Raw genomic sequence first — 57,671 nt, forward strand, 5'->3', positions numbered from 1 at the left:
TCACCCTAACCCTCTCCCACTGGGAGAGGGGACTGACCGTGGGCTTCTCTGGAAATACTGCGACCTGAGCGTGCTGTGCCGAATCCATAATCGACACGATCTCTCAGGTCGATGCATAGCGCCAGACAACTCGGTCGGCCCCCTCTCCCTCTGGGAGAGGGCTGGGGTGAGGGGGTGCTTTTGAATCCGCAACAGGGCTTGTGGATCAGGCGCTGACGGGCACTACGCTCAACTCCACCACCTCAGGCCGCTTGACCAGCGCATACACCACCGCCGTCAACAGGCTCCCGGCCACGATCGCCAACAGATACAACAGCGCATGGTTGATCGCATTCGGAATCGCCAGCACGAACAATCCACCGTGGGGCGCCATCAGCTTGCAGCCGAAATACATCGACAACGCACCGGTCAACGCGCCACCGGCAACACTCGCCGGAATCACCCGCAGCGGGTCTTTGGCGGCAAACGGAATTGCCCCTTCGGAGATGAAGCACAACCCCAGTACGAACGCCGCTTTACCGGCCTCGCGCTCGGTCTGGGCGAACTTGCGCCGGGCAATGAAGGTGGCGATACCCAGGCCGATCGGTGGCACCATGCCGGCGGCCATGGTCGCGGCCATCGGTGCGTAACTCTGCGACGCCAGCAAGCCGACCGAGAACGCATACGCCGCCTTGTTGATCGGCCCGCCAAGATCGACGCACATCATCGCGCCCAACAGCACACCGAGCAAAATGGCGTTGGTGGTGCCCATGCTGTCGAGAAACTGCGTGAGTGCACCGAGCATCCCCGCCACCGGTTTGCCGACCACATAAATCATCACCAGTCCGGTGAACAGGCTGGCCAGCAACGGGATGATCAGAATCGGTTTCAGCGCTTCAAGGCTCTGCGGCAGCCGCGCATATTTGTTGATCGCTTTGGCCGCATAGCCGGCGAGAAAACCGGCGACAATCCCGCCAATGAAACCGGCGCCCAGGGTACTGGCGAGCAAACCACCGATCATGCCCGGCGCGAGGCCCGGACGATCGGCGATCGAGTAAGCGATGTAACCCGCCAGCAACGGCACCATCAACTTGAACGCGGTGTCGCCGCCAATCTGCATCAATGCCGCCGCCAACGTGCCCTCTTCTTTGAAGGCGGTGATGCCGAACACAAACGACAGGGCGATCATCAGACCGCCGGCCACCACCATCGGCAACATGAACGACACGCCGGTCAACAGGTGTTTATAGACGCCCGTCTTCTCTTGCTTGGTCGGCCCTTGGGAACTGTTCGAAACGCTTTCCCGCTTGCCTTCAGCCAAGGCTTTTTTCAGCGTCGCTTCGGCATTCTTGAGCGCGATGCCGGTACCGCAACGGTAGATCTTCTTGCCCGCGAATCGCTCGGTGGCGACCTCGATGTCCGCCGCCAGCAACACCACATCGGCCTCGGCGATCGCCTCCGCGCTCAGTGGATTACGCGCACCGACCGAGCCCTGGGTTTCCACTTGCAGGTCATAGCCCAGGCGCTTGGCCGCCTGCTGCAGGGCTTCGGCGGCCATGAAGGTGTGAGCGACGCCGGTCGGGCATGCCGTAACCGCAACCAGTCGCGGAGCATTGTGCGCAACGGCTACCGGCTCGGCGACGACTTCGGCAGGCGTGTACACCTGAGCCTCCTGCGCGCCCCGTCGCAACACCGCTTCAACGTCTTGCAGGGCCTGGGCCGGAGCACTCTGGAACACCCGCTTACCGACGAATCGAGACATATCCACTGGCGCGCTGGTGACCAGCAACACCCACTCGGCGCCTTCGAGGGTAGCAGCCGACATTTGACGCTCAGGGTGGGCGGGATCACTGATTTCGACACTGGTGCTCCAGCCCTGACGCTGGGCCGCCGCATCGAGCAAGCGGGCGCACAGCACACTGGTGACCATGCCGTTGGGGCAGGCCGTAACGATGGCTAACTTCATGACAAACCCTCTTATTGTTCTGTCAGGGCACGCACGCGTACACCCTGTTCGAGCCGCGCCAGCTGCGCGGCATCGCCAATGCCGAAACCGATCTGGGTGACGGCCAGCGCGGCAATCGCCGTGGCCGTGCGCAGGGTTTGCTCAGGCGTATCGGCACTGAGCAAACCGTGGAGCATCCCCGCCAGCAACGAATCGCCGGCGCCCACCGTACTGGCGACGCCGACCTTGGGAGGAGTGGCATGCAAGGCCGCGCCCACACTGAACCAGTTCACGCCGTCGGCACCGTGGGAGATCACCACATGCCTGATGCCTTGGGCGTGCAAACGCTCAGCCGCGTCGGCCTGGGCGGCGACCGAAACCACCCCGTACCCCAGGACCTCGGCCAGCTCTTCGCTATTGGGTTTGACCAGCCACGGACCCGCCTTGATTCCGGCACGCAATGCTTCGCCGCTGGTGTCGAGGGCGACCTTCAAACCCAGTTCCTTCAAGCGCCCAATCAACGCCTGCAGCCACTGGGCGCTGACGCCTTGCGGCAGGCTGCCGGCGACGACAACCGCATCAGCCCCGGGCGCAATCTGCTCAAGTCGATCAAGCAACGCCTGTTGCGCGGCTTCACTGACCCGCGGCCCCAGACCGTTTATATCGGTGATGCGTCCATCGCTTTCCGCCAGCTTGATGTTGGTACGGGTTTCACCGGGAACGCGGATGAAGGCATCGATAAAACCGCGTCTGGCAAACAGGGTTTCGAACGCTTGCAGGTTGTCCACGCCGAGGAAACCGCTGACGGTCACCTGATGCCCAAGGTCGGCAAGCACCTGGGCCACGTTCACCCCTTTGCCGGCGGCGTGAGTGTGCATGGCGTCGCTGCGGTTGACCTGACCGGGCTCCAGGCGCGGTAACTGAACCGTGAGGTCGAGTGCCGGGTTGAGGGTCAGGGTGAGAATCCGGGCCATTACAGAGCCTCCACTAATGCGCGCACTTCGTTGGCGCTGCCCACGGCTAGAGCCTGCTGGGCAAGCACTTGTGTACGGGCAAGGCTGAGTTCGCGAATCCGCGCCTTGACCTCGGCGATGCTGCGCGCGGATACACTGAGTTCATCCACCCCCAGCCCGACCAGTACCGGCACTGCCAGCGGGTCGGCCGCCAGCTCACCGCACACACCGACCCACTTGCCGTTGGCATGGGCTGCGCGCACGGTGATGTCGATCAGTTGCAACACCGCCGGATGAAGCCCGTCGGCCTGGGCCGAGAGCGTCGGATGACCGCGATCGATGGCCAAGGTGTATTGCGTCAGGTCATTGGTGCCGATACTGAAAAAGTCGACTTCCCTGGCCAGGACTGGCGCCAGCAGCGCTGCAGACGGCACTTCAATCATAATCCCCAACTGCAGGTCGGCGACCGGGATTTCCTTGCGCAAGCGTTCGGTCATGTCCCGGGCCTGGCGCCACTCGTCCATGCTGCCGACCATGGGGAACATAATGCGCAGGGGCCGGTTGTCGGCGGCCCGCAGCAGCGCGCGCAGTTGCACCTCCATGATCTGCGGACGCTGCAGGGTCAGGCGAATGCCACGCACGCCGAGGAACGGGTTTTCCTCCTTGCCGATCGGCCAGTACGGCAGCGGCTTGTCGCCACCGACGTCAAGTGTACGCACCACCAGCGGCCGCCCGGCCAGGCCATCGAGGACACGCCGGTACTCGGCTTCCTGGGTCGCTTCGTCCGGCGCTTGCGGGTGGGCCATGAAAATCAGTTCTGTACGCAGCAGGCCGATGCCTTCGGCGCCCTGCTCGACGGCGCCGATAACCCCGGCGCTTTCACCGAGGTTGGCGAACACTTCGACACCATGGCCGTCGCTCGTCAGCGCTGGTTGATGACGTTGTGCGGCGGCCGCCTGCAGGCGTTGATCGCGACTGTCGCGCTCGGCGATTGCGCGCTGCAAGGTCGCCGCATCGGCATCGACGTGCAGACGACCGCGCTGGCCATCGAGCAGCAACGGTGTGCCTGGCGCCAGCAACAGCACGGCGGCACCGGCGCCGACCAATGCAGGAATCCCCAACGCTCGGGCGACGATCGCGCTGTGCGCCGTGGCGCCACCCCGTGCAGTCAGGATGCCGGCCACGCGAGCCGGGTCAAGCCGTGCAACGTCAGACGGGCCGACTTCGTCCATCACCAGAATATACGGCTGATCCGGTTCACTCGGAGTTTCGATGCCACTGAGTTGCGCCAGTACACGACGCCCTATGTCGCGCAGATCCGCGGCGCGCTCGGCAAGCAAGGCGTCCTGCAAGGCTTCCTGTTGCCTGGCCGCCGCTTCGATGACCGACATCCACGCCGCTTGCGCGCTTTCGCCCTGTTTGAGACGGGTGTCGACCTCATCGGTCAGCTCCGGGTCGTCGAGCATTTCCTGGTGAGTGACGAAGATCTCGCGAATGGCCTTGGCCTTGCTGCGCTCGATCAAACCCTGAATATCCTGGCGCACCTGCTCCAAAGCTTGCTTGAGTCGCTCGCGCTCAATCGCGGCTGACTCTCCGCGCAGCGGATAGTCGATGGCTTGCAGCACCTGAATATGCGCCGGACCGATGGCGATCCCCGGTGCTGCGGCGATGGCCTGGATCTGGCTACCCGACGCCGGGGCCAGCAGCACTTCGGCGAAGTCGGCGACGGTTTCGCGCTGCTGACTCACCGGCGGCAACGGTTCGACTTCTTCACCGAGGCCATTTTCGATTGCCGCCATCAAGGCGGGCAAGGCATCGACAGCGATACTCGGCTCAGCGATCAACTCCAGCACCTGGCCGCGACGGGCGCCGAGGCTGAGCAGCTTGCTCAAACTCTTCACCGACACCGCACTGTCCTGGCCATCGACGATGCGCACGCGAATTTCGCCAGTAAAACCTTTCGCCAGTTGCGCGAGAATTTTCGCCGGGCGGGCGTGCAGACCATGGGCGTTGGCCAGCGCAATGCGCGCACTCGGCCAGTCTGCGGGCAGCTCGCCACCGAGGACTTCCAGCACCTGGCGGCGGGTGGTGGCGCGCCCCAATTCGTTGCCGCGCCCTTCAATCAACAGCGCGCACAGGCGTTCAAGCAATGCCTGATGGGCTTCGCCGAGGCTGGCCAGGCAGAACAACCCGTTCAGCGGCTGCCCGAGGTAACGCAATGGTTTATCCGGCGTAACGAAGGCCAGGCCGGGGCGTTTCACCGTTTGTTCGCTGTGCAGCCACCACAAGCCATCACCCAGAGGCAGCGCTTCGACCTGCTGCAACACGGCAGAGAAACCGTTGCTCACGCAATCGGCTTGACGCAACAGGCGCGCGCCACGCCAGACCAGTTCTTCGAAATCTTCGGCCGGCACACCCAGGCCGATCATTTGTGCATCCAGCGCCAATTCCTGCGGTGCGCCTTGCAGCAGTTTCAGCAGCGCTTGCGCAGAACCGGCACGGCGCAGAGCCTGGCCCAGGTCGGTCTCGCCAAGGGCGCGAGTGAGCAATTGCAGCAGGCGCAGATGCTCGTCGGATTTGGCGGCAATGCCGATTGCCAGATAGACGATGTGGCCGTCGCCCCAGTCCACGCCTTCGGGAAACTGCATCAAGCGCACGCCGGTGGTGAACACCTGATCGCGGGTTTGCGGGGTACCGTGGGGGATGGCAATACCTTGACCGAGAAAGGTCGAGCCCTGGGCTTCCCGCGCTTGCAGCCCGGCGAGATACCCTTCGTCCACCAGGCCGTCAGCGACCAGGTGACTGGCCAGCAGTTGCAATGCAGCGGACTTATCCACAGCCGACTGGCCCATGGATATCTGCTCAATAGTGAGCTCGAGCATGCTTTCTCCTTTTTGGCCCCTTGGGGCGCCAGGTATTGTTTTGAGTGAATCAGCCTTGGCGTTTTTGCCAACTCTTCTGGCGGTTGCACGGGCAGAACCGACAAAAGGGATAAACCCCTAAAATACGCTTGCTGAAACGTTTAATCTATAATGAATGGCACGTTACTCGATAATGATCCATCCTTGAAGTCCTACTTGTCGGCTGCGTTACGACAAGGTTCGTCTGCCTGAATCGGGTAGGATTGACGAAAATGTCGAGGCAAGCTCGAAAAAACAAGGAAACAGCGGGTTGAAACTCAGTGATATTGCCCAGTTGGCCGGTGTGTCCGTTACCACCGCCAGCTATGTCATCAATGGCAAAGCCGAACAGCAGCGGATCAGTAGCGCCACGGTCGAACGTGTCCGCGCGGTCGTCGAACAACATGGCTTCACACCTAATCCCCAGGCCGCCGGCTTACGTAGCCGGCATACGCGTACATTGGGTTTCATTCTGCCGGATCTGGAAAACCCCAGTTACGCACGTATCGCCAAATTGCTTGAGCAAGGTGCGCGAGCACGGGGTTATCAGCTGTTGATCGCCAGCTCCGACGACGCGCCGGACAGCGAACTGCAGTTACTCAAACTGTTCCGCGCACGCCGCTGCGATGCGCTGATCGTCGCCAGTTGCCTGCCGGCAAGCGACGACAGTTATCGCCAATTGCAAGCCAAGGGCATGCCGATCATTGCCATCGACCGGGTCATGGAGCCCGAGCATTTCTGCTCGGTGATCAGCGACGACCGCGAAGCCAGCCTGCAACTGACTCGCAGCCTGCTGGAGCCATTACCCAAGCAGATCGTGCTCATTGGTGCCCGCCCCGACCTGAGCATCAGCCAGGAACGCGCCGCCGGTTTCAAGCAAGCTCTCAATGGCTTCAAAGGGGACGTGCTGATCGAAGAAGGCGAGTCCTTCAGCCGTGAGTGCGGCAAGCAATTGATGGAAGATTTGTTGCGGCGCCTGGGGCATTTGCCCGAGGCGTTGATCACTACATCCTACGTATTGCTCCAGGGCGTGTTCGATGCCCTGCATGACTTCCCGCTGAAAAACCGCCCGCTGCGTCTCGGCACTTTCGGCGACACTCAGTTGCTGGACTTCCTGCCCCTGCCGGTCAACGCCATGGCCCAGCAACACCAACTGATCGCTGACAAGGCGCTGGCCCTGGCCCTGGCGGCGATCGAACAGTCCGATTACCAACCCGGTGTACAAGCCATCGCGCGAACCTTCAAACAGCGTATTCGCCAGGAATGAATCGTGGAGCTGATCGACACCCACACCCATCTGGATTTCCCGGACTTCGACGCTGATCGTCAGGCGTTGCTGAGCGCCAGTCGCGCCCTCGGGGTGCGGCGAATCGTGGTTCTGGGGGTTTATCAGGGCAATTGGCAGCGGGTCTGGGAGCTGGTGCAGAGCGATCCCGACCTGCACGCTGCCTTCGGTCTGCACCCGGTGTACCTGAACGAGCATCGCCCTGAGGACTTGAGCGAACTCGGCGCCTGGCTGACGCGCCTGGCCGGCCATCGGCAATTGTGTGCGGTCGGCGAGATCGGCCTGGACTACTTCATCGAAACCCTGGACCGCGAACGCCAGCAAGGGCTGTTCGATGCGCAAATGCAACTGGCGAATGACTTCAACCTTCCGGCCTTGATCCACGTGCGGCGCAGCCATGCGGCGGTGATTGCCACGCTCAAACGCTTTCGCCTGAAACGCGCCGGGATCATCCATGCGTTTGCCGGCAGCAAGGAAGAAGCCCGCGAGTACATCAAGCTTGGCTTCAAGCTCGGCCTTGGCGGTGCCGCGACCTGGCCCCAGGCGCTGCGCATGCATCGCGTGCTGGCCGAGCTGCCGCTGGAGTCGGTAGTGCTGGAAACCGATTCACCAGACATGGCGCCCGCCATGTTCCCCGGGCAACGCAACAGCCCGGAGCATTTGCCGGCGATTTGCGAGGCGCTGGCTCAAATCATGGCGATCTCACCAGAGCAGCTCGCGGCGGCCAGTACCGCCAATGCACGCGAGCTGTTCAACTGGTAAGCACTGACAAAAAAACCTTGTGAACAAGGGTGTGCTTCAGACCCGGAACGCACTGATCAATTGCTTCAACTCCACCACCTGAGCCGACAATGCACGGCTGGCGTCCTCGGTGTGGTGTGCACCTTCGGCGGTTCGCTCGCCGGCCCGGTTGATTTCGACAATGTTCTGGTCGATGTCGTGAGCCACGGCAGTCTGCTGCTCCACCGCAGCGGCGATTTGCTGGTTCTGGTCAACGATCATGCCGACCGCACCGAGAATGTTTTCCAGCGCTCGCTGGACCTTTTCCGACTGCCCGACCGTACCACTGGCCATCTCATGACTGATGCCCATGGCCTTCACTGCCGCGCCGACACCGCTGTGGAGCTTGACGATCATCTGCTCGATTTCTTCGGTCGACTGCTGGGTGCGCTTGGCCAGAGTCCGGACCTCGTCCGCCACCACTGCGAAACCACGGCCCTGCTCACCGGCCCTGGCGGCTTCAATCGCGGCGTTGAGCGCCAGCAGGTTGGTCTGCTCGGCGATGCTCTTGATCACTTCCAGCACGCGACTGATCGACTGGCTGTCACTGGCCAGTTGATTGATCACCTGCACCGATTGATCGATTTCGCTGGCCAGGGCGGCAATGCTGCCCTGCTGGGATTGCACCAGGCCACGGCCACTGATGGTTTCGTCGTTGACGCTGTGGGCACTGCTCACCGCAGCGGCGGCACTGCGCGCCACCTCCAGGGAAGTGGCCGACATCTGGTTCATGGCAGTCGCCACTTGCTCGATCTGCGTGCGCTGGCCGGCGACGGCCTGGTTGCTCTGGGCCGAGACATTTTCTACTTGTCCGGCCTGGCGCTCGACTTCTGTGACGGTCTGCCCTACCCGTTCGATCAGGTCATGGATTTTCTTCACGGTGCCGTTGAACACCTCGCCCAACTCACCCAGTTCGTCCCGGCTGTCGGCGCTGAAGGTTGCGGTCATGTCGCCCGCAGCCACCTTGTCCATCACTGCCCCCAGACGCTTGAGCGTGGTGCGGGTCGAGGCATAGAAGCCACCGTAAAGGTAAAAGATCAGCACGAAGACGACGGACAGCGCCACGGCTTGCAGAATCATGTGCGTACGGTTCTGATCCAGCCGTTGTTGCAGCTGAGGACCGAGAAACTTCAGCACTGCTTCATTGAGTTGGTAGGTCTGGTCCATCAGGGCGCTGGCCTGATCATAAAACCCCTGCCAAGGCGCATCCAGGGTGTCAGCCATCACCACCTGCTCCTCGAACAGCTCGCTGGCCTTTTTCAAGGACGCCCGGCTGCTTTCGGCCTGAGCGGCCAACGCATCGCGCGCGGCGGCGCTGGAGCCAAGGGAGTCCTGCAACTTCAGGCCGTACTCAGCCTGAAGCTTTTCTATTTGCGCCAGCAATTCATCGAATCGGGTACTCGATGCCGAGTTGAGGAAACCCTGTCCCATCGAATAAGACCCCATCGCCCGGCCTTCGCCGATCATCTGGGTGACACGAGGGGTGACCAGGGTCACCAGTTCGCTCAGCTGGCGCATATCGCTCTGGTTGTCGCGACTCAGGCCGGCCTGGCTGGTGATGACCTGGCTGAAAATCTGCGCGCTGCCTACCAGTTTGCCGATGAGCGCACTTTTGCTTTGCAGGGAGCTTTCTGTTTGCTGGGCCTTGAATGCGGCGATCATTTCATCGCGCTTGCCATCGAACGCCGCGATCTGCTCCGGGTCGGTGGTCGTCGCCGCCAGACCTTGCAGACGGGCCAGAATGTTTTGTTCCAAGGGGCTGATTTTCGATTCGACATTGCCGCCTTTGCCGGACTGGCCAAGGATGACATTGATTTGCACCAGATTGTTCAGGGTTTCCAGATCGCGGCGTAGCGTCAGGCTGCTGCCCAACAGATCGAGGCTCTGCAGTTCGACCCGCGTGCCCTGGAATTCGCGATAAGAGTCGCGCACCAGATAAAAGTTGGTCACCAGCATCGGCACCAGGAACAGCACGCTGATCAGGCTGAACTTCATGCCGAAGCTCAGGCGGTTCATCAGCGCGACAGCGGGATAGAGCAAGCTCTTCACTGGATGTCTCCGTTTCAATTTATTATTTTTATTGGCAGGCGCAGATCGCCAGCAGATCGCCACTATTGAGCGCTGTCTCTGTATATATTAAATCGGCAGGAAGTTTTGTAACTTAAGGTTAACGGCAAGATCGTCCGATGGCCGGGGCTGCCAACGGACGATCTTTCACGTTATCAGTGCAGGACAGTCCACAACGCAAACCCCGCATACCAGAGCACTGCGGCACGCAGCAGCAACTCCCAGATCCGGTCGAGGTTGTGGATGCCCTCTGGCCCGACTATCGGCGCCGGGATTTCCCCCGCCACCAGCCCGACTTTTTCGATCAACTGCGCGGCGCTGATGTTCCAGTTCAGCAGCTCACTGAGCATTACCCGACTGACCGCGACAAAATTGCCCACCAGGGCAAGGCTCGCCGCCAGCAGGCGCACCGGCACCCAATCAAACGCATGACGCAGTTGAGCTGCGCGCTCGACCACCGCCGGATTCGTCCCGTGCTCCTCAGCCAGAGCCAGCAGCCGATAGCTCAATGCCGCGACCGGCCCCAGCAGGAAATACCAGAAAATCACTGCGAAAAAGCTCTGGTAAGCCTCCCACAGCAAATGCCCCTGGACTCGCTCCAGCAGTTGCTCGCCATCGTCGGCACAGATACCCAGGTCGCGGTCTGCCACATGGGCTGCCGCCTGCAGATCTTCACGGCGCCAGGCATCCCGGAACGGCCCCAGTCCCGCCAGAAGATCACCACGCCCCAAACTGTAAATCACCACCAGCAAGTGGATCGGCAGCACCAGCAAGCCGTAGGCCACCGGCTCCAGCACCACCAGCAACAAAGCCAGCAGCGCCACGGGCGCCAATACCAGCACCGCCAGTACCAGCCAGGGCCGCTGTGCAAGGCGCGGGTTTGATTCAAGCTTGTTCAGTTCGCGTATCCAGCCGCCGTCGCGCTGTACCTGATGGCGCATAGCCGAAAACTTTTCGATCCACACGGCCAACAGCAAAACCAGAAAACTCATTGTCCTTCCTCTTGTGCCAGGGCGGCACGGTAGCGTGCCCAATCAAACGCCGGCCCTGGATCGGTCTTGCGCCCAGGTGCAATATCGCTGTGCCCGCAGATGCGCTGAGCGGTGATTGCCTTGAAGACGTGTTGCAGTTGCCGGGTCAAGGCAGTCAACGCCCCGTACTGCGCGTCGGTGTACGGCAGATCATCAGTGCCTTCAAGCTCGATGCCTACGGAAAAATCGTTACAGGTTTCCCGCCCTTCGAAACTGGAAATGCCCGCATGCCACGCGCGCTCCAGGCAGGAAACAAATTGTGTGACGCCGCCGTCACGCTCGATCAGAAAATGCGCCGACACCCGCAGGTCGGCAATTCCCTCAAAATAGGGGTGCTCGGTGACGTCCAGACGATTCTGGAAAAATTCCTGCACCTTGCCAGTGGCAAACTGCGCTGGCGGCAAGCTGATGTTGTGGATCACCAGCAGGGAAATTTCACCCGAGGGGCGCTCATTGAAGTTGGGTGACGGGCATATATGCGCGCCCTGACACCAACCGCTCACGGGGTCCAACTGCATACCGGTTCCTGCAATGTCGACTGTGTAGGCCCCAGTATGCCGCGATAGACCCTCCGGGCGCGATCACTTGCCACGATTGAAGCGCTGGAGATTATCGATCGCCGACGCCACCGGGTCAGGGTCGATCATCGGGATTGGAGCCAATACAGTTGCCAGATCGAGAGGAATACCTGCGACGCCTTGGGTTGGCCCATCGCATGGCCCTATAATCGAGCCACTTTGTTTGTGGAGTCCGTTATGCCGAATCTACGTCTCGCCGATCTGACCGTCGAAATCGAAGCCAACGTGCGCCGTGCGTTGCTCGAGGATATCGGCAGCGGCGACATCACCGCACAGTTGATCCCGGCCGAACGCCTGGCCAAAGCCACCATCATTACCCGCGACGCTGCCGTCATCTGCGGTACAGCCTGGGTTGATACGGTGTTTCGGCAACTGGACCCACGAGTGGCGGTGCATTGGCAGGTAGCCGATGGCGAACGGGTCATCCCCAATCAGGTGCTCTTCCACCTGGAAGGCCCTGCGCGCTCACTGCTGACCGGTGAGCGCAGCGCGCTCAACTTCCTGCAAATGCTCTCCGGCGTGGCCACCCGCGCGCAGTACCTGGCGGACTTCGTGGCCCAGACCCAGGTCAAGCTGCTCGACACGCGCAAAACCTTGCCGGGGCTGCGTCTGGCGCAAAAGTACGCGGTGACCTGCGGTGGTTGCCACAACCACCGCATCGGCCTGTATGACGCCTTCCTGATCAAGGAAAACCATATCGCCGCCTGCGGAGGGATCCCTCAGGCCATTGCTGCCGCGCACAAGATCGCCCCGGGCAAGCCGGTGGAGATTGAAGTCGAAAGCCTGGGTGAGCTCAAAGAAGCACTGGCAGCTGGCGCCGACATCATCATGCTCGACGAGTTGAGTCTGGATGACATGCGCGAAGCCGTACGCCTGAACGCCGGCAAGGCCAAGCTGGAAGCCAGTGGCGGGATCAACGAAAGCACGTTGCTGCCCATTGCACAGACCGGGGTGGACTACATTTCGATCGGCGCGATGACCAAGGATGTGAAGGCGGTCGATCTGTCGATGCGATTGAGTATCTGATCACTCGTGCTGCAGGAGCGAGCGTGCTCGCGATGGTCGTTAACGATTACGCGGGTTTACTGGTTAAACGTGGCGCTCTCGGGTCCATCGCGAGCATGCTCGCTCCTACAGTTCAACGATGCTCAAACCACCAGATTGTTCATCTCGCAGTACTCTTCCCAGTCGACACCCAAGACTTCGGCCGCCTCTTTGTGCAGCGCCAGACGGGCAGCCTCGAACTCCTCCGGACTCGAGGTGTACTTGAGGCTCAACTCCCACGGCTGCAAACCCTGGGCTTCGGCTTCATCCTCGAACGCCCACTGAATCTGGTCTTTCTGATCATCCGGACTCAAGTCCTTGATCTCTTCCTTCAATTCGGGCACATCCAGCACGTACTTCTTGAGGGCTTCTTCGTGTCTGGCTTCTTGGGTCATCTGTTTAACGGTCATGGCGTTCTCGCTGATCTGGGAATGGAAGATGGATCTGGATCTTCAAGGATCTCTCTTGACGCAAAAACCGGCTTAGGCCCGGTTTATCTGGCCTTCAGAACCATTCTGGATCATTGGAAAACTGCTGGGCGGAGCTCAGGCAGGCTCCGAATATAGGACGTTTGGCAGAGGATTTATATGCATCTTCACATCAAATCTGCAAAAAATATGTATGCAGGAGGTTCGACAGGCACGGGGAAGCGCGATGACCACTCAACCGCCTGATGGCCACTGCCCATCAGGCTTCCAATCGAACGGTACTGAGCGTGGAGCCGTTTTCATAGGCTCCAACCCTCTCGGTATTGGCAAATAAACGCTGCGACTTGTTCTGCCGGCATCGGTCTGGCAATCAGGTAACCCTGTATCTCGTCGCAGCCCAACTGCTGCAAGTAGTCCAGCGTTGCTTGATCCTCGACGCCCTCGGCTATTGTGTGGAGGTTAAGTGCATGCGCCATCTGAATGATCGCGCGTACGATTGATTGGTCATTGACGTTTTGACATAAGTCTTTCACGAATACCTTGTCGATCTTCAGCTTATCTATGTCGAAGCGCTTTAAATAGGCCAAGCTTGAGTACCCTGTGCCAAAATCATCCACAGATACCACCACGCCAAGCTGTTGGAGTCGTCGCACCGTGGAAAGTACATGTTCGGTATTACGAATAAGCACCGACTCCGTAAGCTCAAGTTCAAGGTAATAGGGGTTGAACTCATATTCGTTCAAGGCGCGGCGAATTGTATCTTCGATATCACCGTGACTGAATTGTACAGTCGAAAGGTTTACTGCAATGCGTATAGGAGGAACCCCTGCCCTACGCCACTCCTGCCCCTGACGGCAACATTCGCGCACGACCCAATCGCCGATCGGCACAATAAGACCACTTTGCTCTGCAATCGGAACAAACATCTCAGGGAGAATTATGCCTTTTTCAGGATGCCGCCAGCGCAATAAAGCCTCCACCCCTGAAACAAGACCGCTTTGAAGGTCAACCTGGGGTTGATAATGCAGTTCAAACTCTCCGACTTCCAGCGCTTTGCGTAATCCGACCTCCATACGGATAAAGTCGGCCGCTTCGTGATCAAGTCGCTCATCAAAAAAACAAATCGAGTTTTTGCCACCACCTTTAGCACGAGTCATCGCGGCAGTGGCATTGCGCAAAACCTTATCGAAAGTTTCACCGTCCTCGGGAAACCGGGCCACGCCCATCGTCGCCGAGGTATATATGTCTTCTTGGTTAACGTCCATGACATCAGCCAAGCGGAGTTTAACATCGTGCAAGAGCCTCTGTATTTTCGCTAATCCACCCACTCCATTGAGAAGCAGGAAAAACTCATCGCTATCCTGATGACTTACAGTGTCTGATTCATGCACACAACCGCTCAGGCGTTTAGCGACAATACGCAGCACTGCATCTCCCGCTGCATGCCCAAGCGATTCGTTGATGGTTGTGAAGTTGTTCAATTTAAGCGCAACGAATACCAGCCTGAGACGCTGCCCCTCCCTGTCATTCATCGCTTGCTCGAAACGGTCCTGTAGCAGCGACCGGTTCGGCAAACCGGTCAATGCATCCCGCGTAGCAAAAAACTCGGCTTTTGCCTCTGCCTCTTTGCGCTTGGTTATATCCATCGCCATCGTCAGATAGCCGGTGATGACACCATGCTCATCACGCAACGGTGCCTGGGTAACGCTGAAATGATCGCACTGTCTGTCCCGATAAGAGCGAACGACCTCGCGATCTACAATGGTTTCGCCTGCGAATACTTCCTGACGAACGTATTCCATCTCTTTAGCCATGTCAGGAAGTACACGCTCAAGCCTTTGCCCGACCAGTTCGCTAGCTGGCCACCCTAGAAGTTTTTCTGCGGCTTCATTCGCCAGGGTTATAACGCCAACAGTATCTCGCGTCATTACAGCAATAGGCGACTCTTCGATAATGGTCTGACTGAATCGATATTCAGCGTCCCTGGCTTTATAGGCCTCTTGTTCAGCACTTATGGCATTGAGCTGTTTCACCCACGCGCGATAAGTCAGACACCAGAGCAGTACCGTAATCAATGCAAACAGAATAACGAAGCCAATAATCAGGTTCCGCTCAGTAACCCAAGGTGCGAGATAAGCCTCCAACCCTACGCCTACGAGAACGCAAATCGGATACTTGTCCATACAGCGGTATCCGTATGAACGCAGAACTCCATCTTGCGGTGCAACGTTTACAAATTTTCCTGAAAGTCGAGAAGTGCGCCGCGCGACGATCATTGGCGCATCTTTGCGAATAATTAGCGGCTCTCCAGGCGTAACCACACCTGAAGGGTAGCGGATTACGAAACGCCAGCTGTTGTCATTAAATATGGAGAACGAGTCAGACGCACCGCTGGAAATTTTGGCAAAGCGGTCATTAAGCGTACTGATCGGCAGCACGAGGGTAACAATACCGGCAAACGCCCCTTGCTGCGTACGAATTGCCCTGGCAAAAATAATATCCCAAGTTTGGGTTATACGACCAACCATAGGGTCGCTTATTACCATGCCCGCTTCGGGATCATCACGCAAACGCTGGAAATAATCACGATCGCTAGCAAAATTCTGTGAGCGCCCTTCTGCCCCGAAAACAACTTGGCCATCTGCGTTCACCACCCGCATGCCTACCATGGAAGAGAGCACAAACAGATGCTGCCTGAGCACCGGTTCAACGAACTCCGGGCGTAGCTCCCCGATCGTATATTGACGCTCGATTTCACTCGCCACCGCAGTCAAAGTGCGATCGATATTCTCGAACTGGCTGTTAAAATCCGAAAAGAGAAGTAGCGACAGGTTGTCAGCCTGGATGGAGACTTTCGTCTCGTATTGCTCACGTGTCGTACTCAACCACTCCCATGCCCCCGCCCAAACGATGAGATTGAGCAACAACAAACCTGGCAAAAGCAACGCACTGGTACGATTTATGCTCATAACTTGCTACCAGTCATTTTTACCGTTGGCTGAGCTGCTTCAAGCCCTTGAGCAAAGCAGACACTCGCTTTTTATATACTGAAAGCCTGAGGCTAGCAGGAGTTGGAGGCCAGAGCTGAGTTTCCCGGTAAAAGCGCAGGTCATTTACCAGATCAAGTGGTTAGCCTGCCTCTGCCGCAGATTCGCGGAGGCAATGTGGGTTGGCGCTTATTGTGGTTTGGGTAATGCATGACATCGAAAATGGTGCCCGAGACAGGAATCGAACCTGCGACCTTCGCGTTACGAGTGCGCTGCTCTACCGGCTGAGCTACACGGGCGGTGGGCTAAACCTAGCACCGGTCCCGGGCGCCGGCAACTTTGAGACAGATCTTTGCTTTTATGACAGGCAAAAAAAGACCCCGCAGTTTTCACTGCGGGGCCTTTTTTATAACGTTGAAGCAATCAAGCAGGGCTGATTAAACGCCCGAAGCCTTGGCTGCTGCTACGTCCTTGATGGACAGCTTGATACGGCCGCGGTTGTCCACGTCCAGTACCAGTACTTCCACTTCCTGACCTTCTTTGAGGATGTCGGTCACTTTCTCTACGCGAGCGTCGCTCAGCATGGAGATGTGTACCAGACCGTCCTTGCCCGGCAGGATGTTGACGAACGCGCCGAAGTCGACGATGCGCTCAACTTTACCAACGTAGATCTTGCCGATCTCGGCTTCAGCGGTGATACCCAGAACGCGCTGACGTGCAGCTTCAGCCGCTTCCTTGGTTTCGCCGAAGATCTTGATCGAACCGTCGTCTTCGATGTCGATCGAAGCCTTGGTTTCTTCACAGATCGCACGAATGGTCGCGCCGCCTTTACCGATGACATCACGGATTTTGTCGGTGTCGATCTTCATCGCGATCATGGTCGGAGCGTTGGCCGACAGTTCGGTACGCGACTGGCCAATGATCTGGTTCATCTGGCCGAGGATGTTCAGGCGCGCTTCCAGGGCTTGGCCCAGAGCGATTTCCATGATCTCTTCGGTGATGCCCTTGATCTTGATGTCCATCTGCAGCGCGGTAACACCTTTGGCGGTACCGGCTACCTTGAAGTCCATGTCGCCCAGGTGGTCTTCGTCACCCAGGATGTCGGTCAGGACGGCGAATTTCTCGCCTTCTTTAACCAGACCCATGGCGATACCGGCAACTGGCGCCTTCATCGGTACACCAGCGTCCATCAGGGCCAGGGAAGCGCCGCAAACGGAAGCCATCGAGCTCGAGCCGTTGGATTCGGTGATTTCCGAAACCACGCGGATGGTGTACGGGAACACGTCAGCGGCAGGCAGCATGGCCGAAACCGAACGACGGGCCAGACGGCCGTGACCGATTTCACGACGACCAGCACCACCCATGCGACCACACTCGCCTACCGAGAACGGAGGGAAGTTGTAGTGCAGCATGAACGGGTCTTTTTTCTCGCCTTCCAGGGTGTCCAGCAGTTGTGCGTCACGGGCGGTGCCCAGAGTCGCGACTACCAGAGCCTGGGTTTCGCCACGGGTGAACAGAGCCGAACCGTGGGTCTTGGGCAGAACACCAACTTCGATGTTCAGTGGACGTACGGTCTTGGTGTCGCGGCCGTCGATACGTGGCTTGCCGTTTACGATGTTTTCGCGAACGGTGCGGTATTCGATTTCGCCGAAAGCAGCTTTGACTTCGCTGGACGAAGGCTGGCCTTCTTCACCGGACAGCTTGGCAACGACCTGATCCTTCAACTCGCCCAGGCGAGCGTAACGGTCGGCCTTGACGGTGATGGTGTAAGCCTGGGAGATCGCTTCGCCGAACTCGGCACGGATAGCGCCCAGCAGTTCGGTGGCTTCTGGCGCAGGAGCCCAGGTCCAGGTTGGCTTGGCAGCTTCGGCAGCCAGTTCTTTGACAGCGTTGATCACAACCTGGAACTCGTCGTGAGCAAACAGTACTGCGCCCAGCATCTGGTCTTCGGTCAGCTCTTTGGCTTCCGATTCAACCATCAACACGGCGTCGGAGGTACCGGCAACAACCATGTCCAGGCTCGAAGCAGCTTGCTGCTCGTAAGTCGGGTTCAGCAGGTAGCCGGTGCTTTCGTGGAAAGCAACGCGAGCGGCGCCGATCGGGCCATCGAAAGGAATGCCGGAGATCGCCAGGGCAGCCGAGGTACCGATCATCGCAGCGATGTCCGGATCGGTCTTCTTGCTGGTGGAAACGACGGTGCAGACAACCTGCACTTCGTTCATGAAGCCTTCAGGGAACAGCGGACGGATCGGGCGGTCGATCAGTCGGGAAGTCAGGGTTTCTTTTTCGGAAGGACGGCCTTCACGCTTGAAGAAACCGCCCGGGATCTTACCGGCAGCGTAAGTCTTTTCCTGGTAGTGAACAGACAGAGGGAAGAAGCCCTTGCCTGGATCGGCTTGTTTTGCACCGACTACGGTCACCAATACGCTGACGTCGTCGTCAACGGTGACCAATACTGCGCCGGATGCCTGACGGGCGATACGGCCGGTCTCGAGGGTAACGGTCGACTGACCGAACTGGAATTTTTTGATTACCGGGTTCACGGTGTCCTACCTTCTTTGTGGCTCTTGGGGGAACTGGTTTCTTGCGAAATTCTTGGGCAATGTCGGGAATCGGCCCAACGCCTGTCCAGGGTAAAACGTATATCCAGATAAAACTTGAGGCTGGGAGCCTGCCATGCGCCAGCGGGAAACCCACTGACGCACGACAGACAACCAACCTCTAGCGCAATCGCTTATTAGCGACGCAGACCCAGGCGAGCGATCAGAGCGCTGTAACGGCTCACGTCCTTGCCTTTCAGGTAGTCCAGCAGCTTACGACGCTGGTTTACCATGCGGATCAGACCACGACGGGAGTGGTGGTCTTTACCGTTGGCCTTGAAGTGACCTTGCAGTTTGTTGATGTTGGCGGTCAGCAGTGCAACTTGCACTTCTGGCGAACCAGTGTCACCAACAGCTTGCTGGTAGTCAGCAACGATTTGAGCTTTTTCTTGAACGTCGAGAGCCATGAGGCAATCCTTTTATCAGGAAACTGTTTCAGAAAAACAGTTTCAACAGGCCAGGGACAAATCCCTGTATCTAAAAAAGAGTAGTGACCGTGCCTGTTGACAGCCACCCTCGCCAGCCTGCTTTGACACAGACTGGTTTCGGTCACTCTGACCGAATCAAACGACGCGGCGCGATGCGCCCGTCTTCGCTCACTTCACCGATCCCGATGAAGCGACCATTGTGATCCTGTACCCGTACCATGCCGAACTTCGGTGCTTCCGGGGCACGTACCGGCTGGCCGTTGAGCCAGTAGAACGCGCTCGCTTCCGAGAACTGCAACAGTGGCCAGTCGAGCAGGCCGCTGTCCGATGGCATCAGAAAGCGATCGACCGCTTCGTTGCCGCCTTCGGCATGTACCGCTTCGAGCTCTTCGAGGGTAACCGTCTGCGCCAGGGTGAAAGGCCCGGCCTGGGTACGTCGCAGTTCTGCAACGTAAGCGCCACAACCGAGTTGCTCACCGATATCCTCCACCAGGGTGCGGATATAGGTACCTTTGGTGCAATCCACTGCCAGCCGCGCAGTATCACCTTCGAAGGCCAGTAATTCCAAGCGCGTAATAGTAACAGAACGCGGTTCGCGCTCCACTACTTCACCTGCACGAGCCAGCTTGTACAGCGGCTGACCGTCACGCTTGAGGGCAGAGTACATCGGCGGTATCTGACTGATTTGCCCACGAAATTTCGGCAGCACAGCCTCGATATCGGGGCGACCAACGGTCACCGGCCGCTCCTGCAAAACCTCACCCTCGGCATCCGCCGTGGTGGTGGTCTTGCCCAATTGCGCCAGTGTTTCGTAACCCTTGTCGGAATCGAGCAAGTACTGCGAGAACTTGGTGGCCTCGCCGAAGCACAGCGGCAACACGCCGGTGGCCAAGGGGTCGAGACTGCCGGTGTGGCCGGCCTTCTCGGCGTTGAGCAACCAGCGGACCTTCTGCAGGGCCGCGTTGGAGGTGAACCCCAACGGCTTGTCGAGCAGGATGATGCCGCTGACGTTACGACGGATACGTTTGACCTGAGCCACCGGTTACTCCTTGGTGTCTTCGGCTTCTGCCGCAACCGGATGCTGATTGTCTTCAGCCACTGCACGCTCGATCAAGGCCGACAGGTGCGCGCCACGCACGACGCTTTCGTCGTAGTGGAAGTGCAACTGCGGAACGCTGCGCAGCTTCATTTCTCGGGCCAACTGCATGCGCAGGAAACCGGCGGCAGAGTTCAGCACCTTGATGCTTTGAGCGATTTCTTCGCTGCTGTCCTGGCCCATCACAGTGATGAAAATCTTCGCGTGACCAACGTCACGGCTGACTTCCACTGCGGTAATGGTGACCAGGCCAACGCGCGGGTCTTTGACTTCACGACGGATCAACTGTGCCAGCTCGCGCTGCATCTGATCGCCGATTCGTTGGGTACGGCTGTATTCTTTTGCCATGTCTTGTTACCTGTTACTGCCCCACGGTGAAACCCGTGTGGTCTGAAAGCGGCAAACGCCCGGCCTGACAAAAGCCAGACCGGGCGTTGCGTTTAGAGTCCGACTGATGCGCCGTGCATTTGCATGCGGCTGCCCATCACGGCTCTTGAAGTGCGCGAGTTAGAGGCTGCGAGCAACCTGAACCTTCTCGAAGACTTCGATCTTGTCACCGACCTTGACGTCGTTGTAGCTCTTCACGCCGATACCGCATTCCATGCCGGCACGTACTTCGGAAGCGTCATCCTTGAAGCGGCGCAGGGATTCCAGCTCGCCTTCGAAGATAACGATGTCTTCACGCAGTACACGGATCGGACGGTTACGGTGAACAGTACCTTCAACCACCATGCAACCGGCGATCGCACCAAACTTCGGCGAACGGAACACGTCACGCACTTCGGCGATGCCCAGGATGTTCTCGCGAACGTCGCTGCCGAGCATGCCGGTCAGGGCTTTCTTGACGTCTTCGATGATGTCGTAGATCACGTTGTAGTAACGCATATCCAGACCTTCCTGCTCGACGATCTTGCGAGCACCGGCATCGGCACGCACGTTGAAGCCAAACAGTACAGCGTTGGAAGCCAGTGCCAGGTTGGCGTCGGACTCGGTGATACCACCGACACCGCCACCGACCACTCGTACTTGCACTTCGTCGTTGCCCAGGCCGTTCAGGGCACCGTTCAACGCTTCCAGCGAACCACGGACGTCGGATTTGAGGACGATGTTGAGCGTCTTCTTCTCTTCCTGACCCATGTTTTCGAAGATGTTTTCCAGCTTGCCGGCGTGAGCACGGGCCAGCTTGACTTCGCGGAACTTGCCTTGACGGAACAGAGCCACTTCACGGGCTTTCTTCTCGTCGGCAACCACGCTCATCTCGTCGCCTGCGTCTGGAGTACCGTCCAGGCCGAGAATCTCGACAGGGATGGCCGGACCGGCTTCCTTGATTGGCTTGCCGTTCTCGTCGAGCATGGCACGTACACGGCCGTAGTTCGAACCGACCAGGACCATGTCGCCCTGGCGCAGGGTACCGTCTTGAACCAGAACGGTAGCCACCGGGCCACGGCCCTTGTCGAGGCGGGACTCAACCACAACACCACGGCCAGGAGCCGATGGAGTAGCGGTCAGTTCCAGAACCTCGGCTTGCAACAGAACGGCTTCGAGCAGTTCGTCGACGCCAGTACCCATCTTCGCCGAAACCGGTACGAATGGAGTGTCACCACCCCACTCTTCCGACGTCACGCCGTGAACCGACAGCTCACTGCGGATGCGGTCGAGGTCAGCGCCCGGCTTGTCGATCTTGTTCACTGCGACAACCAGCGGAACGCCAGCAGCCTTGGCGTGCTGAACGGCTTCGATGGTCTGAGGCATCACGCCGTCGTCCGCCGCAACCACCAGGATCACGATGTCGGTCGCCTTGGCACCACGGGCACGCATTGCGGTAAACGCGGCGTGACCAGGGGTGTCGAGGAACGTCACCATGCCACGGTCGGTTTCAACGTGGTAGGCACCGATGTGCTGGGTGATACCACCGGCTTCGCCAGCAGCAACCTTGGCACGACGGATGTAGTCGAGCAGGGAAGTCTTACCGTGGTCAACGTGGCCCATTACGGTCACGACCGGCGCACGGGAAACTGCCTCGCCTTCAAACTTCAGGGACTCGGCCAGGGAATCTTCCAGGGCGGTGTCGCTGACCAGGGTCACTTTGTGGCCCAGCTCTTCGGCAACCAGCTGGGCAGTTTCCTGGTCCAGTACCTGGTTGATGGTCGCTGGGGTACCCAGTTTGAACATGAACTTGATGATTTCAGCAGCCTTGACCGACATCTGCTGAGCGAGATCGCCAACAGTGATGGTCTCGCCGATCTTCACTTCACGCACGACAGGGCCGGTTGGGCTCTGGAAACCGTGGGCGTTGCGCTTCTTCAGCTTGGCCTTGCCGCGACCACCACGACGGAAGCCATCGCTTTCTTCGTCGGTAGTACGTGGGGCAACACGTGGTGCTGGCGCCTTCTCTTTGACCGATGCGCGATGCGGAGCGTTTTTACGCTCGCCATCACCACCGCCACTGCGACGATTGCTGTCGTCTGCACGAGGCTTGTCCGGACGGCGCTGTTCGTTCTGCTTGTTACGAACGTCAGCAGACGGTGCTGGAGCAGCGGCGACTACCGGTGCGCTTTCACGTACTGGTTCGGCAACTGCAGCAGGAGCTGCAACGGCGTCGTTAGTAGCGTTTTGCGCAGCAGCAGGCTGGCGACGCGCTTCTTCTTCGGCGCGGCGCTTGGCTTCTTCTTCAGCCTTCTGGCGTGCAGCATTTTCTACTGCGCGACGTTCATCCAGTTCGCGCTTGCGCTCGGCTTCGATTTCTTCCGGGCTGCGTTGTACGAAGACTTTCTTCTTGCGTACTTCAACGCTGATGCTTTTGCTGCCAGCAACACGCAGGGTGCTGGTGGTTTTACGCTGCAGCGTAATCTTGCGTGGTTCTTCCACTTTCGCCTTGTGGCTGCTTTTCAAGTGAGTCAGCAACGATTGCTTCTCACTGTCAGTCACATTTTCTTCGGCGGCGGTGTGCGGCAGACCTGCCTCACGCATCTGCTGCAACAGGCGCTCTACCGGTGTTTTGACCTCATCGGCCAGTTGTTTCACCGTGACTTGCGTCATGCACTTCTCTCCTCAGGCCGCGCCTAATTACTCGAACCAGTGGGCTCGGGCGGCCATGATCAACTTGCCGGCACGATCATCGTCAATGCCGTCGATGTCGAGCAGGTCGTCAATAGACTGCTCGGCCAGGTCTTCGCGGGTAATTACGCCGCGCACCGCCAGTTCCATCGCCAAATCCTTGTCCATACCCTCAAGCGAGAGCAGGTCTTCGGCCGGATGGGCGTCTGCCAGCTTTTCCTCAGTAGCGATGGCTTTGGTCAACAAACGATCCTTGGCACGAGCGCGAAGCTCGTTGACGGTATCTTCGTCAAAGCCGTCGATGTTGAGCATTTCTTCCAACGGTACGTAGGCAATCTCTTCCAGGCTGGTGAAGCCTTCATCTACCAGCACCTGTGCCAGATCTTCGTCGACTTCCAGCTCGTCGATGAAGTTGCGCAGGATGTCGCCGGTTTCTGCTTGCTGCTTAGCCTGGATGTCCGATTCGGTCATCACGTTCAGGGTCCAGCCAGTCAATTGGCTCGCCAGACGCACGTTCTGACCACCGCGACCGATGGCCTGAGCCAGATTGTCTGCGCCGACGGCGATGTCCATTGCATGGGCATCTTCGTCAACGATAATTGCCGCAACCTCAGCCGGGGACATGGCGTTGATCACGAACTGAGCCGGGTTGTCGTCCCAAAGAACGATATCAACACGCTCACCGCCCAACTCACCCGACACTGCCTGGACGCGCGAACCGCGCATACCGATGCAAGCGCCCTGCGGGTCGATGCGTTTATCCTTGGAGCGAACGGCGATCTTGGCGCGCGAACCCGGGTCACGGGACGCAGCCATTACTTCGATCAGGCCTTCAGCAATTTCCGGCACTTCGATGCGGAACAGCTCGATCAGCATTTCCGGCGCGGTACGCGACAGGATCAGCTGAGGGCCGCGGTTCTCGGTGCGGATTTCCTTGAGCAGCGCACGCAGACGCACGCCAACCCGGAAGGTTTCGCGAGAAATGATGTCTTCACGAGCCAGCAACGCTTCGGCGTTGTTGCCCAGATCGACGATCACGTTGTCGCGGGTCACTTTTTTCACGGTGCCGGAGATGATTTCACCCAGGCGCTCGCGGTAAGCGTCAACAACCTGGGCGCGCTCGGCTTCGCGAACCTTCTGCACGATGACCTGCTTGGCAGTCTGTGCAGCGATACGTCCGAACTCGATGGACTCGATCTTCTCTTCGACAACGTCACCGACCTTGGCGCCAGGATGCGTTTGGGCAACCTTGCTTGGCCAGGTTTCGATAGCCGGGTCGTCCAGGTCTGCTTCCTCGACGACCGTCCAGCGACGGAATGTCTCGTAGGCACCGGTGTGGCGATTGATTTCCACACGCAGATCGACTTCGTCCTCGAACCGCTTCTTGGTAGCAGTGGCCAGGGCCAGCTCCAGCGCTTCAAAAATAACGTTTGCCGGTACACCCTTTTCGTTGGATACCGACTCAACAACCAGCAGTACTTCTTTGCTCATCGTACGCCTCGCCTTTCGCAAGCCATTGGATCCGCGGGATCCGCAGTATCTGGCACGCCTCAGTCAAAACTGGGAATAATGTTGGCCTTGTCGATCATATCGATCGGCAACAGGAACTCATGGTCTTCAACCTGCACCACGACATCCTGCTCTTCTACGCCGCGCAGAAGGCCCTGAAAGTTGCGTCGTCCTTCAAAAGGCGAGCGCAGCTTGATCTTCACTTGTTCACCGGCAAATTTTGCAAACTGCTCAATAGTGAACAGAGGGCGTTCCATGCCAGGCGAGGAAACTTCAAGGGTGTATTCAACGGAGATTGGATCTTCAACATCCAGTACACCGCTGATCTGACGGCTGACAATGGCGCAATCGTCCACCAGCACACCGCCCTCTTTATCGATATAAACGCGCAACATTGAGTGGCGACCCTGGGCCGAGAACTCAATACCCCAGCATTCATAGCCTAGGGCCACGACCACCGGGGCCAGCAAGGCCTGCAACTCTTCTAGCTTGCTCGACACCTGAACCCCCTAGTGCATGTATGTGCATGCTTTGCAAAATAAAAAAATGGGCGAAACGCCCATCCTTGAAACGCCGTCGAACAGCGGCGTTGAAAGTGTCCAGCTAACAAAAAGCCCCTGAAAAGGGGCTCCTTAAACTGGTTGCGGGGGCCGGATTTGAACCGACGACCTTCGGGTTATGAGCCCGACGAGCTACCAGACTGCTCCACCCCGCGACAAAGCTGGGGCGGAAGTATACGACCGATCCCCTACAGGGTCAATGTAACCTTCCACCTGCAAGAAAGCCCGCAACAGCGGGCTCTCCTGACTAATTGGTACCGAGAAGGGGACTCGAACCCCTACACCCTATGGGCACAACCACCTCAAGGTTGCGTGTCTACCAATTCCACCACCTCGGCAATACTACGTTTGAAACCCTTCTTACTTCTGCTCTTGAGCTGGAGGCACGTCAGTCGCTGGAGTAGCCGACTTTTGCTCTTGAAGCACCGGGACATCATCAGAAGCCGGCTGTTGCTTTGGAACTTCCAACACCGCTGGATTTGGCAAACCTACCTGAGTCAGCTCTTGAGCCTTCTCTTTAGCAAAGTAACCTAACCCTAAGCTGGTTATGAAGAAACCTGCGGCAAGTATAGCAGTAAACTTACTAAGAAAGGTAGAGGAACCTTGGCTTCCGAACACAGTATTTGAAGCACCTGCTCCGAAAGACGCACCAGCATCCGCACCTTTACCCTGCTGCAGCAAAACCAGAGCTACTACGCCCAATGCACCCAGCAGATGAAAAACGACTACGACTGTTTCCAGCATTTTTTCAGTTTCCCGCGGCGCGACAAATCGCACCGAACTCATCTGCATTCAGGGAAGCCCCACCAATGAGACCCCCATCGATATCCGGCATGCCGAACAGTTCGACCGCATTGGCCGCCTTCACGCTGCCGCCGTATAGAAGCCGCACACCTTGTGCGACTTCAGAATTCTCTGCCGCCAACTGAGCGCGGATGGCTGCGTGCACATCCTGCGCCTGTTGCGGCGAAGCAGTCAGCCCGGTGCCAATGGCCCAGACCGGCTCGTAAGCAATTACTGCATTAGCAAAGACACCGACACCCAGCTCGTCGATGATGCTGCTCAGCTGATGCGAGACGACTTCAACAGTCTTCCCCGCTTCGCGCTGCTCGAGGGTCTCCCCTACACACAACACCGGAATCAAGCCACTTGCCTGTGCCGCTGCAAACTTGCGGATCAGCGTTGCGTCCTGCTCGCCCATAATCTGGCGGCGCTCAGAGTGCCCGACAAGCACCAGAGAACAACCTGCATCCACTAACTGACTTGGCGAAACCTCACCGGTCAGTGCACCTTGTCCGGATTCCACCGCAGAGTTCTGCGCGCCGACCGAAATCGACTTTCCTTTAACGCCATCAACCACTTGGCTGATATGCAACAAAGGCGGGAATACCGCTACATCAACACCGCTCGGCAAGGCCAAGTCACGAAGGCCGTTGATCAGCTCAGCGACGCTGGCGCGGGTACCGTGCATCTTCCAGTTACCAGCTACCATAGGGCGACGCATGCTGTACCTCGTCGGTCAAAGTGGGCGCAGATGTTACCCAACACAAACAAGGCTGGCAAGCCGAATTCAGGCAGAAACTTCAGTAACCAGTTTTGCCAGCTCTTCGGCGTAGCCGCGAACCACGTTTTCGTCTTCGCCTTCGACCATGACACGCACCAGCGGCTCGGTCCCGGATTTGCGCAGCAGCACGCGTCCGCGCCCCGCCATCGCACGGGTTACGCGCTCGCTGGCTTCCTTGACCGACGCATGCTCGAGAGGGTTCGCACCGCCACCGAAACGCACATTGATCAGCACCTGAGGGCACTTGCGCAGCGCCTGCCGGGACTGCGCCAGGCTTTCGTCACGGTTTCTGAGCGCCATCAACACTTGCAGCGCCGCGATGATAGCGTCACCCGTGGTGGTATGGCTGAAGCACACGACATGCCCCGAGTTCTCACCCCCAACGATCCAGTTGCGCTCCAGCAATTCGGCAATCACGTAGCGGTCGCCGACATTGGCCCGCACAAACGGAATACCCAGATCGGCCAGGGCCAGTTCCAGCCCCAGGTTACTCATCAGGGTTCCGACTACACCGCCTTGCAGCTTGCCCCGCTCATGCAGGTCGCGGGCAATGATGAACAGCAGTTCATCGCCATCCACCACCGCACCGGTGTGATCGACCATCTGTACGCGGTCGCCATCACCATCGAAGGCAATACCCAGATCGGCATGCTCGGCCACGACAGCTGCCTGCAGCGGCCCCATATGGGTCGAACCGCAATTGTCGTTGATGTTCAAGCCATTAGGCTGGGCAGACAGCACGACAACTTCGGCGCCCAGTTCACGGAATACACTCGGCGCCACCTTGTAGGTCGCACCGTGAGCGCAGTCGATCACGACTTTCAGGCCGGAGAAGGCGGTGCCGGTCGGCACGCTGCTCTTGCAGAATTCGATATAACGGCCCGAGGCGTCGTTGATCCGCGATACCTTGCCGATCTTGCTCGACTCAACCACAGTCATCGGGGTATCGAGCAGCTCTTCGATCATCAGTTCGACTTCGTCCGGCAGCTTGGTGCCCTTGCCGGAGAAAAACTTGATGCCGTTGTCATCATGCGGATTGTGCGAGGCACTGATCACGATACCGGCTTCAGCATGAAAGGTGCGCGTCAGATAGGCGATGGCCGGTGTCGGCATCGGACCGAGGAGCATCACATCCGCACCTGCCGAGGTCAGCCCTGCCTCAAGCGCCGACTCGAACATATAACCGGAGATCCGGGTGTCCTTGCCTACCAATACCTTGCAGGCGCCCATCTTGCGGAACGCCATGCCCGCAGCCCAGCCCAGCTTGAGCATGAAGTCCGGAGTGATCGGGTATTGACCGACACGGCCACGAATACCATCGGTGCCAAAGTATTTTTTGCTCATAAGTGCTCCATCATTCTTATTCGGCTGACTCGACTGCGGCGATCATTCGCACCACGTCTACTGTTTCAGCTACATCGTGGACGCGCAATATACGCGCTCCTTTCGCCGAAGCCAGCGCCGCAAGCGCAAGACCGCCATACAGCCGCTCTCCCACCGGACGACTCAATGCCTGACCGATCATGCTTTTTCGCGACACCCCTACCAGCAGGGGGCGCCCCAAGGCATGCAGGGCTTCCATATGTTTAAACAAGCTCAGATTGTGCTCCAGGGTCTTGGCAAAGCCAAAACCCGGATCAAGAATGATCCGCTCCGGTGCAATGCCAGCCAATGAACACTGGGCCATGCGCTCGGCGAGAAACTCACCCACTTCTCTCGTAACATCCTGATACTGCGGATTATCCTGCATGTCACCCGGCTCACCAAGCATATGCATCAGGCATACGGGCAATCCGGTAGCAGCCGCAGCATCCAGCGCACCCTCACGGCGCAGCGAGCGCACATCATTGATCAACCCGGCGCCCAGGCGGGCAGCCTCGCGCATGACGGCAGGCGTAGAGGTGTCGACCGAGATAATCACATCCAGCTCGCAGTGAATGCGCTCGACAATCGGCGCTACACGCTCAAGCTCCTCCAGCGGCGATACCGCCCTGGCACCCGGTCGCGTCGATTCGCCGCCAACGTCGATCAGCGTCGCGCCGGCCGCCACCATCGCCTCGGCATGGCGCAAGGCCGCATCGAGCTGGCTGTATTGGCCACCATCGGAAAAGGAGTCAGGAGTGACATTGAGAATACCCATGACATGCGTCTGGGCCAAATCAAGAACCCGGTTGCCGCAAGGCAACCGGGTCGAGGACTGAACAGAAGTCATTTAGAACCTTAAACGTCAGCAGCAGGGCCGCCGATTGGTGTTTCCGGACGTTCATCCTGCACTACAGGAGGCGTTCCGGAGGTACCGGTGCCTCCCGACCAGTCGCGAGGCTCGCGAGGTGGTCGACCTGCCATGATGTCGTCGATCTGCTCGGCGTCGATTGTTTCGTACTTCATCAAGGCATCGGCCATGGCATCGAGCTTGTCACGGTTGTCCGTGAGGATCTGCTTGGCTGTGCCGTAGCATTGATCAATGATGCTGCGCACTTCGGAGTCGATCAGCTTGGCTGTTTCACCGGAGAAGCTGGCAGCCTGACCGCCACCGCCGCGACCGAGGAACACTTCACCCTCTTCTTCGGCGTACATCAACGGACCGAGTTTCTCCGAGAGACCCCACTTGGTCACCATGTTCCGCGCAATCTGACTGGCACGCATGATGTCGTTGGAAGCGCCCGTGGTCACCCCATCGAAGCCCAGGGTCATCTCTTCAGCGATACGACCGCCGTACAGCGAGCAGATCTGACTGATCAGCGCACGCTTGGACAGGCTGTAACGATCTTCTTCCGGCAGGAACATGGTGACACCCAGCGCACGACCGCGCGGGATGATCGACACCTTGTACACCGGGTCATGCTCTGGCACGACGCGACCGACGATAGCGTGGCCTGCTTCGTGATAAGCGGTGTTCTGCTTCTCTTTCTCGGACATGACCATGGATTTGCGCTCGGCACCCATCATGATCTTGTCTTTGGCCAGTTCGAACTCTTTCATTTCAACGATGCGCTTGCCGGCACGGGCAGCAAACAGCGATGCCTCGTTGACCAGGTTGGCCAGGTCGGCACCGGAGAAGCCCGGGGTACCGCGAGCGATCACTGCCGGAGCGACGTCGTCACCCATCGGCACTTTGCGCATGTGCACCTTGAGAATCTGCTCGCGACCACGGATATCCGGCAGACCGACCACAACCTGACGGTCGAAACGGCCCGGACGCAGTAGTGCAGGGTCCAGTACGTCAGGACGGTTGGTCGCGGCAATCACGATGATGCCGTCATTCATTTCAAAGCCATCCATCTCCACCAGCAACTGGTTGAGAGTCTGTTCGCGCTCGTCGTGACCACCACCCATGCCGGCACCACGGTGGCGACCGACGGCATCGATTTCGTCGATGAAGATGATGCATGGCGCGTGTTTCTTGGCCTGTTCGAACATATCTCGAACGCGGCTGGCGCCAACACCGACGAACATTTCAACGAAGTCGGAACCGGAAATGGTGAAGAACGGCACTTTCGCTTCACCGGCGATGGCCTTGGCCAGCAAAGTTTTACCGGTACCCGGAGGGCCGACCATCAGCACGCCACGGGGAATGCGGCCGCCCAGGCGCTGGAACTTGCCCGGATCACGCAGGAACTCGACCAGTTCGCCGACTTCTTCCTTGGCTTCGTCACAACCGGCGACGTCCGCCAGGGTAGTTTTCACCTGATCCTCGGAGAGCAGGCGTGCCTTGCTCTTGCCGAAGCTCATCGGCCCACCTTTGCCACCGGCTCCGCCCTGCATCTGCCGCATGAAGAACATGAACACGGCGATGATCACCAGGATCGGGAAGCTGGCGACCAGTAGCTGGGTCCAGATGCTTTGCTGCTCAGGCTGCTTGCCTTCGACCACGACGTGGTTGTCCACCAGGTCGCCGATCAGGCCGTTGTCCTGGATAGCCGGACGGATGGTCTTGAAGCTGTCGCCATCAGTGCGCTTGCCGGTAATCACGTAGCCATCAACCGCTACGCGCTCGACTTTGCCATCCTTGACCTGCTGGATGAAGTCGGAATAGTTGAGGGTCTGCGGCTCGTTAGGGCTGGAGAAGTTGTTCATCACTGTCACCAGGACAGCCGCGATGATCAACCACAGGATCAGATTCTTTGCCATATCGTTCAATTAACTACCCTCTGAAGCAAGCGCCGCTGGTGGCGCGCGCCTCGCATGATATTCACCGGCCTAACTTACTACATTACCTACGACTTGGCAGGCGCCGTCTGTAACCCTTTGTGAAACACTTCCTACACAATATTCGCTAATTCCCACAAGGCGAAATACGAAAATCCTATCGCCCTGCAAAAAAAACCTCGTTTTACTCACTACGGCCGCGGTAGCCCCAGGCCAGCATGTATTGCTCGCGGGAACTGCCTCGGGAAGAGTCCGGCTTCATCATTTGGACCTTGTCGAATTTCAGACGAGTGTCCTTCACGTAAGCATCGAACCCTTCGCCCTGGAAAACCTTGATCACGAAATTACCACCGGGCTTGAGTATCCGCTCCGCCAGATCAAGCGCCAGCTCGCAAAGGAACATGGCTTTTGGCATATCCACGGCAGGCGTACCACTCATATTGGGGGCCATATCGGAAATCACAAGGTCCACCTGCGAATTACCCACGGCTTCAAGGATCCGCGCGAGCACTTCGTCCTGGGTGAAGTCGCCCTGGATGAAATTAACGTCCGGGATGCTGTCCATTTCCAGGATGTCCGAGGCGATCAGACGCCCCTGACCACCGATCAGGCGGCTGGTGACCTGCGACCAGCCACCGGGCGCCGCACCCAGGTCGACAACGCTCATGCCCGGACGGATCAGCCTGTACTTCTCCTGAATCTCCAGAAGCTTGTAACTCGCACGCGAGCGGTACCCATCCTTCTGCGCCTGTTTCACATAGGGATCATTGACATGTCTTTTCAGCCACTCAAGGCTTGTCTTGGAACGCGCCATTGGGCACCTCGTTGATAAGGGTCGTGATTAGTTGGGCGGATCCACGAACCCTCGGGTAAAATGGCCGCCATTTTACAGAATCCAGACGAAAGGGTCAGATTATGCCGCTCACTCAAGAGCAGAAGAAACAGTACAAATCCATTGGCCACCACCTGAAACCAGTATTGATTGTGGCTGATAACGGTTTGACTGAAGGTGTGTTAGCCGAATTTGAACGCGCTTTGGCGGATCACGAGCTGATCAAGATCAAGCTCAACATCCTCGATCGCGAATCGCGCCTGGCAGCCATTGCAGAACTGTGCAAGGTCGGCAAAGCGGACCTGGTTCAAGTCATCGGCAAGATGGCACTGGTTTACCGCAAGAACTTCAGCGTCAACAAGCAGCTGTCGAACGTCCATCGCTTCAAGTGATGACAAGGGTCAAGGGTGTGCTTCGCGCACCCTGCCACTCCATTCAGGAGCAGGCGCCCCTACCAGCATTAGCCCGCCATAGATCGACAAGGCCCTCGGCCCTTACCAGCACCAAAGCCTGAAAAATCACACACGCTGCGGCAATTTTCGCCATCAGCGCTTTCAGCATGCCTGCAATATCTTCGATTCCCAGCCCGAAACATCTGAGCCAGCCACCAAAGCAAGGCGCCCGCACGAGGCGGGCGCCAACCTTCAGACGTGGCGAACTTCGACGATCTCGTACTCGATTACGCCGCCAGGCGTTTTCACGGCAACCACATCACCCTCTTCCTTGGCAATCAAGGCACGGGCCAGTGGCGAACCCACCGAAATCTTGCCGAGTTTGAAGTCTGCCTCGTCCTCACCCACGATGTGGTAAGTCACGCGCTCATCAGTCTCGACGTTGGCGATTTCAACGGTGGTGCCGAAAATCACTTTGCCAGTATGAGGAATAGTCGTGACATCAATGATGACCTGATTCTGAATCCGGCCTTCGATGTCACGAATACGCGCCTCGACCATACCCTGCTGCTCGCGAGCAGCGTGGTATTCGGCGTTTTCCTTCAAGTCACCCAACTCGCGGGCCGTACCGATGTCCTGGCTGAGCTTCGGACGAACGACCTTGGTCAGGTGAGTGTGCTCTTCTTCCAGGGCGCGAGCGCCCTGAACAGTCATTGGGTACTTCGTTATGCTCATGCCTTCAATCCTGCGTGTAGATCCTGCAAGCGACGCACGGTCTTCTCGGGACCGAACTTCAGCGCTTCACAGATGGCTTCGCCAGCAGCAATGGTGGTGGTGCAGTAAATCTTGTGCTGCAGGGCATTGCGACGAATGGAGTACGAATCAGCGATCGATTGACGACCTTCGGTGGTGTTGATGATCAGGGTGACTTCGTCATTCTTGATCATGTCGACCACGTGCGGACGACCTTCGGTCACCTTGTTCACACGGCGCACTTTCAGGCCAGCAGCTTCGATCAGCTTGGCAGTACCGGCAGTGGCAACCACTTCGAAGCCCAAGTTGATCAGATCACGGGCCACGCCTGCAACCAGCGGCTTGTCGTCGTCACGCACGCTGATGAACGCGGTACCGCCGGTCGGCAGCACTTCGCTGGCGCCCATCTGGGCCTTGGCGAACGCTTCGCCGAAGGTGTCGCCCACGCCCATCACTTCACCGGTGGACTTCATCTCTGGGCCCAGGATCGGGTCCACGCCAGGGAATTTGGCGAATGGGAATACCGCCTCTTTCACGCTGTAGAAGTTCGGAATGATTTCCTTGGTGAAACCGATTTCCTTCAGGGTTTTACCGGCCATGACGCGAGCCGCGATCATTGCCAGGGAAACGCCGATGCACTTGGATACGAACGGCACGGTACGCGAAGCACGCGGGTTGACTTCGATGACGTAGATGTCGTCGCCTTGCAGCGCCAACTGTACGTTCATCAGGCCGACCACGCCCAGTTCCAGGGCCATTTTCTTGACCTGTTCGCGCATCTCGTCCTGGATGTGCGCCGGCAGCGAGTAAGGCGGCAGCGAGCATGCGGAGTCACCGGAGTGAACGCCGGCCTGCTCGATGTGCTGCATGATCGCGCCGATGACTACATCCTTGCCGTCGCAAACCGCATCCACGTCCATTTCGATGGCGCAGTTGAGGAAGTGGTCCAGCAGCACCGGGCTGTCGTTGGACACTTGAACCGCTTCGCGCAGGTAGCGCTTGAGTTCTTCTTCTTCGTAAACGATTTCCATCGCACGACCGCCCAGAACATAGGACGGACGCACCACCAGCGGGTAACCGATCTTGGTGGCTGCACGAATCGCTTCGTCTTCGCTGCGCACAGTGGCGTTTGGCGGCTGACGCAGGTTCAAGCGCTGGACCATTTGCTGGAAGCGCTCACGGTCTTCGGCACGGTCGATGGCATCAGGGCTGGTACCGATGATCGGTACGCCAGCAGCTTCCAGGGCGCGAGCCAGTTTCAACGGGGTTTGGCCGCCGTACTGTACGATCACGCCTTTTGGCTTCTCGACGCGCACGATTTCCAGCACGTCTTCCAGGGTCACTGGCTCGAAGTACAGGCGATCGGAGGTGTCGTAGTCGGTGGAAACGGTTTCCGGGTTGCAGTTGACCATGATGGTCTCGTAACCGTCTTCGCGCAGCGCCAGCGCCGCGTGTACGCAGCAGTAGTCGAACTCGATGCCCTGACCAATGCGGTTCGGACCGCCGCCCAGGATCATGATCTTGTCGCGGCCCGACGGCGCGGCTTCGCACTCTTCTTCGTACGTCGAGTAGAGGTACGCGGTGTCAGTGGCGAATTCGGCAGCACAGGTGTCGACGCGCTTGTAGACCGGGAAGATTTCCAGCTTGTGACGGTGAGCACGCAGGGCCTTCTCGGTCACACCCAGCAACTTGGCCAGACGCATGTCGGAGAAGCCTTTGCGCTTGAGGCGGAACATCAGGTCGCGGTCGATGCTGGTCAGACCCAGGGTCTTGACCTTCTCTTCGTCCTTGATCAGATCTTCCATCTGCACCAGGAACCAAGGATCGATCATGGTCATGCTGAAGATTTCATCGACAGTCATGCCCGAGCGCATGGCGTCCGCCACGTACCAGATACGCTCGGCGCCCGGCACGGTCAGCTCGCGCTTGAGCACGCTCATGCTTTCCGGGTTGCTCAGGTCAACCTTCTCGTCCAGGCCGCAAACACCGACTTCCAGCCCGCGCAGGGCTTTCTGCAGGGATTCCTGGAAGGTACGGCCGATGGCCATGACTTCACCCACCGACTTCATCTGAGTGGTCAGACGGGCGTCAGCCTTGGCGAATTTCTCGAAGGCGAAACGTGGCAGCTTGGTGACGACGTAGTCGATGGACGGTTCGAAGGACGCCGGGGTCTTGCCGCCGGTGATGTCGTTCGACAGTTCGTCCAGGGTGTAACCCACAGCCAGCTTGGCCGCGACCTTGGCAATCGGGAAACCGGTAGCTTTCGAAGCCAGGGCCGAAGAACGCGATACCCGCGGGTTCATCTCGATCACGACCATGCGGCCAGTGTTCGGGCAGATACCGAACTGAACGTTCGAACCGCCGGTTTCCACGCCGATCTCGCGCAGTACCGCCAGGGAGGCGTTACGCAGGATCTGGTATTCCTTGTCGGTCAGGGTCTGTGCAGGAGCCACGGTGATCGAGTCACCGGTGTGCACGCCCATCGGGTCGAAGTTTTCGATCGAGCAGACGATGATGCAGTTGTCCTTTTTATCGCGGACAACTTCCATTTCATATTCTTTCCAGCCGATCAGCGATTCGTCGATCAGCAGTTCCTTGGTCGGCGACAGGTCCAGACCACGGGCGCAGATTTCTTCGAACTCTTCACGGTTGTAAGCGATACCGCCACCGGTGCCGCCCATGGTGAAGGACGGACGGATGATGCACGGGAAGCCGAGCTTCTCGAGAACCGCGTTGGCCTCTTCCATGCTGTGGGCGATACCGGAGCGCGGGCACGCCAGGCCGATGGATTTCATCGCCTTGTCGAAACGCGAACGGTCTTCAGCCTTGTCGATGGTGTCAGCGTTGGCACCGATCATCTCTACGCCGAACTTCTCCAGAACGCCTTCACGCTCCAGGTCCAGGGCGCAGTTCAGAGCAGTCTGGCCGCCCATGGTCGGCAGCAGCGCGTCCGGACGCTCTTTCTCGATGATCTTGGCAACGGTCTGCCACTTGATCGGCTCGATGTAGGTGGCATCGGCCATGGCCGGGTCGGTCATGATGGTGGCCGGGTTGGAGTTCACCAGGATGACGCGGTAACCCTCCTCGCGCAGGGCTTTGCAGGCCTGGGCGCCGGAGTAGTCGAATTCGCAGGCCTGGCCGATTACGATCGGGCCAGCGCCGAGAATCAGGATGCTTTTAATGTCTGTACGTTTTGGCATGGGTTTGTCACTCAAATCCGCAGGTCAGTCGGCAAGCCGTCTTGTTCAATCTGTGAAGCCTTGAGGGGGCCGCCGGTTTCGGGACCACCCTCAAGCTTTGCTACATCAGGGCGAGCGATCAGCGTCGCTTGGCCATCTCGTTGATGAAGCGATCGAACAATGGCGCTACGTCGTTCGGGCCAGGGCTGGCTTCAGGGTGACCCTGGAAGCTGAAGGCGCTCTTGTCGGTACGCTCGATCCCTTGCAGGGTGCCGTCGAACAGCGATTTGTGGATCGCGCGGACGTTGGCTGGCAGGGTCGCTTCGTCTACGGCAAAACCGTGGTTCTGGCTGGTGATCATCACTACACCGCTGTCCAGATCCTGGACCGGATGGTTGGCACCGTGGTGGCCGTGGCCCATTTTCAGGGTCTTGGCGCCGGAGGCCAGAGCCAGCAGTTGGTGACCGAGGCAGATGCCGAACACCGGGATCTCGGTTTCCAGTACTTCCTTGATTGCCTTGATCGCGTAGTCGCATGGCTCAGGGTCGCCCGGGCCGTTGGACAGGAACACGCCGTCCGGCTGCAGAGCCAGCACATCGGCAGCAGGCGTTTGCGCAGGCACGACGGTCACGCGGCAACCGCGCTCGACCAGCATGCGCAGGATGTTCACCTTGACGCCATAGTCGTAAGCCACGACGTGGTATGGCAGCTCGGAGGCTTCGATGGTCGCGTGACTGTCGGTTTTCAGATCCCAGACGGTCGAGCGCCACTCGTAGCTTTCCTTGGTGCTGACGACTTTCGCCAGGTCCATGCCTTTGAGGCCAGGAAAACCCTGGGCAGCGGCGATGGCGGCTTCTTCGGAAATGTTGTCACCGGCCATGATGCAGCCGTTCTGCGCGCCTTTTTCACGCAGGATACGTGTCAGGCGGCGGGTGTCGATACCGGCGATGGCCACAACGTTGTTGGCCTTCAGATAGTCAGACAGGGACATCGTGTTACGCCAGTTGCTCGCAACCAGTGGCAGGTCACGAATGACCAGGCCAGCCGACCAGACGCGGTTCGACTCGGCATCTTCCGGGGTAGTACCGGTGTTGCCGATGTGCGGGTAGGTCAGGGTAACGATCTGTTGGGCGTAGGAAGGATCGGTAAGGATTTCCTGATAGCCGGTCATTGCGGTGTTGAACACCACCTCACCAACGGTTTGACCGTCGGCTCCAATGGCTTCGCCGCGAAAAATGCTGCCATCAGCAAGGGCGAGTATGGCTGGCTTAGTCAAGAAGACCTCCCGTAAATAAAGCCTGAAAGGGCGATCGCAGGTTGTAAAAAAGCGGAGTGACGTATGGACACGTCACCCCGCTTCTTCACTGAATTATTCTGCGCGCTTTTAGTGGACACACTAAAGCTGTAGCTTACAGAAAAAGGCCTTTTTGGTCTACCGCCAATGAGCCTTAAAGGCTGGAGAATGCGACAGGACGTCGCTTGGCGGAATAAAACCGGGCTCAAACGCTGTGCGCGAGCCCGATTTCGGCTGCATCTTAACGCAGATCGAGCACGTCTTGCATGTCATAAAGACCAGGCTCGCGCCCGTCCAGCCACAATGCGGCCCGTACCGCACCCTTGGCGAAGGTCATGCGACTGGAAGCCTTGTGGGTGATCTCGACACGCTCGCCATCGGCGGCGAACAGCACCGTGTGATCACCAACGATGTCGCCGGCACGCACGGTGGCGAAACCAATGGTCTCGCGCTCACGAGCGCCGGTCTGGCCTTCACGGCCATACACCGCCACCTTCTTCAAATCACGCCCCAGCGCATCGGCAATCACCTCGCCCATGCGCACGGCGGTGCCGGACGGCGCATCGACTTTATGGCGATGGTGGGCTTCGGTGATTTCGATGTCGACATCGTCGCCCAACACGCGAGCAGCGGTATCGAGCAATTTCAGGCACAGATTGACACCAACGCTGAAGTTGGCCGCGAAGACAATCGGAATGTCCTTGCCCGCTTGCGCCAGCAATTGCTTCTCTTCGACACTGAAACCGGTGGTGCCGATGATCATCGACTTGCCGTGTTTGCGGCAGAAGGCGAGGTTCTTCAGGGTCACCGTCGGGTGCGTGAAATCAATCAGCACGTCGAACTCGTCGACGACTCGATCCAGATCACCGGACAGCGGCACGCCGATACGACCGATAGCCGCCAGCTCGCCAGCATCAGCACCCACCAGCGTGCTGTCAGGACGATCCACCGCCGCCGTCAGACCGGCGCCAGGCGCTTGCTGCACCGCTTCAATCAGGGTCTTGCCCATGCGCCCGGCGGCGCCCATCACTGCAATACGTCGCATGCCTGTCTCCTTACAAATCGCCGAAGAAGCGTTTCACGCCTTCGAACCAGCCAGTGGTTTTCGGCGAATGGCTGTTGTCGTCGGCCAACGAACTGCGGAATTCTTCCAGCAGTTCGCGCTGACGACGACCCAGGTTAACCGGCGTCTCGACCGCCACGCGGCACATCAGGTCACCGGCACCGCCACCACGCACGGGTGCAACACCCTTGCCGCGAACACGGAACTGCTTGCCGGTCTGGGTTCCCTCGGGAATCTTCAGCTTGACCCGACCGTCAAGGGTCGGAATTTCCAGCTCGCCACCCAGCGCCGCATCGACGAAGCTGATCGGCACTTCACAGAACAAATGCTTGCCGTCACGCTGGAAAATCGCGTGTTCGCGCACATTGATCACGACATACAGATCACCGGTCGGCCCACCCTGAGCACCCGCCTCGCCCTCGCCGGACAGACGAATGCGATCGCCGGTATCGACACCGGCCGGCACTTTCACCGACAGGGTCTTGTACTCCTCGATACGACCTTCGCCCTGGCAGGAGTTGCACGGATCGGAAATGATCTTGCCCTGGCCATGGCAGCGCGGGCAGGTCTGCTGCACCGAGAAGAAGCCTTGCTGCATGCGCACCTGGCCGATACCGCCGCAAGTCGGGCAAGTCACCGGCGCAGAACCTTTCTTGGCACCGGAACCGTCGCACGGCTTGCAGTTGACCAGCGTCGGAACACGGATATTCACCGTGGTACCGCGCACCGCCTCTTCGAGGTCGAGCTCCAGGGTGTAGCGCAAGTCGCTGCCGCGCTGGGCACCGCCACGGGAGCCGCCGCGACCACCACCGAAGAAATCGCTGAAGACATCACCAAAGATGTCGGAGAAATTCTGACCGCCGAAACCGGCACCGCCGCCACCCATGCTCGGGTCGACACCGGCATGACCGTACTGGTCGTATGCCGCGCGCTTGCTCGAATCGGACAGCACTTCGTAGGCCTCGTTGGCCTCCTTGAACATTTCTTCCGACGCTTTGTCATCGGGATTACGGTCCGGGTGGTGCTTCATTGCCAGGCGACGGTAGGCCTTTTTCAGGTCCGCTTCGCTTGAGCCGCGCTCAACACCCAACACTTCGTAATAGTCACGCTTTGCCATAAGTCATCTGCACTCTTGAGGACGTCCGACAAAACCCTCCTGAGTTTGCCGAACTCGTTGAGCCCCAATACAGGCCCGGACCCAACTCACGTCAATTCAACGATCCTGGTCTTTGTTTCAAGATGGCACTTTCGGCTCGGAAAGCAGGAGCATTCCCGGCCATGCCAGCAGCATTCGAACGTTGTCGCATGCTGTAAAAATTCGCGTATTCCAGATACGCCAACGCGGGAGCAAGCTCCCGCGCGGCGACATCCTACCAGTCACTGCCCAAAGGCAGTCAACCGGCCGACCAACAACTTACTTGTGGTCTTTGACTTCTTCGAACTCGGCATCGACAACGTCGTCAGCCTTTTCAGCCGATTCGCCTTGCGGTGCAGCGCCTTCAGCAGGCTGGGCCTGTTCGGCGTACATCTTCTGCGCCACTGGAGCGGAGACTTTCGACAGCTCTTCAACCTTGGCGTCGATTGCAGCCTTGTCGTCGCCTTTGACGGCGGCTTCCAGGGCAACTACGGCAGCTTCGATTGCAGTCTTCTCTTCAGCGGTCACTTTATCGCCAGCGTCGGAGACCATTTTGCGAGTCGAGTGAACCAGCGCGTCACCCTGGTTACGGGCTGCAGCCAGTTCTTCGAACTTGCGGTCTTCCTCGGCGTTAGCCTCGGCATCACGCACCATGCGCTCGATTTCTTCGTCGGACAGACCGGAGTTGGCCTTGATCACGATCGACTGAGTCTTGCCGGTAGCCTTGTCCTTCGCACCAACGTGCAGGATGCCGTTGGCGTCGATGTCGAAGGTCACTTCGATCTGCGGCACGCCACGTGGAGCTGGTGGAATGTCCGCCAGGTCGAACTTGCCCAGAGACTTGTTCTGCGCGGCTTGCTTACGCTCGCCCTGCAGCACGTGAATGGTCACGGCGCCCTGGTTGTCGTCGGCAGTCGAGAACACTTGCGATTTCTTGGTAGGAATCGTGGTGTTTTTCTCGATCAGCGCGGTCATCACGCCACCCATGGTTTCGATACCCAGGGTCAGCGGGCTGACGTCGAGCAGCAGAACGTCTTTCACGTCACCGGCCAGTACCGCACCCTGGATAGCAGCACCCATGGCAACCGCTTCGTCCGGGTTGACGTCTTTACGAGCTTCTTTACCGAAGAACTCGGTTACCAGCTTCTGAACCAGTGGCATACGGGTCTGACCGCCCACCAGGATCACGTCGTTGATCGCGCCAACGTCGATACCGGCATCTTTCATGGCGATGCGGCAAGGTTCGATGGTGCGCTGAACCAGGTCTTCCACCAGCGCTTCGAGCTTGGCGCGGGAGATCTTCACGTTCAGGTGCTTCGGACCGGTGGCGTCTGCAGTGATGTACGGCAGGTTCACGTCGGTCGACTGGCTCGAGGACAGTTCGATCTTGGCTTTTTCAGCGGCTTCTTTCAGGCGCTGCATGGCCAGCGGATCACCCTTGAGGTTCATGCCGCTTTCTTTCTTGAATTCGTCGACGAGGTAGTCGATCAGACGAATGTCAAAGTCTTCACCGCCCAGGAACGTGTCACCGTTGGTAGCCAGTACTTCGAACTGGTGCTCGCCATCGACTTCAGCGATCTCGATCACGGAAACGTCGAAAGTACCGCCGCCCAGGTCATAAACGATCACGGTGTGATCGCCCTTGGCCTTGTCCATACCGTATGCCAGAGCGGCTGCGGTTGGTTCGTTGATAATACGTTTTACGTCCAGACCCGCGATGCGGCCGGCGTCTTTGGTCGCCTGACGCTGGCTGTCGTTGAAGTAAGCCGGAACAGTGATCACTGCTTCGGTGACTTCCTCGCCGAGATAATCTTCGGCGGTCTTCTTCATCTTCTTCAGAATTTCAGCCGAGATTTGTGGCGGCGCCATTTTCTGGCCGTTCACTTCAACCCAAGCATCGCCGTTGTCAGCCTTGGCGATTTTATAAGGGACCATCTGGATGTCTTTCTGCACAACTTCTTCGTCAAAACGACGACCGATCAGACGCTTCACCGCGTACAGGGTGTTATGCGGATTGGTCACAGCCTGACGCTTGGCCGACTGGCCAACCAGGATTTCGCCATCGTTGGCGTAAGCGATGATCGACGGCGTGGTACGCGCGCCTTCAGCGTTTTCAATAACTTTGGCCTTGCCGTTTTCCAGCACGGAGACGCAGGAGTTGGTAGTCCCCAGGTCGATACCGATAATTTTGCCCATGTTCACTCTCCCGAAACTTTGGATTTGGTTGCCGCAGCAGTGGTGGCTAACTGCGGTAGCACTTAAACGCTTGACTTATAAATGGGGGCCTTGCGGCGGATTTCAAGCCTGCTCATCAATAGAAGGCGAAACCGGCGCAGGCGCCTTGCTGACCACGACCATCGCCGGGCGCAGCAGGCGGCCATTGAGCTGATAGCCCTTCTGGAACACCTTCAGCACGCTGTTCGGCTCCACATCGGCGCTTTCCTGCATGGCCATAGCCTGATGCTGAACGGCGTTGAACGGTTCGCCATGCGGATCGATCGCTTCAAGCTGATAACGCTTGAGGGTGTCATGGAACATTTTCAGGGTCAGCTCGATGCCTTCGCGCATCGGACGGATGCTTTCGTCGTCCGGGCTGGACAATTCCAGGCCGCGCTCCAGGCTGTCGACGATCGGCAGCAGGTCACCGGCGAATTTTTCCAGCGCGAACTTGTGAGCCTTCTCCACATCCTGCTCGGCGCGACGGCGGACGTTCTGCAGATCGGCGGCTACACGCAAAGCCTGATCCTGAGCGCCTGCCAGTTGCTCTTCGAGCACTTGTACACGAGCCGCCAGGTTCTCACCCGAAGCCTCGGGCGCCTGGTTGGCGTCTGGGTTTTGCGTATCCACTGTCTGTTCGTCAGCCATAGATTTCTCCTTTCAATATCGTCCGCGAGCTTAACTCGCGCTTCTGCCCAGCTATATGGGGCCGTGAAATCCGGCTTCAAGGGGGGAACAAAAGATTAACCCCACAAAAAACAACTGCATTGTCATGCCAGGCAGCGATAAGGGTTTCGTCGGCCCAAGCAAATCGAGCTAACCAGGGGCATTGTCAGCGCGAAACAAAACACTGTATAAATAACCAGACCTTATGCCTGGGAGCGGCCCTTATGCTGGTGCACCTGTCCGTACACAACTACGCCATCGTTGAACATCTCGACCTCGAACTCGATCGCGGGATGAGCGTGATCACCGGGGAAACCGGCGCGGGCAAGTCGATCATGCTCGATGCACTGGGCCTGACCCTGGGTGATCGCGCCGATAATGGCGTAGTCCGCCCCGGCGCCGACAAGGCCGACATCCTGGCGACTTTCGATCTGGCCGATATTCCGGAAGCCGCCGCGTGGCTGGCCGAGCGCGACCTCGAAAACGACGGCCCGTGCATTTTGCGCCGGGTGATCACCTCTGAAGGGCGCTCACGGGGCTACATCAATGGCACGCCCTGCCCGCTTGGCGACCTGAAGGCCCTGGGCGAGCTGTTGATCGACATCCACAGCCAGCATGAACACCAATCGCTGCTCAAGACCGACACCCACCGCCGACTGCTCGACGAGTACGCCGGCGCCACGGACCTGGCCCGCCAGGTACAGCTTGCCGCCCAACGCTGGCGCCAGACCCGCCAGGAACTGGAGCGCCTCTCCAACTCCGGTGACGAGCAGCGTGCACGACATCAACTGCTCAGCTACCAGCTCGAAGAGCTGGAAAACCTTGGCCTGGGTGATAACGAACTGGAACAGCTGGAACAGGAACACAAAAACCTGACCAATGCTGAAACCCTGCTCGGGATCTGCCGGCAGGTGGTCGAACAATGCAGCGAAAGCGACTCAGGCAACGTCCTCAATGCCCTCACCGCCAGCCTCAACCGCCTGTCGAGCATCAATAGCTCTATCGGCGCACTGGGTGAAGCCAGCAGCCTGCTGACCAGCGCGCAGATCCAGGTAGAAGAAGCCGTCGGCGAACTGAACCGCTTCCTCGACAACTTCGACGCCGATCCGTCACGCCTTCAATACCTCGAAGAGCGCCTCGATGCGATCTACACCCTTGCACGCAAGCACCGCATCCAGCCGACTGAAGTCGCCGAGATGCAGCAAAAGCTGCTGGATGAAATCGAAACCCTGAATGCCAACGACGAATCCATCGAGCGTCTGAGCGATGAACTGTCCTCCTATGCGCGTCACTATCAGGAAAAGGCCCGGGAACTGAGCGACCTGCGTCATCAGGCCTCAAGCAGCCTGGCCAGCGCCGTGGAACAGGAAATCCAGCGCCTGGGCATGCCCGGTGGCCGCTTCACCATCGAGTTGCGCCCCAACAGCAGCAATGAGCTTTTGCCCAACGGCCTGGAACAGGTGGAACTGCTGGTCAGCGCCAACCCCGGGCAACCATTGAAAGCCCTGGCCAAAGTGGCATCCGGTGGTGAACTGTCGCGGATCAGCCTGGCGATCCAGGTGATCACCGCGCAGACATCCCGCGTACCAACGCTGGTATTCGATGAAGTGGACGTCGGCATCGGCGGCCCGACTGCCGAAATCGTCGGCCAGTTACTGCGTAGACTCGGAGAACGGGGCCAGGTGCTGACCGTCACGCACTTGCCGCAAGTGGCGGCGCAAGGTCATCAACATTTATTTGTGCACAAGGTACGGGGCGAGGATGCCACGCGCACAGCTGTCTCCAAACTGAGCAAAAACGACCGCGTCGAAGAAGTGGCGCGCATGCTGGGCGGTATCGACCTCACCAAGGAATCCCTGGCGCACGCGAAAAAAATGGTCGTAACGGCAAAAATTTGAGATGCACAGAAAGCACGAAGGCGACCCTGGGGTCGCCTTCGTTCGTTTCGCGAACCTTGGGTTCGCGCGACATGCTTACTTTTTCTTGCGCACGTACAGCACCAGATTGTGATCCACCAGATCGACACCGTGCTCTTCGGCAATTGCCTTCTGGAGCTTTTCGATTTCCGGGCTGATGAATTCCACAACCTCACCGGTTTCCACGTTGACCATATGGTCGTGGTGGCCACCGTCGGCCAATTCGAATACCGCATGGCCACCGTCGAAGTTGTGACGGACCACGAGGCCAGCCGCTTCGAACTGGGTCAGTACACGGTAAACAGTGGCCAGACCTACGTCCTCTCCAGCTTCCATCAACGCCTTGTAGACGTCCTCGGCACTCATGTGGCGCTGCTCGGTAGAGTCGAGCATTTGCAGAATCTTGACCCGTGGCAGGGTCACTTTGAGGCCGGCTTTGCGTAGTTCGCTATTTTCAACCATGGTCAGCTTTCTCGCGATGCTGCTTCGCAGCTTCTCTTAATGCGGGTATGATCGGCGTTTACGTTGTCCCAGCCAAGATAGTGGAAGTCGCCCACCGATGCAAAACACCAAGCTCTTGCTAACCAGTTTCACCTTTGTGGGACTGCTCGCACTCGCCGGTTGTTCATTCCCCGGGGTTTACAAAATCGACATCCAGCAGGGCAATGTCGTCACGCAGGACATGATAGACCAGTTACGCCCGGGAATGACCCGAAAGCAAGTACGGTTTATCATGGGTAACCCTCTGCTGACCGACACGTTCCATGCCGATCGCTGGGATTATCTGTATAGCCTGCAACCGGGTGGCGGTGAACGCCAACAAGAACGCATTAGCGTTATTTTCAACCCAAATGACCAGCTTGTCAGCCTTTCTGGTGATTTCATGCCAGGGGTGAGCCGTGACGAGGCCATTCTCGGCAAGGACAGCGGCACACCAGTCGCTGCGCCAGTAGAAAACGTCGAGCAGCCGAAACCGGAAAAACCGGTCAAGCCAGGCTCGTTGCTGGATCAGATCCAGAAGGACGTCGACGGCGTAGAAACCGTTCCAGTCCCGACGCCAGAACCGCTGGACACTTCGCCGCAATAATTTGCGACGCAATAAAAAACCCGGCATGTCCGGGTTTTTTTATTGCCTGCATTTCGGCAAATCACTGATTTCGGGCTTTGGCCTCGGCAGCCTTCGCGGCGCGCAGCCGTCGCACTTCTTTCGGATCGGCCAGCAAGGGCCGATAAATTTCGATGCGATCCCCGGCCTCTACCAGCCGACTGTCGGGATCGACGATAAATTTACCGAAGATACCCACAGGGCAATCGGCCAGATTCAGCTCGGGGAACTCCTTGCCAACCCCGGACCCGAGTACAGCAGCCCGCACGGTCGTTCCCACCGGCACCGCTACCGACACAAGCACCTGGCGCTCCACGGCGGCATACACCACTTCGATCTCGATCACGGCCTCAACCATGTATTTGCTTGGCACGCTGACAGAACGCATCCATCAGCGTGTTCGCCGCCTGATTGAACAACGGCCCCAACGTAGCGCGAACGATCGGCCCGGCGTAATCGAACGAGAGGTCCAGGCTGATTTTGCAGGCTTTGTCGGTCAGCGCCTTGAACACCCAGATGCCATGCAACTGGGTAAATGGGCCTTCCTCAAGATGCATCTCGATCGATTGCCCGGGCACCAGGGTGTTACGTGTCACGAAATGCTGGCTGAGTCCGCCCTTGGCCACCCCGACGCTCGCCCGCATATGCTCGGGGGAGCTTTCCAGGACTTCCGCCGACGAGCACCACGGCAGAAACTCCGGGTATCGCGCTACGTCATTGACCAGGTCATACAGCGCTTGCGCCGGATAAGGCAGCAGGGCCGAACGTTGAATGTGTGTCGTCATGTCAGCGTCACTTCCACAGCTGGGCGGCAAACACTACGAGAATGCCGATTGGCGCCACATAGCGCATCAAAAACAAGGACAAGCTGAACAATGCCGGGTTGCGGATCGACAATTCGTCGCGCACCGCTTCGCGCCCCATTATCCAGCCTGCAAACACCACGAAACACAAACCGCCAAGGGGCAACATGAGTCGCGAGGTGAAGAAATCGATCACGCCAAAGAAGTCCAGACCACCGGTTGCTCCCCACTGATAGAGATGGAACATCCCGCCTTCGTTCACGAAGAACTTCGCTTCCTTCCAGATATTGAAGGAAAACACGGTACCCAGACCGACAAACCAGCAACTGAATGCCAGCCAGAAAGTGACCCACGCCCTGCTTACTTTAGTGCGCTCCACCAGGTAAGCCACCATGGGCTCCAGCAAGGAAATGGCTGAACTCCAGGCCGCCACCGCCACCAGCAGGAAGAACACAACACCCATCAATTGGCCGAAGGCTACGTTACCGAATGCGAACGGCAGGCTGACGAACATCAGGCCCGGGCCTTCGCTCGGGTTCAGACCCGCAGCGAACACAATCGGAAACAATGCCAGGCCGGCCACCAGAGATACGAAGGTATCAAGCAAGGCCACGCCGACGACAGTGCCGGAAAGCGACGAACTCTTCGGCATATAGGCGCCATAGATCATGATCGAACCGACGCCCACGCTCAGGGAGAAGAATGCGTGACCCATCGCCGGCAGCAGGCCGTCGAGCACCTTTTCCGGGTGGAAGTCGAACATGAAGTGCACGCCTTCCATGAAATGCCCGGTGGTCATGCTATAGCCCAGCAGCACCAGGATCATCACGAACAGCAACGGCATCATGATCCGCAAGCTGCGCTCAAGGCCGGCAACCACGCCTCTGGCGATCACCACGGCGGACAGCAGCATGAAAATCGTGTGCCAAAGTGTCAGGCGCCACGGATCCGCGATGACATTGCCAAAGTAGGCACCGACCTGATCCGCCGTCACGCCCTGGAAATCGCCGCGCCCCATGTCGATGATGTAGTCCAGCGACCAGCCGCCCACCACGCTGTAGAAAGACAGGATCAACAATGCCGTGATCATCCCGGCAAATGCGCCCCAGGACCATTTGCCCGAATGCCCCGCCTCGACCGCCAGCATCTTCAAGGCGTTGGCCGGACTCTGCCGGGCACGCCGGCCGATCAGGGTTTCCGCCAGCATAACGGGCACACCGATGAGTGCGATACAGGCCAGGAACATCAGCACAAAAGCGCCGCCGCCATAGACGCCGACCATGTAGGGGAATTTCCAGATACTGCCCAGGCCCACGGCCGAACCGGTCGCGGCGAGTATGAAGACCCAGCGGCTAGCCCAACTGCCGTGGACAGAAACCTTGTCTGTCGACATCGTTAACACGCCCAAGCGTTCAAAAAAGAGGGCGCATTGTCCGGGATTCAATCAACCTGCTCAAGCACGTAGCAACACCGTAGCCGACTCTGTTGTAACTCCCTATAATGCCGCCCCTATGGCTAAACAGAAGAAACACCCAACAGGGACCATCGCGCAAAATAAAAAAGCGCGACACGATTACTTCATCGAACACAAGTTCGAGGCTGGTCTGGTCCTGGCCGGCTGGGAAGTAAAAAGTTTGCGGGCAAGCAAGCTGCAGCTCGTTGACAGTTACGTACTGCTCAAGGATGGCGAAGCCTGGCTGCTTGGCAGTCACATTACGCCTCTGATGACGGCCAGTACCCACGTCATCGCTGACCCGGTGCGCACGCGAAAATTGCTGCTCAACCGGCGCGAGCTGGAAAAGCTGGCGGCCGCCGTGCAGCAAAAGGGTTACGCCTGCGTATGCCTGTCCTGGTACTGGAGCAAGCACATGGTCAAGTGCGAGATCGCTCTAGGCAAGGGCAAGAAGGAATACGACAAGCGCGATACCGAACGCGAACGCGACGCCGGTCGTGAGTTGCAGCGTGCTGTGCGCAACAAGGGCAAGGAAGACTGACCCTCCTGCCCTGATCGTTCCCACGCTCTGCGTGGGAACGATCACTATAGGTCACATCCCCTTGCGTCGCTCCGCCCGAGCCATGCGCTGCACTTCCTGACGCACTTCTTCCAGCACTTCCTGTACATACAGAATGTGTCGGCTGGAGACTTCCCGCGCCTGCTCAGCCCGCCCTTCGATAATCGCCTGGTACAACTCCCGATGCTGCGTGATCAGCATGTCGCGGGTTTCAGTGCGCTGCTTGTACATGCCGCCGATGTTCGTCACCACGTTGCGCTTGAGCAGATCGAACAACCCGCGAATGGTGTGCAGCAGCACTGCGTTGTGGCTGGCTTCGGCGATTGCCAGATGAAAACTGGCATCCGCCGCGCCCTCTTCGGCACGACTCACCTCATCGTGGCGGGAGTAGCAGTCCTGTAATTGATTGAATGCGGCGGTGAGCCGTTCGCGGTCGACGTCGGTGGCACGCAACGCCGCGTAATAGGCACAGGACGCTTCCAGCGTATGACGAAACTCCAGCAGATCGCGCTGAGCCTCGGGATTACTTTCCAGCAGTTGCAGCAATGGATCACTGAAGGTCGTACCCAGGGACTCCACCACATAATTGCCGCCGCCCTGACGACTGACCAACAAACCCTTGGCCGTCAGTTTCTGGATGGCTTCGCGCAGCGAAGGGCGTGACACGCCGAACTGCTCGGCCAGCGCGCGCTCGGCCGGCAGGCGCTCACCGGCCTTTAGCGTGCCCTCGAGAATCATTCCCTCAAGCCGCTCGACAATATCGTCAGACAAACGGCGCTGACGAATCTGATCAAACCCCATAACAAAATTTCTCCACGATCCGACGACTCGCCGGGGCTCTATTCTGGCCTATCGGCGCGTCGCCAGCACCTACCTCAGCGCATTTGCCCACGTGCTACAGACGAGTCGCGGACGGCGCATTCGACAAAAGTTTTAGGGCGGCAAATTGACACACCACCTACAAGGCTTTTACCCTAGCGAACAGCGATTGTAAATTGGTATTACCAATTAACCAAGACCGCCCATCAGTGCCTGACCAACAACAATTAGGGGCCACCCCATATGCAAACCTGGCAACAGCTCTACAGCCCGCTCGGCAGCCTCGGCCTGTCCGCACTCGCCGCCGTTATCCCCATCGTGTTTTTCTTCCTGGCCCTGGCCGTGTTTCGCCTCAAAGGCCACGTGGCCGGCAGCATCACCCTGGCCTTGTCGATTCTGGTGGCGATCTTCGCTTTCCATATGCCGGTCGACATGGCATTAGCCGCCGCCGGTTACGGCTTCGCCTACGGTCTGTGGCCGATTGCCTGGATCATTGTGGCGGCGGTATTCCTCTACAAATTGACGGTCAAGAGCGGTCAGTTCGAGGTGATCCGCAGTTCGGTGCTGTCGATCACCGACGACCAGCGCCTGCAAGTGTTGCTGATTGGCTTCTGCTTCGGCGCCTTCCTGGAAGGTGCCGCCGGTTTCGGCGCGCCGGTGGCGATTACCGCCGCGCTGCTGGTCGGGCTGGGCTTCAACCCGCTGTACGCCGCAGGCTTGTGCCTGATCGCCAACACCGCTCCGGTCGCGTTCGGCGCCCTGGGTATTCCGATCATCGTTGCCGGACAAGTGACCGGCATCGACGCCTTCAAAATCGGCGCCATGACCGGCCGGCAACTGCCGCTGCTGTCGCTGTTCGTACCGTTCTGGCTGGTGTTCATGATGGATGGCCTGCGCGGCGTGCGCGAAACCTGGCCGGCAGCACTGGTCGCCGGCTTGAGCTTCGCCGTGACCCAGTACTTCACCTCGAACTTCATCGGCCCGGAACTGCCGGACATCACTTCGGCCCTGGCCAGCCTGATTTCCCTCACGCTGTTCCTGAAAGTCTGGCAACCGAAACGCGCCGCAGGCCAGCACATCGCCGGTGCCGTGTCAGCCTCCGTGGTAACCGCCAGCGTCGGTGGTTTCGGCCAGAAGCGCAGCACCGTGGCTTCGCCCTACAGCCTCGGGGAAATTATCAAGGCCTGGTCACCGTTCCTGATCCTCACTGTACTGGTCACCATCTGGACCCTGAAACCGTTCAAGGCGATGTTTGCCGCGGGCGGCTCGATGTACAGCTGGGTATTCAACTTCGCCATCCCGCACCTGGATCAAATGGTGGTCAAGGTTGCCCCGATCGTGGCGACGCCGACGGCCATTCCAGCGGTGTTCAAGCTGGACCCGATTTCCGCGACCGGCACGGCAATCTTCTTCTCCGCGCTGATCTCGATGGTGGTCCTGAAGATCAACCTCAAAACTGGTCTTACCACTTTTAAAGAGACCTTCTACGAGTTGCGCTGGCCGATCCTGTCCATCGGCATGGTGCTGGCGTTCGCCTTCGTCACCAACTACTCGGGCATGTCATCGACCATGGCCCTGGTATTGGCCGGCACAGGTGCAGCCTTCCCGTTCTTCTCGCCGTTCCTCGGCTGGCTGGGTGTGTTCCTGACAGGCTCCGATACTTCGTCCAACGCCCTGTTCAGCTCGTTGCAGGCCACCACTGCGCACCAGATCGGGGTCAACGACACCTTGCTGGTGGCGGCGAACACCAGCGGCGGCGTGACCGGCAAGATGATCTCGCCACAATCGATCGCCGTGGCTTGCGCCGCGACTGGCCTGGTGGGCAAGGAATCGGATCTGTTCCGCTTTACCCTCAAGCACAGCCTATTCTTTGCAACAATCGTCGGCTTGATCACGTTGGCTCAGGCCTACTGGTTCACCGGCATGCTGGTGCATTAAGGGCTACAGGAAACACGGACAAAACCGACGCCGGGCCAAACCTCCGGCGTCAGCTATTCATACCCCGGTCTGTAAGGCTGCTGAACGTTTCCCTTTCAATATTCAGCAGCCTCGACGGACGCATAACCGGGACCACCCGGAGACGCCTGATGAGCGAGCTTTTCTACAACGCTGTGCCGAACGCGACCCGCGTCGCCCCGCCACTGCCCGAGCCTCGGCAATACCCCAGCGAGAAACCGTCACGGGTCTACCTGTTCGGGACCTGCGTGGTGGATTTGTTTTATCCGCAAGCCGGGATGGACGCGATCCACCTGCTGGAGCGCGAAGGCATTCGTGTCGACTACCCGCAGGGGCAGAGCTGTTGCGGGCAACCGGCCTACACCTCGGGTTACACTGAGCAGGCCCGGACCGTGGCGCGCTCGCAATTGGCGCTGTTCGCCGGGGACTATCCAGTGGTGGTGCCGTCGGGCTCCTGCGCAGGCATGTTGCGCGAGCACTACGCCGACTTGTTCAAGGACGAGCCGGACACGCTGAAACAGGTTCAGGCGCTGGCTGCCAGGACCTATGAGCTGGCCGAGTTCCTGCTGTTCGTGTGCAAGGTGCAGCTCAAGGACAGCGGCGCTCCCGTGAAAGTGGCGCTGCACACCTCGTGCTCGGCACGCCGCGAGATGAATACCCACCTGCACGGCCGCGAATTGTTGGCGCAGTTGAGCAATGTGGAGCGGGTCAACCACGAACACGAAAGCGAATGCTGTGGCTTCGGCGGGACTTTCAGCGTCCGAATGCCGGACATTTCCGGCGCCATGGTGGCTGACAAGACCCGGGCGCTGAAGGAATCCGGAGCGCACCAGGTACTGAGTGCCGACTGCGGCTGCTTGATGAACATCAACGGCTCGCTGGAGAAACAGCAGGAAGCGTTACGCGGTCAGCATCTGGCCAGCTTCCTCTGGCAGCGAACCGGAGGTGCCCGATGAGCGCTTCCACGATTATTCCGACAGTTGCAGTAGAAGAAGACTTTCGCACCCGCGCCCACAACGCGCTGGGTGATGCGCAATTGCGGGGCAACTTCCGCAAGGCGATGGATTCACTGATGACCAAACGGGCAGCGGCTTTCAGCGATGCCCACGAAAGAGAACATTTACGCGCACTGGGCAATGCTGTTCGCGCCCGTGCGTTATCCAAGTTGCCAGACCTGCTCGAACAACTGGAACAGAACCTGACCCGCAACGGTGTGACAGTGCACTGGGCGGAAACGGTGGACGAGGCCAATGGCATCGTCCTTTCGATCATCCGCGCTCACGAGGGGCGGCAAGTGATCAAGGGCAAATCGATGGTCAGCGAAGAAATGGAGATGAATCACTTCCTCGCTGAACAGGGCATTGAATGCCTGGAATCGGACATGGGCGAATACATCGTCCAGCTCGACCACGAGAAGCCTTCACACATCATTATGCCGGCGATCCACAAGAATGCCGGTCAGGTCGCGTCCTTGTTCCACGACAAACTTGGCGTGGAATACACCAAGGACGTTGACCAACTCATTCAGATCGGTCGCAAGGTCTTGCGGCAGAAATTCTTCGAAGCGGACATCGGCGTCTCCGGCGTCAACTTCGCCGTGGCCGAAACCGGCACCCTGCTGCTGGTGGAAAACGAAGGCAACGGCCGCATGACCACCACGGTGCCACCGGTGCACATCGCGGTCACCGGTATCGAAAAGGTTGTGGAAAACCTGCGCGACGTGGTGCCGCTGCTGTCGCTGCTGACCCGCTCGGCCCTCGGCATCCCGATCACCACCTACGTCAACATGATCTCCGGCCCGCGCAAGGAGCACGAGCTCGACGGGCCTCAGGAAGTGCACCTGGTACTGCTCGACAACGGTCGCAGCCAGGCCTTTGCCGACAGTGAATTGCGCCAGACCCTCAATTGCATCCGCTGCGGCGCCTGTATGAATCATTGCCCGGTCTACACCCGAATCGGCGGCCATGCCTACGGCGAGGTTTACCCAGGGCCTATCGGAAAAATCATCACCCCGCACATGGTTGGCCTGGCCAAAGTCCCGGACCACCCGAGCGCCTCTTCGCTGTGCGGTGCCTGCGGCGAAGTGTGCCCGGTAAAAATTCCGATCCCTGCACTGCTGCGTCGCCTGCGTGAGGAAAACGTCAAGGCACCGGACAGCCCTCATCAAGTGATGCGCGGCCAGGGCAGCAAGTATTCGCGCAAGGAACGGTTCATCTGGAACGCCTGGGCGAAGCTGAACAGCTCGCCGACGCTGTACCGCCTGTTCGGCTTTTTCGCCACCCGCCTGCGCGCCCTCACCCCGAGCAATGTCGGCCCGTGGACGCAAAACCACAGCGCGCCGAAACCCGCTGCCCGCTCACTGCATGACATGGCCCGCGAGCACCTGGCCAAACAGGGAGACCGTTGATGAGCGCCAAGCAAAACATCCTCGCCAAACTGCGTAAAAGCCTGACAGGCACTACGCCGATGGCTGACAACTTCGACGTCGATCTGGTGACGCAGCCCTACACCTACGCGCCAGAACAACGCATCGCCCAGCTGCGCAAACTGATGGAAGCGGTGCACACGGAAATCCATCTGACGTCCGGCGAAGCATGGCCAGCGCTGTTGGCGAGATTGCTGCAGGAGCGCCAATTGCCGAGCCTGTTGATCGCACCGGGCACCGCTCACGGTCAGCGAGTCACTCAACATTGGGCGAGTCATCCTGAGCTGCCGACGCTCAAAGCCTACGACCGGCCTATCGAAGAATGGAAAGCCGAACTGTTCAACGACACCCCGGCGAGCCTCACCGGCACCCTCGGCGCAATCGCAGCGACAGGCAGCCTGATTATCTGGCCGACCCGGGAAGAACCGCGTCTGATGAGCCTGGCGCCACCGGTGCATTTCGCCCTGCTCAAGGCCAGTGAAATCCGCGACAACTTCTATCAGGTGCAGCAGGAATTCGAATGGGCACAGGGCATGCCGACCAATGCACTGCTGGTATCCGGCCCGTCGAAGACCGCCGACATCGAACAGGTGCTGGCGTACGGCGCTCACGGACCGAAAGACCTGGTGGTTCTGATCCTGGAGGATAAATGAGTCTACCGGCGGCTTTTCTGCGAGATGCGCAGCAACTGATTCCCAAGGCGCGGCGTTTCGACGATCCGCTGTCGACGCTGGCGTTCGGTACCGATGCCAGCTTTTATCGACTGATTCCGCAACTGGTGATCCGCGTCGAGTCTGAACAAGAAGTGGTAACGCTTCTGCGACTGGCCCAGCGCGATCGGGTTGCGGTGACCTTCCGCGCCGCTGGCACCAGTCTCTCCGGCCAGGCCATCAGCGACTCGGTATTGATCGTGCTTGGGGATAACTGGAACGGTCGCGAGATTCGCGGCCAAGGCACCCAGATTCGCCTGCAACCGGGGGTGATTGGCGCGCAGGCCAACGCCTGGCTGGCGCCGTTCGGCCGCAAGATCGGTCCCGACCCGGCCTCGATCAACGCCTGCAAAATCGGCGGCATCGTCGCCAACAATGCCAGCGGCATGTGCTGCGGTACGGCGCAGAACACCTATCACACCCTGGCCGGCATTCGCCTGGTCCTCGCCGACGGCAGCTGCCTCGATACCGAAGACGCCGCCAGTGTCGCGGCGTTTCGACAGAGCCACGGTGCGTTGCTGGAGCAACTGGCGACACTGGGTCGCGAGACCCGCGCCAACACCGAACTGGCTGCGAAAATTCGCCACAAGTACCGCCTGAAAAATACCACTGGCCTGTCACTTAATGCCCTGGTGGATTACGACGAGCCTGTGGATATCTTGAGCCACCTGCTGGTGGGTTCCGAAGGCACCCTGGGTTTCATCAGTGCCGTGACCTACGACACAGTGATCGACCACCCGAACAAAGCCTCGGCGCTGATCGTGTTCCCGGATGTGGAAACCTGCTGCAACGCGGTAAGCGTGCTCAAAAGCCAACCGGTCTCGGCCGTGGAATTGCTCGATCGCCGTAGCCTGCGCTCAGTGCAGGACAAACCAGGCATGCCGGCTTTCGTACAGCAACTGTCGAACAATGCCTGCGCGCTGCTGATCGAATCCCGCGCCGCGTCGTCCACGCTGCTGCATGAACAGCTGGCGCAGATCATGGCGTCGCTCGCCGGGTTCCCGGTAGAAAAACAGGTCGACTTCACCGAAGACTCGCTGGAAAACGCAAGGCTCTGGGCGATCCGCAAGGACACCTTCCCCGCTGTCGGCGCGGTGCGCAAAACCGGCACCACGGTGATCATCGAAGACGTGACCTTCCCGGTCGAACAACTGGCCATCGGCGTCAACTGCCTGATCGAGCTGTTCGACAAACATCACTACGACGAAGCGATCCTTTTCGGACACGCCCTGGAAGGCAATCTGCACTTTGTCTTCACCCAAGGCTTCAACAATCCGCAGGAAGTCGCACGCTATCAGGCGTTCATGGACGACGTGGCGCAGTTGGTGGCAGTGGAATTCGGCGGTTCGCTGAAGGCTGAACACGGCACCGGGCGTAACATGGCGCCCTTCGTCGAACTGGAATGGGGCAGCGACGCCTACCAGTTGATGTGGCAACTCAAACGCCTGCTGGACCCCAACGGTATTCTCAATCCGGATGTGGTGCTCAGTGACGATCCGCAGATCCACCTCAAACACCTCAAGCCGCTGCCGGCCGCCGATGAGATTGTGGATAAGTGCATCGAATGCGGCTTCTGTGAACCGGTCTGCCCTTCCAAAGGCCTGACCCTGAGCCCGCGCCAGCGCATCGTCATCTGGCGTGACATCCAGGCGAAGAAGCGCGCCGGAGTCGACACCTCCGAACTCGAAGCGGCCTACGAATACCAGGGCATCGACACCTGCGCCGCCACAGGCCTGTGTGCACAACGCTGCCCGGTAGGCATCAATACCGGCGAGCTGGTGAAAAAACTTCGCAGCCGTAAGGCCACGCATACGAAAACCGCCAACTGGCTTGAAGGAAACTTCGCCACGGCGCTGCAAGGCGCGCGGTTCACCCTGCACGTGGCCAACGGCGCACGGATGCTGTTGGGAGCACCACGACTGGCCAGACTCAGCGCGACGATGAATAAACTGTCCCACGGGCAGATCCCGCTGTGGACCAACGCCATGCCACAGCCTGAACGGGCGATCCGTTTCAGCCCGACGACAACCGATGCGCGCCCACGGGTGGTGTATCTGGCCGCATGCGTGTCCCGGGCCATGGGCCCGGCGGCGGGCGACAAGGAACAAATGTCGCTGCACGACAAGACCCGCGGCCTGCTGGAAAAGGCCGGATTTCAGGTGGTCTACCCGGACAACCTCGACAGCCTTTGCTGCGGCCAGCCGTTCGCGTCAAAAGGCTACGCCGAACAGGCCGAACACAAACGCCAGGAACTGATCGGAGCACTGCTGCACGCCAGTCGCGGCGGACTCGACCCCATCTACTGCGATACCAGCCCGTGCACCCTGCGTCTGGTCCAGGACCTGGGCGACGTGCGTCTGGATCTGTACGACCCGGTGCGCTTCATCCGCACACACTTGATGGATCGCCTGCAGTTCACCCCCCAGGACGCGCCGATTGCCGTACACGTGACCTGCAGTACCCAGCACCTCGGCGAAAGCCAGGCGCTGATCGATCTGGCGCGCAAGTGCAGCAAAAACGTGGTGATTCCCGAAGGCATTCATTGCTGCGGCTTCGCCGGCGACAAGGGCTTCACCACGCCGGAGTTGAACGCGCACTCCTTGCGAACACTCAAGGACGCGGTGCAGCAGTGCAGCGAAGGGATTTCCACCAGCCGCACCTGTGAGATCGGCCTGACACAACACGGCGGCATCGACTATCACGGTCTAGTCTATCTGGTGGACCGCGTTACCCAAGCCAGAGCGCTGTGATAGCAAGACCTCAAGGAAGGTGGATTGTTGGACCTTGCTCGATGCTTCTTGCCGGAATTGACAACCTTACAGCAGAAAAAACAGAACCCTGACGTGCCGCCGCAGTCCACTGATCAAGTCCCGCAAATGCGGGGCTTTCCCAATACTCGGCAGCCCGACTTGATGGCCAGCGATACCTGGCCCTTCAGCTCAAGGAGATACACATGAATCGTTCTGTGCTGTTAGGTTTGTTCATTACTGCTTCCATGATGGCTTCCCCTTCGTTTGCCGCAGAAGACCTTTGCGAGGTCAACCTGAAAACCATCGAAAACGGCAAGGCACAGGTTCCTCCGGAAATGACTGACCAGGTAAAGGCCTCCGTCGAGAAAGCCAAGGCCGAGCAGGCAAAAGGCACCCAGGAAGGCATTGACGCTTGCATCTCCGAGACCACTCAAACCATCGCCGATGTCACGAATGCAAAAAAAGGCTCGAAGTAACCCGGTTCAAGGCCAACCTTCGGGTTGGCCCTCCGAGCCTCGGTGGCGCACATCCCCCGGCCCCCCCTTCGAAGACATTCGTCCCCTGCCAGCGCTGCCTTATCAGACAGTCAGCCCAGCGTTTTTCCAAACGAACCGAATTCCCGCGCAGCGTCGAAGTCTTCTAAACAGCCCCGATCCATCATGTAAAGCTGTAGTCGGGCAACACACCCTGTGGCGAGGGGGCTT

46 protein-coding genes, 3 tRNA genes and 2 pseudogenes are annotated in these 57,671 nt (G+C 58.9%); 13 read left to right on the forward strand and 38 right to left on the reverse strand.

Translation table 11 applies throughout. The features are described 5' to 3' along the window. Window positions 1-205 precede the first annotated feature (205 nt). From AC07OG_RS22325 to ptsP, 3 genes are read right to left on the reverse strand one after another with little or no spacing between them, the layout of a single operon-like run. A complete protein-coding gene (locus AC07OG_RS22325; protein WP_218425550.1) occupies window positions 206-1,945 on the reverse strand; it encodes a PTS fructose-like transporter subunit IIB in 1,740 nt (579 codons plus the stop codon). 11 nt (window positions 1,946-1,956) lie between these two features. Continuing rightward, window positions 1,957-2,898 carry a 1-phosphofructokinase gene (gene pfkB / locus AC07OG_RS22330; protein WP_495068125.1) on the reverse strand — a complete coding sequence of 314 codons (942 nt, stop codon included), beginning with the start codon at window positions 2,896-2,898 and terminating at the stop codon, window positions 1,957-1,959. Next, complete coding sequence (gene ptsP / locus AC07OG_RS22335; protein ID WP_495068126.1) at window positions 2,898-5,759, reverse strand: phosphoenolpyruvate--protein phosphotransferase; 2,862 nt, start codon at window positions 5,757-5,759, stop codon at window positions 2,898-2,900. Before ptsP ends, pfkB begins: the two co-directional genes overlap by 1 nt. Before the next feature lie 289 nt (window positions 5,760-6,048). Here ptsP and cra point away from each other — a divergent pair, with 289 nt between their 5' ends. Together cra and AC07OG_RS22345 are read left to right on the forward strand one after the other, a co-directional pair. Continuing rightward, window positions 6,049-7,044, forward strand: coding sequence for a catabolite repressor/activator (gene cra, locus AC07OG_RS22340; RefSeq protein WP_495068127.1), 996 nt, complete (start codon window positions 6,049-6,051; stop codon window positions 7,042-7,044). A 3-nt stretch (window positions 7,045-7,047) separates the two neighbouring features. Further along, on the forward strand, window positions 7,048-7,824 hold the full coding sequence (locus tag AC07OG_RS22345; protein ID WP_495068128.1) for a TatD family hydrolase: 777 nt from the start codon (window positions 7,048-7,050) through the stop codon (window positions 7,822-7,824). A gap of 36 nt (window positions 7,825-7,860) precedes the next feature. Here AC07OG_RS22345 and AC07OG_RS22350 read toward each other — a convergent pair whose 3' ends face one another. From AC07OG_RS22350 to ampD, 4 genes and pseudogenes are all read right to left on the reverse strand, one after another. Then, a complete protein-coding gene (locus tag AC07OG_RS22350; protein ID WP_495068156.1) occupies window positions 7,861-8,790 on the reverse strand; it encodes a methyl-accepting chemotaxis protein in 930 nt (309 codons plus the stop codon). Then, window positions 8,767-9,858 (reverse strand): annotated as a pseudogene (locus AC07OG_RS22355) (methyl-accepting chemotaxis protein); the annotation flags it as partial. The gene AC07OG_RS22350 and the pseudogene AC07OG_RS22355, both read right to left, overlap by 24 nt. Window positions 9,859-10,064: 206 nt before the next feature. Beyond that, entirely contained in the window at window positions 10,065-10,901 is an 837-nt protein-coding gene (gene ampE / locus AC07OG_RS22360; protein ID WP_060541209.1) for a regulatory signaling modulator protein AmpE, read from the reverse strand. After that, window positions 10,898-11,458, reverse strand: coding sequence for a 1,6-anhydro-N-acetylmuramyl-L-alanine amidase AmpD (gene ampD / locus AC07OG_RS22365; RefSeq protein ID WP_060541208.1), 561 nt, complete (start codon window positions 11,456-11,458; stop codon window positions 10,898-10,900). Before ampD ends, ampE begins: the two co-directional genes overlap by 4 nt. 237 nt (window positions 11,459-11,695) lie before the next feature. Here ampD and nadC point away from each other — a divergent pair, with 237 nt between their 5' ends. Continuing rightward, on the forward strand, window positions 11,696-12,544 hold the full coding sequence (gene nadC / locus AC07OG_RS22370; protein WP_060541207.1) for a carboxylating nicotinate-nucleotide diphosphorylase: 849 nt from the start codon (window positions 11,696-11,698) through the stop codon (window positions 12,542-12,544). 122 nt (window positions 12,545-12,666) lie between these two features. Here nadC and AC07OG_RS22375 read toward each other — a convergent pair whose 3' ends face one another. The 18 genes from AC07OG_RS22375 to rlmE form a co-directional block, all read right to left on the reverse strand. Continuing rightward, window positions 12,667-12,972, reverse strand: coding sequence for a DUF6388 family protein (locus AC07OG_RS22375; protein WP_060541206.1), 306 nt, complete (start codon window positions 12,970-12,972; stop codon window positions 12,667-12,669). Between the two features lie 317 nt (window positions 12,973-13,289). Beyond that, window positions 13,290-15,959 carry a bifunctional diguanylate cyclase/phosphodiesterase gene (locus AC07OG_RS22380; protein WP_495068129.1) on the reverse strand — a complete coding sequence of 890 codons (2,670 nt, stop codon included), beginning with the start codon at window positions 15,957-15,959 and terminating at the stop codon, window positions 13,290-13,292. Between the two features lie 241 nt (window positions 15,960-16,200). Further along, a tRNA-Thr gene (locus tag AC07OG_RS22385) sits at window positions 16,201-16,276 on the reverse strand. Between the two features lie 138 nt (window positions 16,277-16,414). After that, window positions 16,415-18,520 (reverse strand): polyribonucleotide nucleotidyltransferase, encoded by a 2,106-nt coding sequence (pnp, locus tag AC07OG_RS22390; RefSeq protein ID WP_007915263.1) that lies wholly within the window; start codon window positions 18,518-18,520, stop codon window positions 16,415-16,417. A gap of 194 nt (window positions 18,521-18,714) precedes the next feature. Further along, entirely contained in the window at window positions 18,715-18,984 is a 270-nt protein-coding gene (rpsO, locus tag AC07OG_RS22395; protein WP_011332409.1) for a 30S ribosomal protein S15, read from the reverse strand. Between the two features lie 142 nt (window positions 18,985-19,126). Beyond that, the gene (gene truB / locus AC07OG_RS22400; protein ID WP_060541204.1) at window positions 19,127-20,044 is read right to left on the reverse strand and encodes a tRNA pseudouridine(55) synthase TruB; all 918 of its coding nucleotides are present in this window, start codon (window positions 20,042-20,044) and stop codon (window positions 19,127-19,129) included. Window positions 20,045-20,047: 3 nt separating this feature from the next. Next, entirely contained in the window at window positions 20,048-20,449 is a 402-nt protein-coding gene (gene rbfA / locus AC07OG_RS22405) for a 30S ribosome-binding factor RbfA (protein WP_060541203.1), read from the reverse strand. Between the two features lie 159 nt (window positions 20,450-20,608). Beyond that, a complete protein-coding gene (infB, locus tag AC07OG_RS22410; RefSeq protein WP_060541202.1) occupies window positions 20,609-23,140 on the reverse strand; it encodes a translation initiation factor IF-2 in 2,532 nt (843 codons plus the stop codon). Between the two features lie 27 nt (window positions 23,141-23,167). Further along, a complete protein-coding gene (gene nusA, locus AC07OG_RS22415; protein WP_060541201.1) occupies window positions 23,168-24,649 on the reverse strand; it encodes a transcription termination factor NusA in 1,482 nt (493 codons plus the stop codon). Between the two features lie 59 nt (window positions 24,650-24,708). Beyond that, window positions 24,709-25,167, reverse strand: coding sequence for a ribosome maturation factor RimP (gene rimP / locus AC07OG_RS22420; protein WP_038843818.1), 459 nt, complete (start codon window positions 25,165-25,167; stop codon window positions 24,709-24,711). A gap of 138 nt (window positions 25,168-25,305) precedes the next feature. Continuing rightward, window positions 25,306-25,382 (reverse strand) — tRNA-Met (locus AC07OG_RS22425). A 97-nt stretch (window positions 25,383-25,479) separates the two neighbouring features. After that, window positions 25,480-25,565, reverse strand: a tRNA-Leu gene (locus AC07OG_RS22430). 22 nt (window positions 25,566-25,587) lie between these two features. After that, window positions 25,588-25,971, reverse strand: coding sequence for a preprotein translocase subunit SecG (secG, locus tag AC07OG_RS22435; protein WP_060541200.1), 384 nt, complete (start codon window positions 25,969-25,971; stop codon window positions 25,588-25,590). A 4-nt stretch (window positions 25,972-25,975) separates the two neighbouring features. Then, a complete protein-coding gene (gene tpiA, locus AC07OG_RS22440; RefSeq protein ID WP_218425531.1) occupies window positions 25,976-26,731 on the reverse strand; it encodes a triose-phosphate isomerase in 756 nt (251 codons plus the stop codon). 66 nt (window positions 26,732-26,797) lie between these two features. Then, a complete protein-coding gene (glmM, locus tag AC07OG_RS22445) occupies window positions 26,798-28,135 on the reverse strand; it encodes a phosphoglucosamine mutase (RefSeq protein ID WP_218425530.1) in 1,338 nt (445 codons plus the stop codon). Window positions 28,136-28,151: 16 nt separating this feature from the next. Continuing rightward, complete coding sequence (gene folP, locus AC07OG_RS22450) at window positions 28,152-29,003, reverse strand: dihydropteroate synthase (protein ID WP_495068130.1); 852 nt, start codon at window positions 29,001-29,003, stop codon at window positions 28,152-28,154. A gap of 8 nt (window positions 29,004-29,011) precedes the next feature. Beyond that, window positions 29,012-30,922 carry an ATP-dependent zinc metalloprotease FtsH gene (gene ftsH, locus AC07OG_RS22455; RefSeq protein WP_060541196.1) on the reverse strand — a complete coding sequence of 637 codons (1,911 nt, stop codon included), beginning with the start codon at window positions 30,920-30,922 and terminating at the stop codon, window positions 29,012-29,014. Window positions 30,923-31,124: 202 nt separating this feature from the next. Then, window positions 31,125-31,754 (reverse strand): 23S rRNA (uridine(2552)-2'-O)-methyltransferase RlmE, encoded by a 630-nt coding sequence (rlmE, locus tag AC07OG_RS22460; protein WP_060541195.1) that lies wholly within the window; start codon window positions 31,752-31,754, stop codon window positions 31,125-31,127. Window positions 31,755-31,855: 101 nt separating this feature from the next. Here rlmE and AC07OG_RS22465 point away from each other — a divergent pair, with 101 nt between their 5' ends. Continuing rightward, window positions 31,856-32,164 carry a YhbY family RNA-binding protein gene (locus tag AC07OG_RS22465; RefSeq protein WP_060541194.1) on the forward strand — a complete coding sequence of 103 codons (309 nt, stop codon included), beginning with the start codon at window positions 31,856-31,858 and terminating at the stop codon, window positions 32,162-32,164. A gap of 9 nt (window positions 32,165-32,173) precedes the next feature. On the opposite strand, the pseudogene AC07OG_RS22470 reads toward AC07OG_RS22465, so the two are convergent. The 8 genes and pseudogenes from AC07OG_RS22470 to grpE all read right to left on the reverse strand — a co-directional run bounded on the left by AC07OG_RS22470 (window position 32,174) and on the right by grpE (window position 42,453). Continuing rightward, window positions 32,174-32,388, reverse strand: a pseudogene (locus AC07OG_RS22470) (hypothetical protein). 28 nt (window positions 32,389-32,416) lie between these two features. After that, window positions 32,417-32,893: a transcription elongation factor GreA gene (gene greA / locus AC07OG_RS22475; RefSeq protein ID WP_046038757.1), complete on the reverse strand. Its 477-nt coding sequence runs from the start codon at window positions 32,891-32,893 to the stop codon at window positions 32,417-32,419. A 2-nt stretch (window positions 32,894-32,895) separates the two neighbouring features. Then, on the reverse strand, window positions 32,896-36,117 hold the full coding sequence (carB, locus tag AC07OG_RS22480; RefSeq protein ID WP_060541193.1) for a carbamoyl-phosphate synthase large subunit: 3,222 nt from the start codon (window positions 36,115-36,117) through the stop codon (window positions 32,896-32,898). A 118-nt stretch (window positions 36,118-36,235) separates the two neighbouring features. Further along, window positions 36,236-37,372, reverse strand: a complete 1,137-nt coding sequence (gene carA / locus AC07OG_RS22485; protein WP_060541192.1) for a glutamine-hydrolyzing carbamoyl-phosphate synthase small subunit — start codon at window positions 37,370-37,372, stop codon at window positions 36,236-36,238. Between the two features lie 259 nt (window positions 37,373-37,631). Next, the gene (gene dapB / locus AC07OG_RS22490) at window positions 37,632-38,435 is read right to left on the reverse strand and encodes a 4-hydroxy-tetrahydrodipicolinate reductase (RefSeq protein WP_060541191.1); all 804 of its coding nucleotides are present in this window, start codon (window positions 38,433-38,435) and stop codon (window positions 37,632-37,634) included. A 10-nt stretch (window positions 38,436-38,445) separates the two neighbouring features. After that, window positions 38,446-39,570 (reverse strand): molecular chaperone DnaJ, encoded by a 1,125-nt coding sequence (gene dnaJ, locus AC07OG_RS22495; RefSeq protein WP_495068131.1) that lies wholly within the window; start codon window positions 39,568-39,570, stop codon window positions 38,446-38,448. A 297-nt stretch (window positions 39,571-39,867) separates the two neighbouring features. Further along, entirely contained in the window at window positions 39,868-41,784 is a 1,917-nt protein-coding gene (gene dnaK, locus AC07OG_RS22500; protein ID WP_060541189.1) for a molecular chaperone DnaK, read from the reverse strand. A gap of 102 nt (window positions 41,785-41,886) precedes the next feature. Then, the gene (grpE, locus tag AC07OG_RS22505) at window positions 41,887-42,453 is read right to left on the reverse strand and encodes a nucleotide exchange factor GrpE (protein WP_060541188.1); all 567 of its coding nucleotides are present in this window, start codon (window positions 42,451-42,453) and stop codon (window positions 41,887-41,889) included. 242 nt (window positions 42,454-42,695) lie between these two features. Here grpE and recN point away from each other — a divergent pair, with 242 nt between their 5' ends. Next, a complete protein-coding gene (gene recN / locus AC07OG_RS22510) occupies window positions 42,696-44,369 on the forward strand; it encodes a DNA repair protein RecN (protein WP_060541187.1) in 1,674 nt (557 codons plus the stop codon). A gap of 75 nt (window positions 44,370-44,444) precedes the next feature. On the opposite strand, the gene fur is transcribed toward recN, so the two are convergent. Continuing rightward, window positions 44,445-44,849, reverse strand: a complete 405-nt coding sequence (fur, locus tag AC07OG_RS22515) for a ferric iron uptake transcriptional regulator (protein ID WP_060541186.1) — start codon at window positions 44,847-44,849, stop codon at window positions 44,445-44,447. 97 nt (window positions 44,850-44,946) lie between these two features. Between fur and AC07OG_RS22520 the strand changes: the two genes are divergently transcribed. Then, window positions 44,947-45,474 carry an outer membrane protein assembly factor BamE gene (locus tag AC07OG_RS22520; protein ID WP_060541185.1) on the forward strand — a complete coding sequence of 176 codons (528 nt, stop codon included), beginning with the start codon at window positions 44,947-44,949 and terminating at the stop codon, window positions 45,472-45,474. Between the two features lie 61 nt (window positions 45,475-45,535). On the opposite strand, the gene AC07OG_RS22525 is transcribed toward AC07OG_RS22520, so the two are convergent. From AC07OG_RS22525 to AC07OG_RS22535, 3 genes are read right to left on the reverse strand one after another with little or no spacing between them, the layout of a single operon-like run. Continuing rightward, the gene (locus AC07OG_RS22525; protein ID WP_495068132.1) at window positions 45,536-45,850 is read right to left on the reverse strand and encodes an RnfH family protein; all 315 of its coding nucleotides are present in this window, start codon (window positions 45,848-45,850) and stop codon (window positions 45,536-45,538) included. Next, window positions 45,843-46,277 (reverse strand): type II toxin-antitoxin system RatA family toxin, encoded by a 435-nt coding sequence (locus AC07OG_RS22530; RefSeq protein WP_060541183.1) that lies wholly within the window; start codon window positions 46,275-46,277, stop codon window positions 45,843-45,845. The genes AC07OG_RS22525 and AC07OG_RS22530 overlap by 8 nt, the downstream gene beginning before the upstream one ends. Window positions 46,278-46,284: 7 nt before the next feature. Then, a complete protein-coding gene (locus AC07OG_RS22535; RefSeq protein WP_495068133.1) occupies window positions 46,285-47,688 on the reverse strand; it encodes a sodium-dependent transporter in 1,404 nt (467 codons plus the stop codon). Window positions 47,689-47,806: 118 nt separating this feature from the next. Here AC07OG_RS22535 and smpB point away from each other — a divergent pair, with 118 nt between their 5' ends. After that, window positions 47,807-48,289 (forward strand): SsrA-binding protein SmpB, encoded by a 483-nt coding sequence (smpB, locus tag AC07OG_RS22540; protein WP_007915208.1) that lies wholly within the window; start codon window positions 47,807-47,809, stop codon window positions 48,287-48,289. A gap of 51 nt (window positions 48,290-48,340) precedes the next feature. On the opposite strand, the gene AC07OG_RS22545 is transcribed toward smpB, so the two are convergent. Continuing rightward, window positions 48,341-49,108 (reverse strand): FCD domain-containing protein, encoded by a 768-nt coding sequence (locus tag AC07OG_RS22545; protein WP_060541181.1) that lies wholly within the window; start codon window positions 49,106-49,108, stop codon window positions 48,341-48,343. A 261-nt stretch (window positions 49,109-49,369) separates the two neighbouring features. Here AC07OG_RS22545 and AC07OG_RS22550 point away from each other — a divergent pair, with 261 nt between their 5' ends. From AC07OG_RS22550 to AC07OG_RS22575, 6 genes are all read left to right on the forward strand, one after another. After that, complete coding sequence (locus tag AC07OG_RS22550; RefSeq protein ID WP_060541180.1) at window positions 49,370-51,064, forward strand: lactate permease LctP family transporter; 1,695 nt, start codon at window positions 49,370-49,372, stop codon at window positions 51,062-51,064. A 149-nt stretch (window positions 51,065-51,213) separates the two neighbouring features. After that, window positions 51,214-52,038 carry a (Fe-S)-binding protein gene (locus tag AC07OG_RS22555; protein WP_060541179.1) on the forward strand — a complete coding sequence of 275 codons (825 nt, stop codon included), beginning with the start codon at window positions 51,214-51,216 and terminating at the stop codon, window positions 52,036-52,038. Further along, window positions 52,035-53,489, forward strand: a complete 1,455-nt coding sequence (locus AC07OG_RS22560) for a LutB/LldF family L-lactate oxidation iron-sulfur protein (RefSeq protein ID WP_060541178.1) — start codon at window positions 52,035-52,037, stop codon at window positions 53,487-53,489. Before AC07OG_RS22555 ends, AC07OG_RS22560 begins: the two co-directional genes overlap by 4 nt. Further along, the gene (locus tag AC07OG_RS22565; RefSeq protein WP_495068134.1) at window positions 53,489-54,160 is read left to right on the forward strand and encodes a LutC/YkgG family protein; all 672 of its coding nucleotides are present in this window, start codon (window positions 53,489-53,491) and stop codon (window positions 54,158-54,160) included. The genes AC07OG_RS22560 and AC07OG_RS22565 overlap by 1 nt, the downstream gene beginning before the upstream one ends. Next, window positions 54,157-56,967, forward strand: a complete 2,811-nt coding sequence (locus tag AC07OG_RS22570; protein ID WP_495068135.1) for an FAD-binding and (Fe-S)-binding domain-containing protein — start codon at window positions 54,157-54,159, stop codon at window positions 56,965-56,967. Before AC07OG_RS22565 ends, AC07OG_RS22570 begins: the two co-directional genes overlap by 4 nt. Window positions 56,968-57,170: 203 nt before the next feature. Further along, entirely contained in the window at window positions 57,171-57,443 is a 273-nt protein-coding gene (locus AC07OG_RS22575) for a PA2433 domain-containing protein (protein WP_060541175.1), read from the forward strand. The last annotated feature ends 228 nt before the right edge of the window (window positions 57,444-57,671 follow it).

The organism is Pseudomonas sp. GW821-FHT09H03 (genome assembly GCF_059415945.1).

Coding starts and splice junctions, on each gene's coding strand:
- pfkB (WP_495068125.1), bottom strand. CDS start 2,898: ATGGCCCGGATTCTCACCCTGACCCTCAACCCGGCACTCGACCTCACG.
- smpB (WP_007915208.1), top strand. CDS start 47,807: ATGGCTAAACAGAAGAAACACCCAACAGGGACCATCGCGCAAAATAAA.
- rbfA (WP_060541203.1), bottom strand. CDS start 20,449: ATGGCAAAAGAATACAGCCGTACCCAACGAATCGGCGATCAGATGCAG.
- nadC (WP_060541207.1), top strand. CDS start 11,696: ATGCCGAATCTACGTCTCGCCGATCTGACCGTCGAAATCGAAGCCAAC.
- AC07OG_RS22575 (WP_060541175.1), top strand. CDS start 57,171: ATGAATCGTTCTGTGCTGTTAGGTTTGTTCATTACTGCTTCCATGATG.
- rpsO (WP_011332409.1), bottom strand. CDS start 18,984: ATGGCTCTCGACGTTCAAGAAAAAGCTCAAATCGTTGCTGACTACCAG.
- ptsP (WP_495068126.1), bottom strand. CDS start 5,759: ATGCTCGAGCTCACTATTGAGCAGATATCCATGGGCCAGTCGGCTGTG.
- AC07OG_RS22535 (WP_495068133.1), bottom strand. CDS start 47,688: ATGTCGACAGACAAGGTTTCTGTCCACGGCAGTTGGGCTAGCCGCTGG.
- AC07OG_RS22520 (WP_060541185.1), top strand. CDS start 44,947: ATGCAAAACACCAAGCTCTTGCTAACCAGTTTCACCTTTGTGGGACTG.
- AC07OG_RS22525 (WP_495068132.1), bottom strand. CDS start 45,850: ATGGTTGAGGCCGTGATCGAGATCGAAGTGGTGTATGCCGCCGTGGAG.
- AC07OG_RS22325 (WP_218425550.1), bottom strand. CDS start 1,945: ATGAAGTTAGCCATCGTTACGGCCTGCCCCAACGGCATGGTCACCAGT.
- AC07OG_RS22545 (WP_060541181.1), bottom strand. CDS start 49,108: ATGGGGTTTGATCAGATTCGTCAGCGCCGTTTGTCTGACGATATTGTC.
- nusA (WP_060541201.1), bottom strand. CDS start 24,649: ATGAGCAAAGAAGTACTGCTGGTTGTTGAGTCGGTATCCAACGAAAAG.
- carB (WP_060541193.1), bottom strand. CDS start 36,117: ATGCCAAAACGTACAGACATTAAAAGCATCCTGATTCTCGGCGCTGGC.
- AC07OG_RS22465 (WP_060541194.1), top strand. CDS start 31,856: ATGCCGCTCACTCAAGAGCAGAAGAAACAGTACAAATCCATTGGCCAC.
- ampE (WP_060541209.1), bottom strand. CDS start 10,901: ATGAGTTTTCTGGTTTTGCTGTTGGCCGTGTGGATCGAAAAGTTTTCG.
- ftsH (WP_060541196.1), bottom strand. CDS start 30,922: ATGGCAAAGAATCTGATCCTGTGGTTGATCATCGCGGCTGTCCTGGTG.
- AC07OG_RS22560 (WP_060541178.1), top strand. CDS start 52,035: ATGAGCGCTTCCACGATTATTCCGACAGTTGCAGTAGAAGAAGACTTT.
- AC07OG_RS22570 (WP_495068135.1), top strand. CDS start 54,157: ATGAGTCTACCGGCGGCTTTTCTGCGAGATGCGCAGCAACTGATTCCC.
- AC07OG_RS22530 (WP_060541183.1), bottom strand. CDS start 46,277: ATGACGACACACATTCAACGTTCGGCCCTGCTGCCTTATCCGGCGCAA.
- AC07OG_RS22350 (WP_495068156.1), bottom strand. CDS start 8,790: ATGACCGCAACCTTCAGCGCCGACAGCCGGGACGAACTGGGTGAGTTG.
- folP (WP_495068130.1), bottom strand. CDS start 29,003: ATGACTTCTGTTCAGTCCTCGACCCGGTTGCCTTGCGGCAACCGGGTT.
- AC07OG_RS22550 (WP_060541180.1), top strand. CDS start 49,370: ATGCAAACCTGGCAACAGCTCTACAGCCCGCTCGGCAGCCTCGGCCTG.
- ampD (WP_060541208.1), bottom strand. CDS start 11,458: ATGCAGTTGGACCCCGTGAGCGGTTGGTGTCAGGGCGCGCATATATGC.
- AC07OG_RS22565 (WP_495068134.1), top strand. CDS start 53,489: ATGAGCGCCAAGCAAAACATCCTCGCCAAACTGCGTAAAAGCCTGACA.
- dapB (WP_060541191.1), bottom strand. CDS start 38,435: ATGCGACGTATTGCAGTGATGGGCGCCGCCGGGCGCATGGGCAAGACC.
- rlmE (WP_060541195.1), bottom strand. CDS start 31,754: ATGGCGCGTTCCAAGACAAGCCTTGAGTGGCTGAAAAGACATGTCAAT.
- dnaJ (WP_495068131.1), bottom strand. CDS start 39,570: ATGGCAAAGCGTGACTATTACGAAGTGTTGGGTGTTGAGCGCGGCTCA.
- fur (WP_060541186.1), bottom strand. CDS start 44,849: ATGGTTGAAAATAGCGAACTACGCAAAGCCGGCCTCAAAGTGACCCTG.
- grpE (WP_060541188.1), bottom strand. CDS start 42,453: ATGGCTGACGAACAGACAGTGGATACGCAAAACCCAGACGCCAACCAG.
- AC07OG_RS22555 (WP_060541179.1), top strand. CDS start 51,214: ATGAGCGAGCTTTTCTACAACGCTGTGCCGAACGCGACCCGCGTCGCC.
- recN (WP_060541187.1), top strand. CDS start 42,696: ATGCTGGTGCACCTGTCCGTACACAACTACGCCATCGTTGAACATCTC.
- infB (WP_060541202.1), bottom strand. CDS start 23,140: ATGACGCAAGTCACGGTGAAACAACTGGCCGATGAGGTCAAAACACCG.
- glmM (WP_218425530.1), bottom strand. CDS start 28,135: ATGAGCAAAAAATACTTTGGCACCGATGGTATTCGTGGCCGTGTCGGT.
- AC07OG_RS22375 (WP_060541206.1), bottom strand. CDS start 12,972: ATGACCGTTAAACAGATGACCCAAGAAGCCAGACACGAAGAAGCCCTC.
- dnaK (WP_060541189.1), bottom strand. CDS start 41,784: ATGGGCAAAATTATCGGTATCGACCTGGGGACTACCAACTCCTGCGTC.
- tpiA (WP_218425531.1), bottom strand. CDS start 26,731: ATGCGTCGCCCTATGGTAGCTGGTAACTGGAAGATGCACGGTACCCGC.
- AC07OG_RS22380 (WP_495068129.1), bottom strand. CDS start 15,959: ATGAGCATAAATCGTACCAGTGCGTTGCTTTTGCCAGGTTTGTTGTTG.
- secG (WP_060541200.1), bottom strand. CDS start 25,971: ATGCTGGAAACAGTCGTAGTCGTTTTTCATCTGCTGGGTGCATTGGGC.